Source organism: Thermincola sp. GK-1 (genome assembly GCF_059412445.1).
Genome location: NZ_JBSQAT010000017.1, coordinates 1 through 57,078 on the forward strand (window position 1 = coordinate 1; position 57,078 = coordinate 57,078).

At 45.4% G+C, this 57,078-nt stretch carries 49 protein-coding genes and 1 riboswitch; of the genes, 18 read left to right on the plus strand and 31 right to left on the minus strand.

Annotated elements, in window-relative coordinates; genetic code table 11:
• Nucleotides 1–275 precede the first annotated feature (275 nt).
• Entirely contained in the window at nucleotides 276–500 is a 225-nt protein-coding gene (locus tag ACSNJE_RS13255; protein ID WP_495252835.1) for a hypothetical protein, read from the plus strand.
• Between the two features lie 195 nt (nucleotides 501–695).
• On the opposite strand, the gene ACSNJE_RS13260 is transcribed toward ACSNJE_RS13255, so the two are convergent.
• The 3 genes from ACSNJE_RS13260 to ACSNJE_RS13270 form a co-directional block, all read right to left on the minus strand.
• Complete coding sequence (locus ACSNJE_RS13260; RefSeq protein WP_495252836.1) at nucleotides 696–950, minus strand: hypothetical protein; 255 nt, start codon at nucleotides 948–950, stop codon at nucleotides 696–698.
• A gap of 53 nt (nucleotides 951–1,003) precedes the next feature.
• Nucleotides 1,004–3,133, minus strand: a complete 2,130-nt coding sequence (locus ACSNJE_RS13265) for a heavy metal translocating P-type ATPase (protein WP_495252862.1) — start codon at nucleotides 3,131–3,133, stop codon at nucleotides 1,004–1,006.
• Nucleotides 3,134–3,204: 71 nt separating this feature from the next.
• Nucleotides 3,205–3,570 carry an ArsR/SmtB family transcription factor gene (locus ACSNJE_RS13270; RefSeq protein WP_013119348.1) on the minus strand — a complete coding sequence of 122 codons (366 nt, stop codon included), beginning with the start codon at nucleotides 3,568–3,570 and terminating at the stop codon, nucleotides 3,205–3,207.
• 182 nt (nucleotides 3,571–3,752) lie between these two features.
• Here ACSNJE_RS13270 and ACSNJE_RS13275 point away from each other — a divergent pair, with 182 nt between their 5' ends.
• The gene (locus tag ACSNJE_RS13275; protein ID WP_052219095.1) at nucleotides 3,753–3,962 is read left to right on the plus strand and encodes a DUF1657 domain-containing protein; all 210 of its coding nucleotides are present in this window, start codon (nucleotides 3,753–3,755) and stop codon (nucleotides 3,960–3,962) included.
• An 86-nt stretch (nucleotides 3,963–4,048) separates the two neighbouring features.
• On the opposite strand, the gene ACSNJE_RS13280 is transcribed toward ACSNJE_RS13275, so the two are convergent.
• The 12 genes from ACSNJE_RS13280 to ACSNJE_RS13335 form a co-directional block, all read right to left on the minus strand.
• The gene (locus ACSNJE_RS13280) at nucleotides 4,049–4,384 is read right to left on the minus strand and encodes a hypothetical protein (RefSeq protein WP_052219094.1); all 336 of its coding nucleotides are present in this window, start codon (nucleotides 4,382–4,384) and stop codon (nucleotides 4,049–4,051) included.
• A 285-nt stretch (nucleotides 4,385–4,669) separates the two neighbouring features.
• Complete coding sequence (locus ACSNJE_RS13285) at nucleotides 4,670–5,044, minus strand: desulfoferrodoxin (protein ID WP_052219093.1); 375 nt, start codon at nucleotides 5,042–5,044, stop codon at nucleotides 4,670–4,672.
• Nucleotides 5,045–5,065: 21 nt separating this feature from the next.
• Nucleotides 5,066–5,596, minus strand: a complete 531-nt coding sequence (locus ACSNJE_RS13290; RefSeq protein ID WP_495252837.1) for a rubrerythrin family protein — start codon at nucleotides 5,594–5,596, stop codon at nucleotides 5,066–5,068.
• A gap of 766 nt (nucleotides 5,597–6,362) precedes the next feature.
• Nucleotides 6,363–8,933: a DUF2357 domain-containing protein gene (locus ACSNJE_RS13295; RefSeq protein ID WP_495252838.1), complete on the minus strand. Its 2,571-nt coding sequence runs from the start codon at nucleotides 8,931–8,933 to the stop codon at nucleotides 6,363–6,365.
• A complete protein-coding gene (locus ACSNJE_RS13300; protein WP_495252839.1) occupies nucleotides 8,908–10,953 on the minus strand; it encodes an McrB family protein in 2,046 nt (681 codons plus the stop codon). Before ACSNJE_RS13300 ends, ACSNJE_RS13295 begins: the two co-directional genes overlap by 26 nt.
• Nucleotides 10,954–11,334, minus strand: a complete 381-nt coding sequence (locus ACSNJE_RS13305; protein WP_495252863.1) for an HIT family protein — start codon at nucleotides 11,332–11,334, stop codon at nucleotides 10,954–10,956.
• A 103-nt stretch (nucleotides 11,335–11,437) separates the two neighbouring features.
• Entirely contained in the window at nucleotides 11,438–12,214 is a 777-nt protein-coding gene (locus ACSNJE_RS13310; RefSeq protein ID WP_495252840.1) for a TRM11 family SAM-dependent methyltransferase, read from the minus strand.
• Nucleotides 12,202–13,131, minus strand: a complete 930-nt coding sequence (locus ACSNJE_RS13315; protein ID WP_474661436.1) for a type II restriction endonuclease — start codon at nucleotides 13,129–13,131, stop codon at nucleotides 12,202–12,204. Before ACSNJE_RS13315 ends, ACSNJE_RS13310 begins: the two co-directional genes overlap by 13 nt.
• 16 nt (nucleotides 13,132–13,147) lie before the next feature.
• Nucleotides 13,148–14,128, minus strand: coding sequence for a DNA adenine methylase (locus ACSNJE_RS13320; RefSeq protein WP_495252841.1), 981 nt, complete (start codon nucleotides 14,126–14,128; stop codon nucleotides 13,148–13,150).
• A gap of 444 nt (nucleotides 14,129–14,572) precedes the next feature.
• Complete coding sequence (locus ACSNJE_RS13325; RefSeq protein ID WP_495252842.1) at nucleotides 14,573–16,747, minus strand: helicase-related protein; 2,175 nt, start codon at nucleotides 16,745–16,747, stop codon at nucleotides 14,573–14,575.
• The gene (locus ACSNJE_RS13330; RefSeq protein ID WP_495252843.1) at nucleotides 16,744–17,583 is read right to left on the minus strand and encodes a HamA C-terminal domain-containing protein; all 840 of its coding nucleotides are present in this window, start codon (nucleotides 17,581–17,583) and stop codon (nucleotides 16,744–16,746) included. Before ACSNJE_RS13330 ends, ACSNJE_RS13325 begins: the two co-directional genes overlap by 4 nt.
• 150 nt (nucleotides 17,584–17,733) lie before the next feature.
• A riboswitch (cyclic di-GMP riboswitch) is annotated at nucleotides 17,734–17,818 on the minus strand.
• Between the two features lie 318 nt (nucleotides 17,819–18,136).
• Nucleotides 18,137–18,271, minus strand: coding sequence for a hypothetical protein (locus ACSNJE_RS13335; RefSeq protein WP_474774694.1), 135 nt, complete (start codon nucleotides 18,269–18,271; stop codon nucleotides 18,137–18,139).
• A gap of 89 nt (nucleotides 18,272–18,360) precedes the next feature.
• Between ACSNJE_RS13335 and ACSNJE_RS13340 the strand changes: the two genes are divergently transcribed.
• A complete protein-coding gene (locus ACSNJE_RS13340) occupies nucleotides 18,361–18,624 on the plus strand; it encodes a hypothetical protein (RefSeq protein WP_495252844.1) in 264 nt (87 codons plus the stop codon).
• Nucleotides 18,625–18,905: 281 nt separating this feature from the next.
• Here the strand turns inward: ACSNJE_RS13340 and ACSNJE_RS13345 are convergent, their stop codons facing one another.
• On the minus strand, nucleotides 18,906–19,172 hold the full coding sequence (locus ACSNJE_RS13345; protein WP_495252845.1) for a hypothetical protein: 267 nt from the start codon (nucleotides 19,170–19,172) through the stop codon (nucleotides 18,906–18,908).
• A gap of 253 nt (nucleotides 19,173–19,425) precedes the next feature.
• Between ACSNJE_RS13345 and ACSNJE_RS13350 the strand changes: the two genes are divergently transcribed.
• A complete protein-coding gene (locus ACSNJE_RS13350; RefSeq protein WP_495252846.1) occupies nucleotides 19,426–20,133 on the plus strand; it encodes an ATP-binding protein in 708 nt (235 codons plus the stop codon).
• A 64-nt stretch (nucleotides 20,134–20,197) separates the two neighbouring features.
• Here the strand turns inward: ACSNJE_RS13350 and ACSNJE_RS13355 are convergent, their stop codons facing one another.
• On the minus strand, nucleotides 20,198–28,798 hold the full coding sequence (locus ACSNJE_RS13355) for a glycoside hydrolase family 94 protein (RefSeq protein ID WP_495252847.1): 8,601 nt from the start codon (nucleotides 28,796–28,798) through the stop codon (nucleotides 20,198–20,200).
• 179 nt (nucleotides 28,799–28,977) lie between these two features.
• Here ACSNJE_RS13355 and ACSNJE_RS13360 point away from each other — a divergent pair, with 179 nt between their 5' ends.
• From ACSNJE_RS13360 to ehuA, 5 genes are all read left to right on the plus strand, one after another.
• Nucleotides 28,978–29,649, plus strand: a complete 672-nt coding sequence (locus ACSNJE_RS13360; protein WP_013119328.1) for a YetF domain-containing protein — start codon at nucleotides 28,978–28,980, stop codon at nucleotides 29,647–29,649.
• 18 nt (nucleotides 29,650–29,667) lie between these two features.
• Nucleotides 29,668–30,048 carry a DUF4363 family protein gene (locus tag ACSNJE_RS13365; RefSeq protein WP_495252848.1) on the plus strand — a complete coding sequence of 127 codons (381 nt, stop codon included), beginning with the start codon at nucleotides 29,668–29,670 and terminating at the stop codon, nucleotides 30,046–30,048.
• 105 nt (nucleotides 30,049–30,153) lie between these two features.
• Nucleotides 30,154–30,978, plus strand: coding sequence for an amino acid ABC transporter substrate-binding protein (locus ACSNJE_RS13370; protein WP_495252849.1), 825 nt, complete (start codon nucleotides 30,154–30,156; stop codon nucleotides 30,976–30,978).
• A gap of 172 nt (nucleotides 30,979–31,150) precedes the next feature.
• The gene (locus tag ACSNJE_RS13375) at nucleotides 31,151–31,816 is read left to right on the plus strand and encodes an amino acid ABC transporter permease (RefSeq protein WP_495252850.1); all 666 of its coding nucleotides are present in this window, start codon (nucleotides 31,151–31,153) and stop codon (nucleotides 31,814–31,816) included.
• A 14-nt stretch (nucleotides 31,817–31,830) separates the two neighbouring features.
• A complete protein-coding gene (gene ehuA, locus ACSNJE_RS13380) occupies nucleotides 31,831–32,595 on the plus strand; it encodes an ectoine/hydroxyectoine ABC transporter ATP-binding protein EhuA (protein WP_013119324.1) in 765 nt (254 codons plus the stop codon).
• Nucleotides 32,596–32,724: 129 nt separating this feature from the next.
• On the opposite strand, the gene ACSNJE_RS13385 is transcribed toward ehuA, so the two are convergent.
• The gene (locus ACSNJE_RS13385) at nucleotides 32,725–34,278 is read right to left on the minus strand and encodes an ASKHA domain-containing protein (RefSeq protein WP_495252851.1); all 1,554 of its coding nucleotides are present in this window, start codon (nucleotides 34,276–34,278) and stop codon (nucleotides 32,725–32,727) included.
• Between the two features lie 8 nt (nucleotides 34,279–34,286).
• Nucleotides 34,287–35,003, minus strand: a complete 717-nt coding sequence (gene bioD / locus ACSNJE_RS13390; protein ID WP_495252852.1) for a dethiobiotin synthase — start codon at nucleotides 35,001–35,003, stop codon at nucleotides 34,287–34,289.
• A 187-nt stretch (nucleotides 35,004–35,190) separates the two neighbouring features.
• Here bioD and ACSNJE_RS13395 point away from each other — a divergent pair, with 187 nt between their 5' ends.
• The 3 genes from ACSNJE_RS13395 to bioA are packed head-to-tail and all read left to right on the plus strand — an operon-like array spanning nucleotide 35,191 to nucleotide 38,579.
• On the plus strand, nucleotides 35,191–36,072 hold the full coding sequence (locus tag ACSNJE_RS13395) for a 6-carboxyhexanoate--CoA ligase (RefSeq protein ID WP_474774168.1): 882 nt from the start codon (nucleotides 35,191–35,193) through the stop codon (nucleotides 36,070–36,072).
• Nucleotides 36,011–37,177 (plus strand): 8-amino-7-oxononanoate synthase, encoded by a 1,167-nt coding sequence (bioF, locus tag ACSNJE_RS13400; protein WP_052218811.1) that lies wholly within the window; start codon nucleotides 36,011–36,013, stop codon nucleotides 37,175–37,177. Before ACSNJE_RS13395 ends, bioF begins: the two co-directional genes overlap by 62 nt.
• Before the next feature lie 55 nt (nucleotides 37,178–37,232).
• Nucleotides 37,233–38,579 (plus strand): adenosylmethionine--8-amino-7-oxononanoate transaminase, encoded by a 1,347-nt coding sequence (bioA, locus tag ACSNJE_RS13405; protein ID WP_495252853.1) that lies wholly within the window; start codon nucleotides 37,233–37,235, stop codon nucleotides 38,577–38,579.
• Between the two features lie 15 nt (nucleotides 38,580–38,594).
• On the opposite strand, the gene ACSNJE_RS13410 is transcribed toward bioA, so the two are convergent.
• Both ACSNJE_RS13410 and ACSNJE_RS13415 read right to left on the minus strand, forming a co-directional pair.
• A complete protein-coding gene (locus ACSNJE_RS13410; RefSeq protein ID WP_052218809.1) occupies nucleotides 38,595–39,032 on the minus strand; it encodes a GGDEF domain-containing protein in 438 nt (145 codons plus the stop codon).
• Nucleotides 39,033–39,188 (minus strand): aspartyl-phosphate phosphatase Spo0E family protein, encoded by a 156-nt coding sequence (locus ACSNJE_RS13415; RefSeq protein WP_495252854.1) that lies wholly within the window; start codon nucleotides 39,186–39,188, stop codon nucleotides 39,033–39,035. It lies immediately after the preceding gene.
• A gap of 139 nt (nucleotides 39,189–39,327) precedes the next feature.
• On the opposite strand from ACSNJE_RS13415, the gene ACSNJE_RS13420 reads away from it, so the two are divergent.
• Together ACSNJE_RS13420 and ACSNJE_RS13425 are read left to right on the plus strand one after the other, a co-directional pair.
• Entirely contained in the window at nucleotides 39,328–39,717 is a 390-nt protein-coding gene (locus ACSNJE_RS13420; RefSeq protein ID WP_495252855.1) for a helix-turn-helix domain-containing protein, read from the plus strand.
• A gap of 140 nt (nucleotides 39,718–39,857) precedes the next feature.
• On the plus strand, nucleotides 39,858–40,403 hold the full coding sequence (locus tag ACSNJE_RS13425) for a TVP38/TMEM64 family protein (RefSeq protein ID WP_495252856.1): 546 nt from the start codon (nucleotides 39,858–39,860) through the stop codon (nucleotides 40,401–40,403).
• 71 nt (nucleotides 40,404–40,474) lie between these two features.
• On the opposite strand, the gene ACSNJE_RS13430 is transcribed toward ACSNJE_RS13425, so the two are convergent.
• The 6 genes from ACSNJE_RS13430 to cdaA all read right to left on the minus strand — a co-directional run bounded on the left by ACSNJE_RS13430 (nucleotide 40,475) and on the right by cdaA (nucleotide 48,259).
• Nucleotides 40,475–40,648: a hypothetical protein gene (locus ACSNJE_RS13430; RefSeq protein WP_495252857.1), complete on the minus strand. Its 174-nt coding sequence runs from the start codon at nucleotides 40,646–40,648 to the stop codon at nucleotides 40,475–40,477.
• Nucleotides 40,649–41,157: 509 nt separating this feature from the next.
• Nucleotides 41,158–42,987: a glutamine--fructose-6-phosphate transaminase (isomerizing) gene (gene glmS / locus ACSNJE_RS13435; RefSeq protein WP_495252858.1), complete on the minus strand. Its 1,830-nt coding sequence runs from the start codon at nucleotides 42,985–42,987 to the stop codon at nucleotides 41,158–41,160.
• 454 nt (nucleotides 42,988–43,441) lie between these two features.
• Complete coding sequence (glmM, locus tag ACSNJE_RS13440) at nucleotides 43,442–44,791, minus strand: phosphoglucosamine mutase (RefSeq protein WP_052218802.1); 1,350 nt, start codon at nucleotides 44,789–44,791, stop codon at nucleotides 43,442–43,444.
• Nucleotides 44,784–46,397, minus strand: a complete 1,614-nt coding sequence (locus ACSNJE_RS13445; RefSeq protein WP_495252859.1) for an NAD(P)/FAD-dependent oxidoreductase — start codon at nucleotides 46,395–46,397, stop codon at nucleotides 44,784–44,786. Before ACSNJE_RS13445 ends, glmM begins: the two co-directional genes overlap by 8 nt.
• Nucleotides 46,398–46,523: 126 nt before the next feature.
• Nucleotides 46,524–47,453, minus strand: a complete 930-nt coding sequence (locus ACSNJE_RS13450) for a CdaR family protein (RefSeq protein WP_474774182.1) — start codon at nucleotides 47,451–47,453, stop codon at nucleotides 46,524–46,526.
• Nucleotides 47,450–48,259, minus strand: a complete 810-nt coding sequence (cdaA, locus tag ACSNJE_RS13455) for a diadenylate cyclase CdaA (protein ID WP_052218819.1) — start codon at nucleotides 48,257–48,259, stop codon at nucleotides 47,450–47,452. The genes ACSNJE_RS13450 and cdaA overlap by 4 nt, the downstream gene beginning before the upstream one ends.
• 244 nt (nucleotides 48,260–48,503) lie before the next feature.
• Between cdaA and ACSNJE_RS13460 the strand changes: the two genes are divergently transcribed.
• The 3 genes from ACSNJE_RS13460 to ACSNJE_RS13470 are packed head-to-tail and all read left to right on the plus strand — an operon-like array spanning nucleotide 48,504 to nucleotide 50,295.
• Entirely contained in the window at nucleotides 48,504–49,220 is a 717-nt protein-coding gene (locus ACSNJE_RS13460) for a DUF881 domain-containing protein (RefSeq protein ID WP_495252860.1), read from the plus strand.
• Nucleotides 49,220–49,603, plus strand: a complete 384-nt coding sequence (locus tag ACSNJE_RS13465) for a small basic family protein (RefSeq protein WP_013119283.1) — start codon at nucleotides 49,220–49,222, stop codon at nucleotides 49,601–49,603. The genes ACSNJE_RS13460 and ACSNJE_RS13465 overlap by 1 nt, the downstream gene beginning before the upstream one ends.
• A gap of 2 nt (nucleotides 49,604–49,605) precedes the next feature.
• Complete coding sequence (locus tag ACSNJE_RS13470) at nucleotides 49,606–50,295, plus strand: DUF881 domain-containing protein (protein ID WP_052218798.1); 690 nt, start codon at nucleotides 49,606–49,608, stop codon at nucleotides 50,293–50,295.
• Nucleotides 50,296–50,377: 82 nt separating this feature from the next.
• Here the strand turns inward: ACSNJE_RS13470 and ACSNJE_RS13475 are convergent, their stop codons facing one another.
• The 3 genes from ACSNJE_RS13475 to acs form a co-directional block, all read right to left on the minus strand.
• On the minus strand, nucleotides 50,378–51,379 hold the full coding sequence (locus ACSNJE_RS13475; RefSeq protein WP_474774183.1) for a lytic transglycosylase domain-containing protein: 1,002 nt from the start codon (nucleotides 51,377–51,379) through the stop codon (nucleotides 50,378–50,380).
• 215 nt (nucleotides 51,380–51,594) lie between these two features.
• Entirely contained in the window at nucleotides 51,595–53,316 is a 1,722-nt protein-coding gene (gene acsA, locus ACSNJE_RS13480) for an acetate--CoA ligase (RefSeq protein ID WP_474774184.1), read from the minus strand.
• A 619-nt stretch (nucleotides 53,317–53,935) separates the two neighbouring features.
• Complete coding sequence (acs, locus tag ACSNJE_RS13485) at nucleotides 53,936–55,861, minus strand: acetate--CoA ligase (RefSeq protein WP_052218794.1); 1,926 nt, start codon at nucleotides 55,859–55,861, stop codon at nucleotides 53,936–53,938.
• Nucleotides 55,862–56,354: 493 nt separating this feature from the next.
• Between acs and ACSNJE_RS13490 the strand changes: the two genes are divergently transcribed.
• Nucleotides 56,355–56,705: a hypothetical protein gene (locus ACSNJE_RS13490; RefSeq protein WP_013119278.1), complete on the plus strand. Its 351-nt coding sequence runs from the start codon at nucleotides 56,355–56,357 to the stop codon at nucleotides 56,703–56,705.
• 177 nt (nucleotides 56,706–56,882) lie between these two features.
• Here ACSNJE_RS13490 and ACSNJE_RS13495 read toward each other — a convergent pair whose 3' ends face one another.
• Nucleotides 56,883–57,008, minus strand: a complete 126-nt coding sequence (locus tag ACSNJE_RS13495) for a hypothetical protein (RefSeq protein WP_495252861.1) — start codon at nucleotides 57,006–57,008, stop codon at nucleotides 56,883–56,885.
• Nucleotides 57,009–57,078 lie beyond the last annotated feature (70 nt).

Below are 57,078 nucleotides of genomic sequence, written 5' to 3' on the forward strand. Positions count from 1 at the left end.
ATAACCGCTCCCGCTTACGCGGCTCGCGGACCGATGGACGATTTAAGCCCCGCTCCGGAAAACATTTAACCTCCCCTATCAACATCCCGGGGCGCCCTACATAAGTTGAGTGCCGGACTTCCCGGCGGCCTTCGCCATCTTCGAACATGCGGGAACCCCCTGCCTGCCTGTCTGCGGTTTTGCGGGCGCAGTCACTCCCAAACGGTAGGCGGAAAACCCTGCCTACCCTTCCCTGGGTAAGGGTGAGAAAGAGGCCGCCCCGGTGAAACAATAATTTGCGACCTGGCGGAGGGCAGATAGCCGGTGTTGACGACAGTGAGGGCTTGAAATCACTGTTTCCGGCATGGACGCCGGAAACCCGGCCATTGAGTCAGGACGACGATTTGGCCGGGTTCAGTGATTTCAACCGAACGGAGTTTACACCGGCTCTGTCCGTAGCCCCGGAGCAACGGTTGTTTCACCGGAAGAGCGGCAAACTTTTACTCCCGGCCGGGCCATGATGGAAGTGCAAGTGAAGCAGCACGTTGGCAGGGTGGGAGGGTGTCTCCGCTACCGGGGAGCTTGGTGCTGCAAACCCTGGCCAGGCAGGCAGCGTTCCCGAACTCGATGGCTCATATAGCATTTCTCAAAAGCTAGGCCGCCTCCCGTCCGGTCACCCAGCATATGTTGCGTGCCGCAGATTGGAAAAGGGGAGGTTAAATGATTCCTCCGCTCCGGGCGAAATCTCCATCGGATAACCGCTCCCGCTTACGCGGCTCGCGGACCGATGGACGATTTAAGCCCCGCTCCGGAAAACATTTAACCTCCCCTATCAACATCCCGGGGCGCCCTACATAAGTTGAGTGCCGGACTTCCCGGCGGCCTTCGCCATCTTCAAACATGCGGGAACTCCCTGCCTGCCTGGCTGCGGTTTTGCGGGCGCAGTCGCTCCTTGACGGTAGCCTTGGCACCCCACCCACCCTTCCGTAGTTGTAGGTAGCCGCTGTGGTTTATTAAATCATGCTTAATATAATTCAGGTTTTATTCGCAGCAGCCTAATAGCGTTGAGAGTAACCAGAACTGCTGCCCCGGTGTCTGCCAGTATGGCCATCCATAACATCAACCAGCCCGGGAAAATGAGGACCACGGCAATTAATTTAATAACCACAGCAAAATAGATATTTTGTTTGATAACACTGAGAGTAGCTCTGCTCAGGCGCACCAGGAAAGGCAGCTTGGCCAGGTCATCGGCCATCAGGGCGATATCGGCGGTTTCCAGCGCCGTATCCGTACCGGCCCCGCCCATAGCTATCCCCACGGTTGCTGCCGCCAGAGCCGGCGCATCATTTATCCCATCGCCAACCATAGCTACTTTACCAAACTTATTAACCAGGTTATTCACGGCGGCTACTTTATCCTGCGGCAGTAATTCGGCATCAAACTCATCAATGCCCGCCTTCTCAGCAATAGCTTTGGCCGTGGCTTTATTATCTCCGGTTAACATTACGGCCCGCCTTAAACCGGCCTGCTTCAATTCCCTGATAGTCCTGGCGGCTGATTCCCTGACAATATCAGCCACTGCTATTATCCCCACGATATTTTCTTCGTCCCCCACCACCATCACTGTTTTACCCTGTTCCTGTAACTGCGCGACAACCTGTCCGGTTTCTTTTGTTTGCATGCCTAATTCGTCTAATAGACGTGGATTGCCGATAAAATACCTTTTTCCTTTTACTTTAGCTCTGGCGCCTTTTCCTGTGAGGGAGGTGAAATCTTCGACCGGTAACAACGCCAGTTTTTCCTGCCTGGCCTTTTCTACGATGGCTTTAGCCAGGGGGTGTTCCGAAAACTGTTCAATACTTGCGGCCAGGTTCAATACCTGCTTTTCATCTTTGGCGGTGACGGGAATTATGTCGATAACCGCCGGCCGGCCGACAGTCAGGGTACCTGTTTTATCAAAGGCAATAACGGCTACTGAGCCCATTTCCTCCAGGTGCACACCGCCTTTAATCAGCACACCGTTACGCGCCGCATTGCCTATGGCCGAAACCAGGGCTACAGGCGTGGATACCACCAGCGCACAGGGACAGGAAACCACCAGCAGGGCTAAACCCCTGTATATCCAGGGACTCCACGGCCGGCCAAAAACAAGGGGCGGTATTAAGACCACTCCGATGGCCAGAGCAATGACTATAGGCGTATAAACGGCGGCAAAACGGTCAATAAACTTCTGGGAAGGGGCTCTTTGGGCCTGGGCTTCTTCTACCATATGAATTATTTTCGCGATGGTTGTATCGTTTACCAGCTTGGTGACCTCAACCTCAATGGCACCTTCCTGATTCAAAGTACCGGCAAAGACTTCATCACCGATGTTTTTTTCCACGGGAACAGATTCGCCGGTGATAGCGGCCTGGTTTACGGCTGAAGTTCCCTTAATGACCTTGCCGTCCATGGCAATTTTTGCACCCGGTTTAACAATCAATATATCGCCAACACGAATTTCATCCACCGCTAAACAAATTTCTTCCCCGTTTCTCCTGACCAGCGCTTCCCGCGGCGCAATGTCCATAAGTTCTCTAATAGATTGCCGGGCTTTTTCCATGGTGAAGGATTCCAGGGCATTGGAGATGGAATAAAGGAAAGCCACCGAGGCCCCTTCTGACCATTCGCCTATAGCCGCTGCTCCAATTACCGCGATGGTCATTAGTACATTCATGTCAAAATTAAGTTTCCGGATACTGAAAAAGGCTTTTCTGGCAGTGGAAAATCCACCGATTACCATAGCTGCAATATACAAGAGAATGGCAGCGGAAGTTAATCCTTGGGTGTGCTGTAGCACCCAACCGGCAAGCAGAGCGCACCCCGCCAGCCCGCTGATGATAACCCTTTTGTATTCAGCAAAGAAAGACTGTTTTTCCTGTCCTTTTTCATATGCCGGCCGCGCAACAATATCGTGCCTGGTTCCTGCCAAGTAAACGGCCTGCGGGTCAAAAGCCCCCTGCACGGTTAATTTGGAAGCGCCAAAGTTAAGCTCTGCCCTGGTGACACCAGGTATGGCCGCCACTTCTTTTTCAAACTTGGCGGCGCAGTCCATTCACGTAAGGCCGGTGAGCCGAAAAACAACTTTGTTCTTTGCGGACGCTATTTGCGGAATAATCATTTCTGACATAGTTACACGCCCTTTCCTTTTGCCAAGTTCTTTCCTGTACTACGTTCTCCTGGGCTTTAGCCATGCTTGATGTGCTCTAGCCCCTCGGTAAACAGATTAATAATATGTTGGTCATCAATGGAATAATAAACGATTTTGCCCTCTTTACGGTATTTGACCAACCGTAAGTTGCGGAGAATCCTCAGTTGGTGCGAAATGGCAGACTGACTCATGCCCAACAGGGCAGCCAGGTCGCAGACACAAAGTTCTTTCTGGGCCAAAGCGTGAATGATCTGGACCCGGGTCGGGTCCCCCAATACTTTAAAAGTTTCCGCCAGTGAAAGCACAGTGTTCTTATCCAAGAGCTTGTTTTTTAACTCCTGTACAACATCCTCGTGTATACATAAGACGGCACATGTATCAAAAGCCTCTTTTTCCTCCAAAGTAAACCCCCCAAAAAGTTAATAATGTTTGAACAAATGTTCATATATTAGTTTATATTATATGGGGTGCAAAGTCAAGGCGCTTTGCCATCTCTTATTATTATTTCCAGCATAACTAAAGCTTCTAAGGGACAATATAAAGTTGGCGAAAATTCAAATTCATATTAAAGGAGGTTATTTAATTGACTATCGGCGAAAAACTGCATCAGACTTTGGCCAGTCTTGAAGGGGCCGCAGCCAACCTGAAAACCTTTGCCCTTGATACTCAAGATAAAATGGCCCAGCAAATGTTTAACGACTTAAGCGGCCAGGTCGAAAACATCTGTAATAATCTGAGGGGGCGGGTAAATTATATTGAAGGGCAGGAACCTCAATATAAAGTAAAAAGGTAATCGGGCCCTGACTCATGAACCCTGTGTCAAGGGAAAGATATGTTAAAAATACCTCCTTGCGTATAATCAGCAAGGAGGCTAGTTTTTTATCCGACTTTTAATTTAATTCTTTCAATCTCCAGGTTCTGCCGGCCAAGTTCTCCGGCCAAAATTCTTATATCGCCACTGATCTCACCCAGTTTTTTCTCCGTTTCCGTTCTAAACTCAAGCAGACCGGCAGTCTGTTCGACAACGGCATCCAGTTTCTTTTCCACTCTGTCCAAACGTTCGCCCAAGTCTTTAAAGCCAACAAAAAGTTTGGCCTGGCCTTCTTCGAGCATAGCTTGTCTCTCTTCCAGCGGGGCCATGCTTGCCTCAAGTCTTGTTTGCCCCTCTTCAAGCCCTTCAACCTTGGCCAAAATCAGGTTAAGGATTTCTTTCATTTCCATTCACGCCCTTGGTAACATTATATCTTTTCTCATTCGGGTTTTAAAGAGAACATCAGTTCAGCTTCACCCTCCCAGGATTATTTTACCATAAACCAAACATTTGTTCCAGTATTATTTCCGGGAAGAGAAATTTTTGCGGCAGCGCAAACAGAAAACCCTTTACAATGCCTCACCGGATTCAGAGTTAACGGGAAAGCGTTGGCAGTCATGACCAACGGCGCCATGAAAGCCAGGGACAAAAAATCACCTTCGTGCTAAAAGCAGAAGGTGATTTTTTTGCTATCTATGCCATAAGCCATGGATGTTGCAGTAAGCCCTGACCTCAACATTGTCGCCGGGCAGACAGAATTCAGCCACCGGCTCGTCACCCGGTTTCAGGTATTTACGGGCAACCTCTCCACTGTCAATAACTTCAATCCACTCAATATAGTGCTTTTCCTCCATCGGATGCTTTATGCTGCCGACAGTAGCCCTGATCCCCTCGACAGTTGCTTCAACCACCGGGACGTGTTTCTCCATGCTAGCCTCCTGTTCATTGGCCTTCTTTAGTTCCATGGGCTTTCCACAACAGACCAACTGACCTGCGCCGGTATGCACTATTTCCACCATGTTCCCGCACACATTGCATTTGTAAATCTGGTTTAACTCTGTCATATAAATTCCTCCTTTGGTTTTCTATTTCTGTCCTACCCTGTGCCCGGGCCTGTAAAATGTCCTGTCATGGCCGCAGAGAGGACACTTTTCCGGGGGTTCTGTCCCTTCGTGGACAAAGCCGCATTCCCGGCATTGCCATGCGATGATATCATCCCGCACAAGAAGTTTCCCATTTTCAAGAGCAGCCAGCAGTTTAGCGAACTTCTCGGCATGACGTTTTTCAACCGTGGCAACAGTTTCAAAAAACTTAGCCGCTTCAGTTACACCCTCTTCAAGGGCATCTTTCAGAAAAGCCGGGTACATATCTTTGTACTCAAAAGACTCCCCGTCAATGGCCGCCTGAAGGTTTGCCCTGGTGTCACCGATCCCTTTCAGTAACTTTAAGATGACCTCAGCGTGTTCTTTTTCATTTTTTGCCGCTTCCTCAAAAAACTCAGCAATCTCCAGCCACCCTTCCTTCCTGGCCACCGAGGCAAAAAAGGTGTACTTGTTCCTCGCCTGGCTCTCTCCGGCAAATGCGGCCAAAAGGTTTTTGACAGTTTTCTCACCCATATTTAATTCCCCTTTCTTTTAATTAATTTAAGATTTAATTTAAGATGGTTCATTAATATTGTTTACCCATTTGGTATAGTTTAATTATAATAAACTGCTTGGTTCTTCGTCAAAGGTTTTTTGGTAAAATCTGTGGCTCATGTTGCATTTCTCAAAAGTCTGGCCGCTGCACAGTGAAGTAACCGTTGCTCCGAAGTTACGCCTTCCTTTAACCACGAAAAGGTGGGTGGGGTGACCCTGTTACCCCGGAGCTTTGTGCTGCAAACCCTTGCCGTTCAGGCAGCGTTCCCGAACTCGATGGCTCATGTTGCATTTCTCAAAAGTCTGGCCGCTGCACAGTGAAGTAACCGTTGCTCCGAGGTTACGGGCGGAGACATTGTAAACTCCGTTCGGTTGAAATCGCTGAACCCGGCCAAATCGTCATCCGTGACTCAATGGCCGGGTTTCCGGCGTCCGTGCCGGAAACAGCTATTTCAAGCCCTCACTGTCGTTAACACTGTCTATCCGCCCTTCACCAGGTCGCAACTTATTACTTTACTGTACAGCGGCTTTTTGCTATCTCGCAGAGAGTGCAGTGGCAAAGCTTTGAAACAGTATTTTCAAGGCAAGCAAACCTTCGCCGTCTTCGAACATGCGGGGACTTCCTGCCTTGTTGCCTCGGTTTGCAGCAAGACTCATGACGGCGGCAGCGCAAAGAAAAACCTTGTACAAGGCCTCACCGGGTTCTGGGGTGGTAGGAAATCGTTGACAGTCTGACCAACGGCGTCTACGACTTCACAAAGTCCCGGATGGCCTTAAATACTTTAACCCTGTTTCCTTCTAATTCCTCCAGAGACCAGGACCGTGTGATGCCGTTTTTTTCGACGGACAGGGTTTGGCCCGTAAACCGGAGTATGGCTCGACCATCCACAATAAAATCCTTTACCTTTGCTGCATCCAGATACTGTTCCCCGCCATTTACATGAAGTATAGCCACTTCAGCCCGCACATGCGGTTCCTGAGATACTCTCCTAAGCTCTTTCCATAGCCTAATTTCCTCTTCTGTCTGCAGTTTAAGCTCCGGAAGTTCCCGCGCACTTAACAATAACGGCAGTGTCGTAAACAGTTTATCGTAAACTCCATACTGTAACGGCACTATCTTCTGAGGCAACTCTTTCCACTCTTCAATTTCAAAACGCACATAATATCCTTTCCGGTCACTTTTTATCTCGGCAATTTCTTCCCTCTTAAGAATCTTAAAGCTCTTTATTTTACCGTAATGCCTGATCCCGCTGTCCTCTCCATAGAGCTCCCTACTTCTGTAGACCGCCACATATTCCAAATTCCCCAGGTTATTAACCACATTCTTTAACGGTGTGTGATAAAAACTGTATTTGTAGTTAATTTCCCATTGCTTCTTGGTTCTCAGGGAACCCACAAAAACATTTCTCTTTAAGAATTTGTTGTAATAATAATCTTCGGCAGCTTCATGAAGAAGAGCCTTTTCCATGGCCGTCTCGGGTGTATCCAATATGAGTTCATCCAACAGTTCTTCCACCAGGCCGGTATGCCCGGGTAAAAAGGGTAGCCCCCCTATATTGACGTGCTGGATACTTTCGTAGAAGGTATGAGGTTTGCCATCAGTACGACCGGCATAGTTATCCTCGTCATCATAGGGAAACAGCACAAAAGCGCCATATACCGAACGCTCGAATCCCGTTTCCTTATTCCCAAATACTATAGCATCCCGATAACGGTGCATTGTGTTTATGTCATCCTCTTCGGGACCGGGCTTACCATGCTTAGCAAGATATCTTTTGTCCAGAGCAGGATTGATTCTGTATTTGGCATCAAAAACATATCTGTATTTAACATCAGACCCCTCTTTTTGCAATGAAAGAACGTTATCCGGAACCTGTGCAATAGTGGGAACGGAAATGTTGCTGTCCTGATAAGTGAGAGTAAACTTTTCCCCGTTCCCAGGGTTTTCATAAATTATCGAGGCTGTTTTATCTTTTCTCAACGTTACCGACAATCCCCGGTTATCTACTTTGATGAGACTGTTCTTTCTGAGCTTGTATTTTTTCCGCAAAATTTTGTTTAAGGCCAGAAAACACCAGTACTCGTAAAGAGTAGGCAGGTCTTTCAGTGACATATGAAAAACATCGGACTGAATAGACAGGCCCTTCATCAGCAGCAAATAATACCGGTAAACTTCGCGATAGCCGGGCGCCATCTGAAGCACCAATGAGAAGTTATCGAACCGGTTCAGTTCTGTAACATTTGTAAAAATCTCCATTCTGGAAAAACCCTGAAGTTTGGCCAACATCCTGCGCAGCTTTTTATCAATGTATGGATCAAAACGGGAACTGTCACCTCGATATAATTTTAAGTACTCCTGGTGAATGACAGCCAACTTGTTGCAGACCTTTTTCAGTGCCCACTTAATAAAACGGTTTTCAAAAGTATCGTAGGTAACCTGCCTCTTACTTTCTCGGAGTTTTACCGGAATAAAATAATTGCGCCTCACTAAAATCCCGTTATTAGTTACAGACCGAACAAGGTTCTCCTGGTGTCTAGCCAACCACTTCGCGGCCTGATGGTCAAAACGCCTGACTTTTTCCACCCGGACTATGTGATCAACGGGGACAATCTTATGATGAGGGTTGGCTTTGACTAATTCCAGGGCTTTTACAAATTTGCCAAAGATGAGACTGATTATAGTGAAAAATTCACTGAGACTTTGTTTAACAGTGCGCGTCTCTTTGGCGTGGAAAAATGTTCGCATCATAAATTCATAGGCCAAGTTGTAAATTTCCTCATTAACTTCTTTGAGCAGTTCCTGAAAATCATGCTGATAATCAACTTTAGCAGGAAAGACCTCCAGCTTTATTTTTAATATAGGCCTGCCCTCACAATTGATTTGTAGGTCAGAAAAGCCAATGTCATTCCTGAAGTTTAAGTTCCCTGAAATAATGCCTTTTCTAAAGGGTGTCACAGCTTCTCTGAGGGATTTGTTCTCATGATAAAACTGAAGGTCTTTTCCTGTCAAAGATTCTATTTGAATATTATAAGTCTGTTGTTCATAAAAGCATGGAAATACTTTTTCGCCTGGATTCAGTTCACGCAACCCGGAAGTACCGTCACCTGTAAAAGGGTCAAAAACATAAACTTTGTAGTTCTTGCCAAAGGTGACAACCTCAAAGGCAGCCCGGGCCCACTCTCCTCTGGCGTCCTGGTGTAGCTGAAGATGTTCCACGGTAGGGTGAACGGGTCTACCTTTAATAAGCACAATCAGTTCATCGGACTCAATCCTCACCAAGTCCATGTCTTTATAACCAGAAAGAGGTAAAGCCATCATCAAACCTCCAGAGCATAGTGGCAATCTTTGCGGCGCTGCGCGGATAAGGTTTGATATTGTTGTTATCCTGTACATATTTTAGAGCCAGTTCACCGACACCGGCCTCATGGTTAGAATAGTCCTGACCACTGGCAATCTTGAACAACTCAACAAGCACATTGAAGATTAGATTGCTGCTGCCCTGTATCCGTGGAAGTATTTTCTGCATCAACTGATAATCAAAGGCTTCGTCTTCCTCCAAAAGCCCACTGGCTTTGTTATAGGCCATATAGAAGCAAATTTCATCCCGAACCCGATATCCGACGTGTAAGTTTGCTTTGGACAAAACGGCGTTTATCTGATCAATCTTGTCAACAACGCTCTCCAGATACTCAAAGCTGTCCAAACAATCTTTTAAGTTTAGATACTGGGCCTGAAACACATTATTATCTACAGGCAAAGGGCTTACTTCTTGCATATCTTTACCGGGAAAGGATTTCAGATGAACCGTGGAAAACTCTATGGTATTGGCCCGGTCCAAAACTTTTTTGCTGAAAGGAAAGGTTGTTTCATCCATATTCACCGTACCGATAACGTAGAGGTTTGGAGGAATTCGGAGCTGTCCATACCGCTGTTTGTCCTCATCGGTATGAAAGTAATCGTCGTGAAAAATCTTTTCGGAAAAACAACCGGCATCGGTTTTCTTCTTTGTTTCCATTAGGCTTAAAATATCGCTGAAATAATACTCCACTCTGGATAAATTCATTTCATCAAGACATACGAAAAAGGGCTTGTCCAATTGACTGTTTGCCCGCTGTATCAATCGGGTTAAGGGACCTGGTAAAAACTTCCCGTTGATGTCTTTGTAACCAAAAAGGTCTGAACTGTCGTTCCAATCAGGCCTGACAGGGATAAGTACAAACCGTCCGTTTTCCGTAGTTGCGCCAACGGCTTCAGCAAAGACTTCTACTAATTTACTTTTTCCGGTCCCGGAAATTCCGGCCAGAATAACAAAGGGTTTTGTTTTAAGGCATAAAAAGAAGTTTTTAATTAGGCCTGTTTCATATAAATAGCCTTTATTCGATATGTACCGATAAATGTGTTCGACAATTTCGTTATACTTCAGTCTTTCTTTATCAGAATCAGAATTCATCAAACGAGGATTTGTCTGTTCATCAGGAATACCCATTTTGGTAACCTTCCTCAAAATGAAATAGTAATCTGCTCCCCCGGCTTCCTGTTCCACCTTGTCAAGCATAAACTCACCGGCGAAATGAAATAACTCTCCCTTTTTATCTCGCACAAAAACATACAAGGGATAGCCTTCTTTACTTGACTCAATAATCGCCTTATTTGAGGCCAGGTCCAGATTATAGGTCTTTTTGCCTGTTTCCTTGTCCGTTCTGCCTTCCAGGTAATATTTGAGAATGGTCCTGTCTTCCGTAAGCCATTGGTTCGGATACAACTCCCCGCCAATGGTACAGAGAATAACTACGGCTTTAAAATTTTCTTTAAAAATCGGGTGAATACCTTTAACCTGGTTTTGGCCCGATAACAGAGCTATATCAGTGGCAGTTACAGCCACGCCAGGAGCCAGAGAGGAGAGTTCCGGAAGTGTGATCTGGTGAGGGTCGAAGTCTTTGTAATACCAATAAAGGTGCTTGTAGGCTAGGTCTCTTATTTCCTGCCTGGTGGACTCGGTTAACTCGGCAACAACTTTATCGGTAAAACTGAGCTCCTGGCGATCCCCCCGGTAGGTGATAAACTTATTTAAAGCCTGAACGGGGTTAGTTAATATAAGTTCTTTGACTCGAGCATCGGTCAAAGTTGCCACTCTGGACATTTCGATTTTGTCCTTTTCAGGTTTTTTGCCAAATCTCTGCCTGGATTCGTAAAAATTTCGAAAGTACCTGGTCACATCGTCTAAACGGGCCACGCCATTCGCAGAACAATTCTCCAGCATAGCCAAAACGGTAACCATTTTATAGGAAGCCTGGCGGTTTCTAAAGCTTGCATCCAGCTCAGTTATAACGGCCAATCAGGACCCTCCCTCAACGGTATATATTCTTTTATGCGGTATTACACCACGCACCCCACCAGTCGGGTTATCAATATCTCCTCTATACCTGGGAATCAGATGAATATGCAGGTGCATGACTGTCTGCCCTGCTGCAGTACCTACATTGATGCCTATATTGTATCCGTCGGGCTGAAAATTTGTGTCTAGGTAAGACTTGCCTTCCTCTACCAGGGCCCAGAGAGACTGTACTTCTTCGGGAGTGGCATCAAAGTAATTGCTAAAATGTCTTTTGGGGATGATCAGGAGATGGCCTTGGTTGACGGGGTATTTGTCAAATATGGCAAAAGCCAGGCTGTTTTGCAAAACTTGGTCGGTTCGGTTGCAGAACGGGCAGGTAATGCTAATCAACCTCCAATTGGGGTTTATATAAAATTATTGGTAGATCCGAAGAAAAAGCAAAATCACTTTCGCGCTAAAAAGCGGAAAGTGTTCTATTTTATGGCTACTTTATCCTACTGTATCTAAACCTGCTTAAATCTTCATTTTTGCTAGGTTTTCTAAACACAAATAAATGTTCATGCATTATCAATAAAATATTAAGCTCTTCAGCTTTGCGTTCCCAGTACGGGGTTGATTGGCAATTATGTTGTACTTTTATAATATCTTCTTTGAGAATAAATCCGTTTTTGAGAAACCTCTCCATTACAAAATACGATAAGGGAACATAATGCCTGCTTTTCCTCGTATCCCCTATAAGAATTGCACAATAAGAATCTTCCTTAAGAACTCTAAAGAATTCCAGTATTGCCTTTTCAAATTCATCACAAAATTTTTTAATACTTGAAATATTGGAAAGGTCTCCTTCAATTTTACCTTTAGAATATTTTATTATATTTGCATACGGGGGATGAGTAAGAATTAAATCTATGCTGTTGTTTTCAATTTCCGTTAAACTTCTCACATCTCCCACTTTTACTTGCTGTTCATATTTATTGCCTTCAAATTCTAAGTTTTTTTTGGTTAACTCAACAGCATCAGGATTTATGTCAAGTCCGATACCTTTTCGGTTAAGAATTTTGCACTCAATTAAAGTAGTTCCCCCACCGACCATAGGATCTAGTACTTTATCACCTTCTCTGGAATATCTAAGAATAATATTCCGAGCAATTTGCGGAGCAAAGTTACCTCTATATTTCGGATTGTGAGTAGCCCAATTTCCTCTTTCTGGAAACGACCAAACTGTGGTATTTTCTTTAATAAAGTCATTTATATCTTGCATAGTATGTCTTCTAATAATCCTTTCCTAACAAAATGTAAATTTAGTAAATAATTCACTTCTTCGAAACCCTTCCTAATCTGGTTTTTCTGACCCTTCCATCCGTCTCCATCGGTAACCCAGATAAAATCAAAACCGTTAGCCTTTAGATCATTTTGGCGGTTTATATATGCATCTACAATTTCCTGGGGTTTAGAGCCTGTCCCAGAAAAGAAGTTAACTTCAATATTGATTACTTTTTTATTGTCATCCTTCAAAATAATAAAATCTGCTTTTCTATTCCTAATTGACGAAGAAACTTCAATTCCGAAAGCCTTTTTCAAATAGTCAAATTTTTTCTGAAACAAAATAATGAATTTATCTTTTTGTCTTGAATTTATTTCTTCGATAATAGGTTTTAATACTAGTTCCATAGCATCGCCACTTCTGTTTTTTCTAGCATGTGTATCCATTCCAACTTCTACACCAGTGACATAGTCTTGAATACTTTTGGTCGATAAGTTTTCAAAAAAGTATTTGAGACCGGTTTTAGAAAAAAACTCTACAAAACTATCAATTTCCTGTTCTGATAATTGTCTTTCATTAAACTCGTACTCGACAATATCAGAATCGGTAGCAACAAAATCTCTAATCACTTTTAATCTTTGCTCTCTGATAGCTAATAATATAGGAATAACCGGAAGTATTTCGGGATATTTCTTTAAAAGATTTCTCAATTCAAATTCAAAGTTCTTACTTCCAATTAAACTATTTAAAATATTAAATTCCACTTTATGTTTTTTCACATGACTTTTTACTTTTTCCCAATCAACAAAAAACTTATACCCTCTATTTGTATCAACAATTGTATTATGAAATTTTTCAATAGTGTCTTCTATTCCCGAAACTCCTAACCGGCTTTTATATAAATGTAATTTCATAATTCTCTCCCTCAAATTAGTAATTTCTAATAATCAGCTCGTTAATTTCGCCTCTTTTTGAACTATCACAGTTAATATATCGTTTAGCAGTAACTCGTTCTATAGTGATACCTTTATTACTGTAATGTTTCTCAAAGAAATCATCGTCTGGGTTATAGTTCTTGGGGTCTGAATTGCTTAGCATAAGGTAAGCACCTTTTTTGCTCATCTTTCTAAAAAACTTGGCCAAACGTATTTGATCTTCTTCATCAAAACCTTCTTTATCATAGCTTGTAAAACTTGATGTTGCATTTAAAGGACGGTAAGGTGGATCAAAATATACAAAACTGTTTCTTTCTATATATTTCTCAGCTTCCGTAAAGTCACCGACATATATTTCCGTGTTATCAAGTGCTCGGTAAACTTGTAAAATATTTTCCGAATCGCAAATTTTTGGATTTTTATATCTTCCAAAAGGAACATTAAACTCTCCTTTTTGGTTTTGGCGAAATAAACCATTAAAGCATGTTTTATTCAAAAAAATTAAAAACGCGGCCCTTTCTATCCAAGCCTTAGAATATTTGTTATAATTAAAGCTAGTAATTTTTTTATTATATAAATTTCTTACCTCATAATAAAAATCTCTACGCCCATCGATACTTTTGCTAAGATAGCTACTTTCAATCTCTTTCAATAAATTTATCAATTCTTTTGGATCATTTTGGATGACCTTGTAACCGATAATAAGTTCTTTGTTAATGTCAAATAAATAAGCTTCTTTCACATGGAAATACCTTTTTAAAAAAAAGAACATTGCCCCTCCACCTACGAAAGGTTCAATATACCTTTCAATGGTGTTAGTAGCAACTATGGACTTAGGAAGCCTTTTGCTAAATTCATTAAGTAATTGTGTCTTTCCTCCTGCCCATTTCAAAAAAGGCTTAGCTTTAATAGTTTCTTTATTGGGTACGTTATTTAATCCGCTATTAATTTCTGTAACTAGACAAGTATTTCTCACGTAAAGTATACCTACCTTTGACTAAACAGTGTTTATTAATTTGAATTATACCAAAGAATCAATTCTTTTTCACTAAGTTTTGGCAATAACCCCTTACTAAAAAGTGATTCCCGTTCCGGCCTATGGCAATTGAATGTCCCATCTGGTTAAGACGAACCATAAAAAATCATCCTCTACCAGTTATACAACTGCCTAATTGACCAGACCTATGTATAGACGAGGTCTGCGCAACAAGAGCCCTGCCCGGATGATACGCCCGTCCAAAACATGTTTAAAAATACTCTTCTGCCAGTGCCGCGGCGGTCTTTTCATACCCCTTTTCCCTAACCTGCGGCGGTATGATTTTGGCCAAGTAACAAGTAAAAACCATGACAACTGCTGTAGGCGGACAAGTTAGATTAGAACATAGTGAAGCCGTTTCTACCGTTGGTGAAGTTGTACTAATTATTCTAACAATCTTTTGATTTTATTTATTTCATAATCACTTAATTCAAAGTGTGTTAGATTAAGGGATTTAAGCTTATTGATAATCTGGGGAAATGAATAATCGCTTGGAATTACATTAGCAAATTTTCTTATCGCCGAAATCGGAATATCATATTCATAAAGAATAGATAAATTTGTAGGCAAAAAGTTATTTTCAATTTGTTGAGTAAAATAAGTATAGTTTCCTGGTCTCTTCCTTTGTTTAATACAGACGAATTCCTGTAAATCAGACAAAACATTTAAAAACTTTGGCAACTTATAGTCAAACCAATGTTTTGCAACCTGTAAAACATGATTTATTATTTTCTGTAACCTCAAATACTCGTCTGGTTCATTATTAATCCACCAGTCATTTTTCATGTTAATGTTAATTAGTGGCTTAAGAGATTTGAAATTGAAGTATTGCAAAGTGATAACTGCTAGCTGTGACGGAGTATGAATACCACCCTTTGACTCGCCTTTCTTAAATAAATACTTCCAACCTATCTCAAGAACCTTATTTAATTGTTCATAGCTAGGAATTCCTGTCCAACAAATCAAAGGATGGTTATGTTCAACCTCCATTTCCAACTCCTTAATCGCTTTTAATTGTCCTTCTAAAGGAATTCCTACATTATTTTTTAATAATTCCTGTAAATCTTCAGGTAAGCCATAAAACATCTTTAGTTTTTCTTTAACTTTCTGCTTAATATCTTTTGGATCCATTTGAATTAGTAGCTCGACTGGGGCCGTATCCTGTGTTATTAAGGGGATATCAACGTCAATGTTTTCTTGTTTGGGTTCAGGATGGAATCTGAAGACCTTTCCAATAAAGTGCCTTTTCATCCTTCCTGAACGGCCAACAATATTCTTAAAATCAAAGTAGTCGATTGTTTTCGGTCCCTTTTTTTTATCAAAAAGAATAACGTTTTTTGCTGAAGTGTTCACACCCTCAATAAGAGTAGAAGTACAAAACAGATAATGTATATCACCTGAGTTAAAAGAATCAACTATAGAACTAGCTATATGGCGCGGTAACCCCCCATGATGCACACCAATTGAGTTAGCTAAAGCACTGCAAAGAACCCATCCTTCATGTATGTTTTCATGTATCCATTCAATTAAATCCTTATTAATATCCTCTCGTTGAAATTTAATGTTCCTTTCGGAAATATAATCTAGAAATCTAGCGGATAATCGATTAGCCTTATCGGGGGATGAACAGTATATTATTGTTGGGTCTTCTTGTTCTAACAACAAATTAAATAAACGGCGCTCTCGTTCATCGTCGCTGACTTTGGAATCATCTTGAAATACATCGTATACATCGATTGCTACTGTAGCAAAATTTGTTGGATACCATAAGGCATTATAAGTCTTAATAAATTCTTGTGGTACATTGTTTATATTTGGTCCAAGCATATAAAACTTATCGGTAAACTTCAACAATCGATATAGAGCATGGTTTAAGGTAGTAGCCCTCTCATCATCACGTTCAAGGCTTAACTTATAAAATTCGTCTAAAACAAAAAAGTCAATAGGAGGAAAATTTTTATATTCCACAACCCTCTCTCCGGTAAATAAAAACAGGTTGCCTCTTCGCTCATCAGGCAATTGCGAAGTATGAACTATGATATTATAATCATCGCGATATTTTTGAAGCTTTTTTCTAGTTTCATCTAAAAGCGCAAGAGTTGGCTGGATGATAACAATGTTCTCGCACTTTCTTGCGGCAACAATCTCCTCGATCAAAAGACTTTTTCCGAAACTAGTAGGAGCACTTACAACAACACTTCTTCCAGCACTTAAGTAAAGAGATAAAAGCATTTGTTCCTCGTGAAAATGAATATTTTCGAGATTTTTAGATCGGACAAATTCGTGTCTTATACAAGCAGGGCCAGTAAGAAGCTCATGGTCAACATAGGGATAAAGGCCAGCAGCTTCTACTAGGTCGTTTAATAAAGGCAGCAACGATGGAAAAACCTTATCCTTAACGTCAAGGATTCTAATAACCAAGTCTCTACCTAATGCATGAGTATCTGTAGACTGTAATAAATGATTACAGCACCTTAAAATGGCATAGCTATCTTCGAAGTCTAACACTTCCTTTTCCAATATTAAGTTAATGGTCTGACGATACATTTCAATACTCATATCATCTGCATCCTTTTTAAGCGAGTATCAAGTTCTTTATTAAGGTCGTCTTTATTCGGGACAGGAAGTAACATAAGGACCACATCAACGCTTGTTTTTATCTTCGTCTTTTCAAAGATATCCTTTAAACGAATACACTCACTTACAAAGTCATCTAGATACTGCTTTGTTTCAGCATCATGCTTTTTAAATAAATCACTAGAATAAGTACATACTAGTGGAATTGAAATGCCATTATAAATTTTTTCAAGTCGTTGGTGTTTATGCATAAGGTTTCTCCAATATTCAATTTCAGGAACGTCTGACGGCAGTTTTCTGCAAATCAACTCAAACTCTTTTCTTAAGTAGTCAGCCTGGATATGGTTTTTCAAGTCCTTTGCAAGATCCTTTACCCCTTGCTCACCAGTCTTATATAACTTCGATTCACCAAGCCAGAGCTTTTTCGTATCGCCTTCTATCACAACATGCACACCGTCAAAACCGTGAACAGTTACATTAGCAGAGTCCTTAAAATATATTTTCGATATTAACGGAATAGTATTACAGAAATCCCTTAACAGTAAATGTAATATTAATTCACCAAATTCCCCTCGTTTTTTGTAATTATCTGTCATGTATACTGTTTGAGCAGCTTCTTGAACTCTGTCCACGATGTCAGTAATAGGTATTGACGTCCCAGCATAATAGCCGAGAGCAAATTCTGGTATTACTCTTCTAATGACATCCACTAATGGTTGTAACCTAAATTTATTTTCTTCAAAACCAACATGGTAAGCACGAAAGGTAGCCTCAGATATTCTTTCTTCTAACACCATTTCAGACTTAAATGGCCTCATCTTACAACTCCTCTCGCAATTAACGAAATTTAGCTCAACCTACCCCTAAATGAAAATCCTCTTACAACCGGTTGGTGCTATCCTTTCCCCACCCTACCCACAAAAAACCCGTCCCCCAAAGGAACAGGCTTTCCACTACTACCGCAACTATACTGCAACCTGGCAATCCTGGCCCTTCGGCCGTAGACCCATGGCTTTGCGCCCCATGCTTTCGCATGGTTTGCCAAACGATATACGTATCTGTCGAATTTTTCCTGTTTCATAAAATACGCCCCGGAACAGCAGAACTCCTGCGTTGGGGCAGCTTAATTTATCGCCATATTCCGACTGTTTTCGACAATTTTTCCGTTTACCTTTCCCTCTGATTTCCTCTGTGCTCTCCGCGCCCTCTGTGGTGATGTGTTAACCGCTGTAATGCTGAAAGGGTGGGTGGGGTATCCTGGCTAACCCGGAGCTTGGTGCTGCAAAACCTGGCCAGGAAGTCCGGTAATCGCTATGGAAGTAAAACAATCGTTGCTCCGAGGTTACGGGCGGAGACAGTGTAAAACTCCGTTCAGTTGAAATCGCTGAACCCGGCCAAATCGTCATCCATGACTCGTGGCCGGGTTTCCGGCGTCCGTGCCGGAAACAGCGATTTCAAGCCTTCACTGTCGTTAACACTGTCTACCCGCCCTCCACCAGGTCGCAATTTATTGTTTTACCTCCACAGCGGTATCTTCTGTTTTTCTTAAAGCAACGGTTATTTCACCATGCAGCGCCTGCCGGCAACAGGGAGGGGTGGGTGGGGTTCTCAGGCTACCGTTAAGGAGCAACTGCGCCCGCAAAACCGCAGACAGGCTGGCAGGGAGTTCCCGCATGTTTGAAGATGGCGAAGGCCGCCGGGAAGTCCGGCACTCAACTTATGTAGGGCGCCCCGGGATGTTGATAAGGGAGGTTAAATGTTTTCCGGAGCGGGGCTTAAATCGTCCATCGGTCCGCGAGCCGCGTAAGCGGGAGCGGTTATCCGATGGAGATTTCGCCCGGAGCGGAGGAATCATTTAACCTCCCCTTTTCCAATCTGCGGCACGCAACATATGCTGAGTAACCGGACGGGAGGCGGCCTGACTTTTGAGGAATGCAACATGAGCCATCGAGTTCGGGAACACTGCCTGCCTGGCATGGTTTTGCAGCACAAAGCTCCCTGGTAGCGGAGAACCCCTCCACCCCTCCTTAGATGGGGAGGCATAGCCTCGGAGCAACGGTTGCTTCACTAGTGCAGCGGCATCATTTTATAAAAGGCCTGATTAAAGGGTAGGCGAAGGTTTAGTGAGGTTTCTCCGCTACTACTGAGCTTGGTGCTGCAACACCTGCATCACAATCACCGGCACCACACCGGCCAAAAAAATAAGTAGCAATCCAATATAGATAATCATGGCTTTCGTAGGATTAGTGCTGTTCCGTGCTATATTCCGCAATACACCGGATAAAGCCCACGGGTCTCTCCTCCCCGGATCCAGATGAGACAGGTCTAGGCCTCTAAACTTATAAAAACACTTCCGGCACTCTACCGCCCGGTCATTGTTCAGGTGTCCACATTTGGGGCAGATCATCGTTATCCCCCTTCTTTCAACGGTTAATCTCTTATTATTACTGCTCTGTTCTCTTCATTCTTGGTATTAGTATAAAAGATTTCTAGGGGAAATTCCAGAAAAGGTTTAACAGCGCGAGAGGGGGTGTGGTCTTTTTCTATACCTTTGGTGACCAAAAGCCCTGTGCACCTGTGATGAACCTCACTGTTTTTTTGCTAATCGGTGGTTTATAATGTGTTTACAGTAAAAATAATCATAAGTGAGGTTGAGGAAAATGCTTAGAAAAATCGTGGAGATAAATGAAGACAAGTGTACCGGGTGCGGCCTTTGTATCAGTGCGTGCCATGAAGGGGCTTTGCAGTTGGTCAATGGCAAAGCCCGGCTTGTATCAGACGCTTACTGTGATGGCCTAGGGGCCTGCCTGCCCGAGTGCCCCGCCGGCGCCATCAGCATTGTTGAAAGAGAAGCGGCAGCCTTTGATGAGGAAGCCGTGAAAAAGCATATGGAAACCCAGGCCCTCCAACCCGAAACATTGGCCTGCGGCTGCCCGGGCAGTTCCGTCAGGGTGCGGGAAAAATCCCAGGATTGTTCGTGCCCTGCCGTTACTCCTGTAGCATCACAACTTGGCCAGTGGCCCTGCCAGATTAAGCTGGTCCCCGTCAACGCCCCATTTCTTGACAATGCGGACCTGTTAATTGCGGCTGACTGTTCTGCTTACGCCTATGCCAATTTTCATCAGGATTTTATGAAAAACCGCATCACCCTCATTGGCTGCCCGAAACTGGATAATGTGGATTATGCGGAAAAGCTCTCACAGATGTTCCGGCTACACACAATAAAAAGCATTACCGTGGCCAGGATGACCGTCCCCTGCTGTGGCAGTTTGGTAAACATGGTCCGGCAGGCCGTGGTAAACAGCGGCAAAGATATCGCGGTCAACGTAGTCACTATAGACACTGACGGTAAAGTTTTAGCCGGCTAAAAGCAAAACCTTTATAATCACATCCTAATACGGATTCTGCGAAAAAACCCCTGAGGTATTAATCTCAGGGGTTTTCAACGTATTTTGTTGACCATTTCGACCCATCAGTACGCTGCGCCGCCGCAGCAGCCGGTGCGGGGGTTTTTCGTAAAGCTGCCTGCCACCCGGCCACATCAGTTTCCACCAACTTTCTCCGCCGATTCCGGTTCTCTTCCGTTTTCCCCATAATGACTTCCACTATATGCTCTTGTCCGTCGTCAACCAGAGGAATGTATCCTTCCGGAACCTGCTGACCGTCAACCATTACCGTCTTGACTCCCTTGTTTATCCCCTCGGGGTTGCAGACATGAATCCGGTATAAAGTTTTGGACAGCCGGTACTGTACCTGGAATTCCGGCCATTTTTTGGGTATACACGGGTCAAAATATAGGTTGGCCCCGACTTTTTTCATACCCAGGATATGCTCGATCCCTACCCGGTACATCCAGCCGGCAGCGCCCGTGTACCAGGACCATCCGCCCCGTCCGGCATTGGGATGGGCGGCATAAACATCGGCAGCCACCACATAGGGCTCGGCCTTGTACCGCATGGCTTCAATGGTCGTACGGGTATGGTTGATGGGGTTAATCAGATGAAACAATTCCCCTGCCTTATCTCCCTGACCAAGTTTGGCAAAGGCCAAAATCGTCCATACAGCCGCATGGGTATACTGGCCCCCGTTTTCCCTGACCCCCGGCACATACCCTTTGATATACCCGGGCTCCAGATATCCCTCGTTAAAGGGCGGTGTAAGGAGTTTGATAATACCGGCTTCCCGGTCAACCAGATACTTTTCGACAGCCTGCATGGCTTCCTCGGCCCGGTGGGGTTTGCCTATTCCTGAAATGACGGACCAGGACTGGGCAATAGAGTCAATTTTACATTCCGTATTGGCGGCCGAACCCAACGGGGTACCGTCATCAAAATAGGCCCTCCGGTACCAACTGCCGTCCCAGCCATTTTTCTCGATAGCTTCGGCCAGATTATCAGCTACAGCCGCATATTTTTGCGCCCTCTTTTCGTCACTTTGGGCCAGACAAACGGGTATAAACCTTTGCAATACGGTATAAATGAACCAGCCCAGCCAGACACTTTCCCCTTTGCCTTTATTGCCGACGGTGTTCATGCCGTCGTTCCAGTCGCCCGAACCCATCAGCGGAAGCCCGCGTTCACCGAATTTCAGGGCATTTTCAATTGCCCTGATGCAGTGATTATAAACTGTATCCTTTTCTCCCGAAACCCGCGGAATGTTGTACTTTTCATCCTCATCTGCCGGCAGAGGGTCGTCTTCCAGAAAACCCACTGTTTCATCGAGGATTGACCGGTCGCCGGTACATTCTATATAATCGGCCGTTACATAAGGCAGCCACAGGAAATCATCGGAATACCTGGTCCGGATTCCCTTGTTAACCCCTGGGTGCCACCAGTGCTGCACATCGCCTTCCACAAATTGATGGGCCGCGTGGAGCAGTATCTGTTGTCTGGTCAGCTCCGGCCAGGTATAGACCAATGCCATCACGTCCTGCAACTGGTCCCTGAACCCGTAAGCCCCGCCTGACTGGTAAAAAGCGGCTCTGGACCATAAACGGCAGGATACAACCTGGTACTGTAACCAACTGTTTAAAAGTATATCCATGGACTTATCGGGAGTTGAAACCTGGATAACCTCCAGTTTTTCAAGCCAAAAGGCCCTGACCCTGGCCAATTCCGCCCGGGCTGCATCTACACTGCTGTATTTATCGGCAATGGCCGTTACTTCCGCCAAATCTCGGCCCTGGCCCAGGAGGAAAACAACTTCTCTGGATTCCTCCGGCCCCAGGGATACCTTCACCTGCATGGCCCCGCAGGGCAGTAAACCGGCTCCCACAGTTCCGGAAAGCCTTTCCCGTTCCAGAGCGGCCGGCCGTTCCAGAGTACCGTTAACCCCTGTAAATTCCTTGTCGTCCCCGGTAAAAGTCCGTTCAACCTCAGAAGTATCCATAAAAACAAGGCGTCCCGGAAAATCAGAGTTATACGGGTTGGTAATCAGCAAGATACCTTTTTTACCGTCACTCTGTGTAACGAGATAGGGAACATTAATCTTTTCATTGACTCCCAGCACCGGGCGTATATAGTAAGTTACCGATACTTCCCTGGAAACTGCGGACAGGTTTTGGAGCCGGACCAGGCAAATCTTTACCGGGTCCTCCAAAGCCACAAATGCTGTCAATTCCTGCTTAATACCGTGGCTGGTATGCTCAAAGGAAGTATACCCCTTGCCGTGCCGGATAAGGTAATCTTCCCGTTCCCGGATCGGCATCGGAGTAATGCTCCAGTAATCTCCCGTCTGTTCGTCCCGGAGGTAGAACACTTCCCCGGCCAGATCCGTTACCGGGTCATTATACCAGGGAGTCAGTTTGTTTTCCCGGCTGTTCTCCGCCCAGGTATACCCTGCTCCCACCTCTGTGATATTAAAACCAAAGCCAGGGTTGGCAATTACGTTAATCCAGGGAGCCGGAGTATATTGCCCTTCCCGCAGAAGAATAACGTACTCCCTGCCGTCCTGGCTGAAACCGCCAATCCCGTTATAGAACAGGAGTTGGTCCGCATCAATTGGCGGAACCGCAGGGACCTTCATTTCCCTATCTGCTCTTCCCCGGTCAATATTTACCGTACTCAACTTTGGAACAGGCGCCCGGTTTTCTTCCCAGGCCAACTGCTCTTCAATAGTCCCGGCATCACCTTTCAGTATCAACCTGGCCGCAGTATAAACAAGGTCTTTTTCCTCATCAGCCATTACGTTACCGTTAATCAGGTAAACCCCGCCCGGCCGGTTCATCATATCCCGGGCATGGCTGGCAAAAATAGCTTCTCTGATCCTTTCCTGCAGGGGCTGGACATAGCCCCTTTCATCTTCCGCCAGGAAAACCACATCTACCTTCAGGCCTTTCATCCGCCAGAATTCATGGGCCTTCAGGACCTGGTAAACCAGGTCAGTCTGCTCTTTATCATCAACATGCACCAGAACAATGGGGATATCCCCTGAAATCCCAAAGGGCCATAAACCGGGCTGACCCTTTTTGTTCCGGGCAATATGTTCCCCATATTTGCGCCTTGCCGGTCCGGGAAACAGAATGGAGGGAACCATATTCAGGTAAACCTCCATATCCCTGGCTTTAATATCCAGGTAGTCTGCTTCAATCCGGCTGCGGTTCCAGGCCAGTTCAAAGGCCCGCTCTATCACTTTGGGATCCCGGTATTTATCGGCCAGTTTAAGGGCATCCTGCCGGCTATCGGCTACTCCCAGGGTATAAGTAATTCTCACCGAGTGCCCCGGCTCAATCCTGACCCTTCTGCGCAAACTCATGACCGGGTCAAGCACGGCCCCCACGGTATTGGATAAAGGCTGGTCAACATCCATGGCCAGAGGATTATTCAAGCTCCGGTTCCGGCCAATAAACCTGGCCCGGTCAGTCTCGTACTGCAGGTCGCCGATAACCTCTCCTTCAACAACAACGGTATGCACGGCAAATACAGGTTTTTGCCGCGCGTTTCTGGGTCTCCGAACAGCCAACAGGCATTCATATTGAGGCAGAAATTCTGTTGTTACAAAAAGGTTGCTGAAAGCCGGATGGGCCAAATCAGCATCCGGATGGGTCAATACCACTTCCAGGTAACTGGTTACTTCCACAACCCTGCTGTACCGGCTGTTATTGGTTAAAGTTACTGTCCTGATCTCAGCATTGTCTTCCGGTGAGACCACGATTTGCGTATGCGTCTCTATATTTCCGTCTTTCCTGATAAATTCTGCCTTGTCCGGCGAAAAAACAACCCTGTATTCCTCAGGTTCAATATTGTAAGGCTCGTAAGTAGCCGACCATACATTATTGGAGTTGATGTTCTGTACATAGATAAAGAAACCCGAACTGTGGCCGCGCGGGCTTTCCCACCATCTGGCCACGGCCATGTCGTTATTTTTGCTGTAACCCGAGCCGCCGTCAGTCACCATGACTGAGTAACTTCCGTTGGCAAGCAGGTGAACATTGGGCAGTTCTCCTGCCGGAACCCCGTATTTCCTGACAACTTCCGGTTCATCCTGCACTTTTCTTTTCAGGGGCTGATATGCTTCCCGGTGTTCCTTGGTGATAACTACCTTTAAGGGCATTCTCTCCTGCAAAAGGAGCTCAGCCGACCTGATGACCGGATTGGCGTGAAAACGCTTCTGCATTATATTGTCGTGAAAATAATTGTTTAATGCTAATATGCTCATCCCCTGGTGATGGGCCATAAAACTCCTGACAATAGAGCTTCTACCGTGCCGTCCGGCCCTGGCGGGAGTATAGTCTATGGCCTCGTAAAAACCGTATTCCCCGTCCATTCCCTCTTTTTTTAGGGTTAATATATTTTCGACAGCTCCTTTGGGGTCAGTGGTCAGGGCCAGCGCCGTAGCATAGGGAGCCACTACCAGTTCGTTGCCGAGTCCCCTTTTAAATCCAAGTTCAGGCACACCAAAGGCTTTATATTGATAATTTAAATCAATATCGAACGCATAATAAGCTGATTCAGAAATTCCCCACGGTATTTTACGCTTCTGCCCGTATTTTTTTTGCACCTTCACTACAAAGGAATAAGTTGCGTCCAGCAGCGAGTTTTCATAATTCTTCATTACCAGCAGGGGCATAAAATACTCAAACATGGTGCCTGCCCAGGAAACAAGGCCTTTGTGACCGTCCACCCGGGTAAGCTTCCGGCCTAACCTGAACCAGTGTTTTTTGTCAATTTCCCCCCGGGCAATGGCAATATAACTTGCCAGCCTGGCTTCCGAAGCCAGCAGGTCATAGTAAGATTTGGTCTGCATGCCTTCTTCCACGTTGTATCCGATAGAGAAAAGCTGTCTCTTGGGATCATACAATGGAAGAAATCTGGTGTTTTCCACCAGCGCCCGGATCCTTTTCATTAAATCCACAGCCTGTTCATATATACTGTCAACTGAAAGGGCTGCTTCTTTTTTAAAAGAATACACCATGGCCAGAAGCTTCCGGCCCCATGGGGAAGCCTGCACCTTTTCCCGTTTATCGTCTGCCGTCAACTGGGCCACCATGCCGTCTAATATGGCCAGCCAGTTCTGTAGGTCATGTTTATCGGCAGCCAGGTATGCCTCCAGCACTTCTGTACTGATAGCCAAATCCCTGTCATTCAGTTCTTCATTAAAAATTCTGATGGTGTCGAGGAGTCCCTGGGCAAGAACAGGGTCCGCCAGGGATTTATTGAGGTATTCCCTCAATCCTTCTTCCACCACCATGAGATAACCGACAAAATTGCCGCTGTCCACGGTAGAAACATACCTGGGTCTTAAAACCCGAAGGTTTTCCGTGTCATACCAGTTATAGAGATGCCCTTCCCACTTCTCCATTTTTTCCACCGTGGATATTGTGGCATTCAGCTTTTCTAACATCCCGGCCGTACCCAGATAACCAAAATCACGTGCCGCCAATATGGAAGCCAGGAGCAACCCTATATTGGTCGGCGAGGTCCGGCGGGCCTTTCCATTAGGCGGATCAACCTGAAAATTATCCGGTGGCAGGAAATTCTCCTCAGCCGTCGCCAAGTCTTCGAAATATGCCCAGGTTTTTCTCGCCAGCCTGCGCAGTTCAGACTTTTCGCGCTCGTTTAACGGATCAACTCTGGTTGCGTAATCCTGGCTGACCCGAAAGGCCACGTAAGGCGCGCCGGCCCACAAACCAAAGAGTGCAGCCGCCACAATTACTTCCGGAAAAGTACTGGGCCGCACCAGCGCCAGTGCCAGGACTGCCAAACCCATTAAAGGAGAAATACCCATTTTTCTGTAAAAAGTAACCAAATCATTTCTCAGCAAAGCTTCCAGATCCGCTGCCGGAATCCACTCCAGCAGATTTTTTCTTGTAACAAGGACGCGGGCTAAGGTTCTCACTATAGCATCAGCCATCAAATAAGCCTGGTAAGGTATAAAGATAAACTGGAGGATGGCCTGGTACAAACTGGCCCTAACCCCAGTAATGACAGTCTGGCCCTTGCCTCCCTCTACCAGGTGGTAATTCCTGGCCAAAATACCGCCCATTAAATAGGTTACCGTAGGAAAAGTTACAGTAACAATGGCTAATCCCAGCCAAACCAGGCTATTGCCGGGTAGGGCGGCAAAGCCCAGAGAAATCAACACAAACAAGGCGGGGTTTAACAGGCTTCTGCGCAGGTTATCAAATATTTTCCATTTGGACAATGGCGAAAGAGGATTTTTCCTCCACTTTCCCCGCCTGTCTTTTACCCTGGCCGCTAACCAGGGGATTAACTGCCAGTCTCCCCTGACCCAGCGGTGCTGTCGCATGGAAAAGGAATTGTAGCGGGCCGGGTAACCGTCAATTAATTCGATATCGGTAACCAACCCCGCCCTTACGTAACTGCCCTCCAAAAGGTCATGGCTTAATACACTGTTTTCAGGTATAGCCTCTTTGAGTACCTTTTGGAAAGTATCCAGCTCATAAATGCCTTTTCCAGTAAAAATTCCTTCCCCGAAGAGGTCCTGATACACATCAGAAACAGCCGTAGTATAAGGGTCAATACCCCCCTGCCCGGCAAAAATCCTGGAAAAAAGGGTCTTATTGGCGCTGTCAATACTTACCCCGATTCGCGGCTGCAACAATCCGTGTCCTTTAATGACAATTCCTTTTTTCGCGTCAATTACCGGTTTATTCAGGGGATGGGCCATGGTTCCGATCAGTCTTTTGGCAGCGCCCATGGGGAGACTCGTATCGGCGTCAAGGGTAATGACATACTTGACAGCAGGTATTTGGCCCGGGTCACAACTGCATATCGTGAAACTGGTATCCTGAGCCCCCCTTAACAGGTCATTAAACTCAATAATCGCTCCTCTCTTCCGTTCCCAGCCCATCCACTGGTTCTGAGCTTCATTAAACCGCCGCTCCCTGTGGAAATAATAGAAAACAGGCCTGTCTTTGGCATAGCGCAGGTTTAATTTTTTGATCCCCTCTAACGCCGTTTCAACGATTACAGGGTCATCTGGCGTATCAGGTGAATCGGCGTCCTTAAAATCGCCCACCAGGGTGAAATAAAGATTATTTTCCTTATTGGCTTGGTAATAAACTTCCAGCTTCTCTAAAAGTTCCCGCACCCTCTTTGCATCAGGCAGGAGGGTTGGAATAATCACCATGGTACTGTTTTCTTCGGGAATACCGTCTTTCAACTCTAATTTTGGCAACACAGTCGGCGCATAGATATGGCTGACGGTAAAATTTACAATATTAATGGCAATATCACTTACAGGTATTAACAGAACAAGCCCCGTTACAAAAAACACCAGAGGCGACACGCCCCCCTGACCGGCAGCATACGTTAAGATTAAGGCCATAATGGCCAGGGTAATCAGAGCGATAGACCCAAAATAAACGGCATAAGGATATCGTTTAAAAAAATTCAAGGCAGCCTTAAGCCCCCTGGGTTTAATACCAATTTGCCTTTCCAACTTTTTTCTGCCGGCGCTGACCAGGTAGTAACCAACATGCCGCACCGGCCCCTCGTTATCTTCCGCCGGCGCCTCCTGTGCACAGCTCAATGCTTTTTGGGCAACTTCAATCTCTGAAATGTTATAAAACTGGGCCATCTTTTCGATGATGTGCCGGTAATGGTCCCTGGACTCAAAATCCATCCGGTTATAAATCCCGGCCGGATCCTGTCTTAAAATCTCTTCCACCTGACTCAAGGATTCAAAAATCTCATTCCAGTCTATAGCCGCTATCATGCGCAGACTGGTTATGGAATTACCCATGGAAACCTGTCTGGCCGCCTGCATCCGGTGTTCCAGACTGATCAACTTTTCTAAAGAAGACCCCTTTTCCGTAAGTTTCTCATCAAGATATCCCACTGCAGCCGCCGTCTTCCTCCCCTGCTTTCTGAGCATTTGGACCAGAAGTTCAATGAAAGAAGGGTAGACGTCCGGTTTATTGCCTATTTGTTCATTGATTACTCTCCGAACCTCGTTGTCACCCTTGTCTACAGCGCCGACGATCAGGTCGGCCGTGCGGCGCGCCTCATACCGCTGCCTATAATACGCACCTAACTGGTCACAAATGTGGCTGATTTTTTCTATCAGTGCGATTCTGAGCATAACTGCCATAGCCCACAATTCACTCATGGAAAGCGGCTGGCGGGATTGGTAAGCCCTGACAAAATTCATCAGGGTTTTTTCGTCAATCATTCCGTCCGTATGATTGACTAACTCCAAAGCCAGGGCATATATCCTGGGATAGCCTTTCATTTGGTCATTCTTAAGCGCTGGCAGCCGGAAATAGGGTTTCCTGGCAAGAGCGTGTTTAATGTCTTTTACCTGTTCTTCAATAACATAAAAATTATCCAGGAGCCACTCTGCCGTAGAAGACGAAGGTATTCCTCCGCCTGTCTCCCTGTCGATGGTTTTGTAAACTTCCAGGATATGTTTATATTTGCTCCCAATCCGGGTCATTAACCATCTCGGAAACCTGGCCTTTTCCTGTACCAGATGGCTTTTGGCAATTTCCGCCGCGTGTTTTTCTATGTCTTCGGGACCAAGTAGTTTATTATTCATTTCCATCTTCTCTACTCCGTTTATAGTGCTCATTTTATAAAATCACCATTACCTGATTTTTTGTCCTAACTTATTATGCCCCCTTTGTGGCTGAAAAACCCACCAATTGGTGGGTTTTTCAATTCTTATAGTACCCTGGAGCTTTTTAAAGTATACGATTAAAATTGCTTCTGAATGGTTATAATTCCCATATAACACAAAGGAGGTATTCTATGCTGATAGTAATTATACGAACCCTTATACTTTTTGTATTTGTCGCCACTGCCATGCGCATTATGGGAAAACGGGAAATTGGCCAGCTTCAGCCATATGAACTGGTCATAGCAATTATGCTGTCCGAACTTGCCGCCATCCCGATGGAAAACACCGGCATCCCGTTGCTAAACGGAATAACTCCTATTTTAACACTTTTAATGGCCCAGGTAGTTTTATCTTATATTTCACTCAAGAGCAGCCGCGCCCGGGCAGTAATCTGCGGCACTCCCAGCGTACTTATAGAAAACGGTAAAATTAAGGAGAAAGAACTGGCGAGGTTACGGTATAACATTAACGACCTGTTAGAACAACTAAGGGTTAAAAATGTACCAAATATCTCGGATGTGGAATTTGCCATTCTGGAAACCAGCGGGCAGTTAAGTGTCATACCAAAATCGCAAAAACGGCCGATTGTTCCGGAAGATATGAATCTGCCAACTAAATACGAAGGTCTGCCTTACACGCTGATTGTGGACGGCGAAATAATGTATAAAAACCTTGCAAAACTAAACCTCGATGTCGCATGGTTAAAACAGCAGTTGAACAGCTTTGGTATTGCGGACCCAAAACAGGTCCTTTTTGCCTCTCTTGACACGCAGGGCAATTTATATTATCAGAAAAAATCATAAACTTGGGAGGTTTGCACCGTGAAAACATTTGTCGCTACCCTGGTTGTCTTTGCAATACTCGTTGGGTTTTCGACTTTTACCTATAATTACATTAACAATACCACCGATAACCTTATGGCTCATATCCAGGTAATGGAAAAACACCTCCGGGCCAGGAATTGGCAACAGGCGGAACAGGGCTTCAGTAAACTGAAATCGTCCTGGGACAGGACCAGTTCCAATTGGGCAGTATTTATAGACCACCAAGAACTGGACAGCATCAACATGAGTATGGCCAGATTAAAAAATTATATGGACACCAGAGAAAAACCCGAACTTCTGGCAGAATTGGGAGAACTCAAATTACTGCTTAAACATATCCCTGAAAAAGAGGCATTAAACCTTAAAAATATCCTTTAAACGAACATTCGATTAATGCTTTACTAAAGTGAAGTTTTAAAGTAAAATAACAAGTGTAGTTAACTCTAAAAATTTTACAACTTTCAGGGAAAGGACGATGTTCTTATGAAAAAGTACATTCTAACGGCGCTCCTACTTTTGCTGGCAGCAGTATTGGTTCTGTCCGGTTGCGGCGGTTCCTCCCCTTCCTCCTCCCAGGCAAGTGATCCCTCCTGGGAAAAGGTAAAGGAAAAAGGAGAATTCGTACTGGGGCTTGATGAGAATTTCCCTCCTATGGGCTTCAGGGATGAAAAAGGTGAGATTGTTGGCTTCGACGTGGATGTCGCCAAGGAGGTTACCTCCCGCCTCGGCGTCAAACTCAAGTTACAGCCCATTAACTGGGATGCCAAGGAACAGGAACTCAACACAGGAAACATCGATGCTATCTGGAACGGTTTTACTATTACCGAAGATCGTAAGCAAAATGTCCTTTTCTCCAAACCTTATATGAAAAACCGCCAGGTAATTATTGTCATGAATAATTCCAGTTATACCAATCTTGCCGACCTGGCCGGTAAGAAACTGGGCCTGCAGGCAGGTTCAAGCGCCGCTGACGCCCTGGCGGGAGCAAAGGATTTCAAGGCCAAACTTGGTGAAGTTGTTGAATTTGATGACAACATGACTGCCCTCATGGACCTTGAAAAAGGCGGCATAGATGCCGTCCTTATGGACGAAATAGTGGCCCGTTACTACATCACCATGAAAAACAAGGGCTATAAAGTGCTGGATGAAGCGCTGGCCAGCGAAGAATACGGAATTGGCTTCCGAAAAAATGATAAGCAACTGATGGAAAAGATTCAGGAAACCCTCGAAGCTATGGCCAAAGACGGCAAGCTGGCCGAGATTTCTACCAAGTGGTTCGGTAAAGACATTACCACTGTTGGAAAATAACCAATTGGTGCGCCTTAATACCTTCTGAATCAACCAAGCCTTCACAGGGGCCGGTGCCGGGAAGACACCGGCCCTTGTCTTTTTTTGTTTTTCTAATTACAATGAAAAGGACAAATAAAATGGGATAAATAAAATAAACCGGACAAATAAACGGTAAAAGGAGTCAGATAAAATGTTTACAGACATGGATTTGGCGAGTTTCTTGAACCTGATTGGCCTCCTTGCCGGGGGGGCGCTGACGTCATTGCAGATTTTTTCCCTCACCCTGCTGTTTTCCCTGCCCCTGGGACTCCTGGTAGCTATCGGCAGGCTGTCCACAAAAAAATGGATAAGCAACCCCATCAAGTGGTATATTTCTGTAATGCGCGGGACTCCATTACTTTTACAAATCTGGTTCGTTTATTTTACACCGTCCTACATTTTCCCAAGTTTCAGCCTGGACCGGTTTATTGCGGCCGTCATCGCCTTTTCCCTGAACTATGCCGCCTATTTTGCGGAAATATACAGGGGTGGCATCCTGTCCATACCCCGGGGACAATATGAAGCTGCAGCCGTGCTGGGCTTTACCAGGACACAGACTTTTGTCAGAATAATCCTGCCTCAGGTAATAAAAAGGATCCTGCCCCCTGTCAGCAACGAGGTTATTACCCTGGTAAAGGATACTGCCCTGGTTACGGTCCTTGGCATCTCCGAACTATTCAGGGTGGCCAAGAACGAATCTTCAAGAATTTTTTCCACTACACCTATTTTCGTGGCCGGCTTGTTCTACCTGATCATGAATTGGGCGGTAGAAAAGGTTTTTCATACCCTTGAAAGAAGACTGGGTTATTACAGGTAGGAGGAATAAAAATAATGCAGATGCTCAAGGTTCATAACTTACACAAAAGCTATGACGGCAAAGAAGTGCTGTCCGGTGTTTCTTTTGAGGTGAAAAAGGGAGAAGTGGTAGCTGTCATAGGTCCCTCAGGCTCGGGGAAGAGTACTGTGCTGCGCTGCCTTAACCTGCTGGAAAAAATTGACCGCGGCACTATTGTAGTCGGGGGAGAAGTCATGGCCGATACCACCGGGGAGGGAAAAGTGCTTTATGCCCCTGAAGCCCATCTCCGTAAAATCAGGCTTCGCCTCGGTATGGTGTTTCAAAACTTTAACCTTTTCCCCCACTTTTCCGTTCTGCAGAACATAACGGAGGCGCCGGTTCACGTGGCAGGCATGGACCGCAGCAAAGCCAGGGACCTGGCTATGGAATTACTGGAAAAGATGGGCCTGAGCGATAAGGCCGATGCCTATCCTTACCAGCTTTCAGGAGGGCAAAGCCAGCGTGTGGCTATCGCCAGAGCCCTGGCCATGAAACCTGACATATTGTTTTTTGATGAACCCACATCAGCATTGGACCCCGAACTTACGGGCGAGGTTTTAAAAGTCATGCGGGTCCTGGCAGCGGAACACATGACCATGGTGGTGGTAACCCATGAAATGAATTTTGCCCGCGATGTGGCGGACAGGGTAATTTTTATGGACAAGGGCCAAATCGTGGAACAGGGAAACCCCCGGGAACTGATAGATAATCCTTCAAACGAAAGAATCAGGGCATTTTTGCGCAACTTTTCCGGCGCCTGATATAGATATCTCACACCCCATCACCGCCCAGAGCAGGTCGTTACTTATTGATAAAGTGTTAAATGAATACCGGCAGACCGTATAGGTCAAAAAACCGGGGCTTGGCTCCCCGGTTTTTCTCATATAAAACTAACGTTTTTGTAGTTTTTTCTTGACACTAGGGTATCTGTTCAGGTCCATATGAGGCAGGAAAAGTCCCGATGTAAACTTTTTCATAAATTCCCGGTTGTTATTCAGCTCAAAATAAGTAATACTTTTGGCCAAGGTCTCAGCTTCATCAATTTTCTCCCTTGACAGCAGGGCAAGTCTGGCGCCTTCCAGAGAGCTGTTCCCAAGTGAAATAATATTTTGCCGGGGAATGTCCGGGTACAATCCAATCGTTATGGCAGATTCCGGGTCTATGTATGCACCAAAGGCTCCGGCGGCATAAAATTTTTCCAGCTCTTTAAAAGAACAGCCTACCCCTTCCATTAATACCTCCACTGCCGCCGTAACAGCGGCCTTGGTTTTTAAAAGGCTGCGAATATCCTTCTGGGAAACAACTATATCCTGTCCCGTCGCCGTTTCCTGGGCGCCGGCAATCACAAATGCACCGGAATCATCATTAAACCGGCCTGAACGGTCAATAATACCTGCTACCAGCATCTGAGCCATGCAATCGATTAACCCCGAACCGCAAATACCCCTGGGCTTAACGGAACCGATTACTCTATAATCAGTTTGAAGCGTTGCCGGATCAATACTTACTTTGTAAATAGCACCGGCTTCTGCCCGCATTCCATGCTCAGCAGCGCCACCTTCCAAGGCCGGCCCGGCCGCACCGGCACAAGTCACCAGCCACTCGTTGTTGCCCAAAACCATTTCGCCGTTGGTCCCGATGTCAACCAGAAGAGATAATTCGGGTTTCTGATGCATTCCGCTTACCAATAAACCGGCAATCACATCACCTCCGACATAACTGCCCACATTCGGTAAACAATAGAGAGGGGCTAAAGGGTTGATAGCCACACCCACTTCGATAGCCTTTAGAATGCCGGGGCTGTTAACTACCGGAATATACGGTTCACGGCATATGTTTGCCGGGTCCAGTCCCAGGAAAAGATGAATCATGGTGGTATTTCCGGCAACCACCATGGCATAAATCTCGTTCTGTTCCACATTGTGTTCAGAAACTACCTGCTGTATCTGCCCGTTGATAGTCTCAAGGACAGCCTGGCGAAGTTTTTCCCTTCCGTTTTCTGTGCTGCCCAGGTAAATCCTCGTTAATATGTCGTCACCGTATTTTACCTGTCCATTATAAGAGGAAACATTGCCCAGGACTTCTCCTGAAGCTAGGTCCACAAGGTAAAGTACGGTGGTGGTAGTCCCAATGTCCAGAGCCAACCCGTAATAGTTGCCTTTGCCAACCTCCGGTTCTATGTCAATTACCCAGGGGTTTTCTTTTGCCTGGGCCACAATAACCGAAACCTGCCAATCCCCTTCCAGGAATACAGACGGCAGTTTCCTCATCACTTCAAGAGGAATATGCACTCCCTTGAGGGATTCCGGCAAATAACGGCGCAACCGGTCCACATCACCCTGATTGTCTGTTAAGCCCGGCATTTTAATTTTTACAGCATACCTTTGGGCCAGTGGATTTAACTCTACTTTGTTTCTCTGTCCATAATCTAAAATAGTTTGCATATTATCACCTACGTATTATTAAGTAATAAATCAAAATCTACATTGTTCTTTATCAATTCCAAGGTGTTGCCTATTTGGCAGGTATCAATATCAATATCTTTTCCCTTTGGTATTTTACCTAAAGTAGGTATATTGGTCATCTTTTCGATTATTTCAGGATTGGTTTTTTCCGACAGGGTTAAATTGTTTATATCAAATCCATTATAAATTATTCCCTTGATTTTCAAGCCCAATTGCTCTGCGCACCTGACAGTAAGAACAGTATGGTTAATAGTTCCCAAATCAGGTCTGGCGACAATGATAACCGGTAAATTGAATTCTTTGATTAAGTCAGGTAATAAGAAGCCCGTACCTTTTAAGGGAACAAAAAGGCCACCGGCCCCCTCGACAATTACTATTTGGTATTTTACACACAAGCTTACGAAATCCTCTTTTATTTTGTCTATCTCTATGGATACCTGGCTTAGTTCCGCCGCTAAACTGGGAGCCAGAGGAGGCGCAAGGGAATATGTATTAAACTTATCATCAGGTAAATCAGCAACCTTTTTATAGAATTCCACATCTGGAGCCCGCAAACCGTCTTCACCGGCAACTGCTCCACTCTGAACAGGTTTATAGGGTACGGCGTCAATTCCCCTTTCCCGTAAGGCCCCTGTTAATCCTGCGGTAACAAAAGTTTTTCCTACCCCGGTATCGGTGCCGATAATGAAAAAACCTTTAGCCATTTCTGTCCCTCCATTTTTTGGTGTTAAACATATGTATATCTTAGTTAATTTACCACCGATTTGTCAACCCATCGCAAAATATGGGTTGACCAAAGAGTAAATTGAACTATATAATTTAGTTAACTATTTGCAAAAAATGGGTTAACAAATGAATTTTAAAATGCAACACTTGGGAGAGATGTGTACTATGCGGGAAAAACTTTACAACATCAAAATGCGGGCAGCTAAAGGCGGCAGGCATGAAAAAGGCGGCCAGCATATTTCGGGAGCAGAGAGAATTGTCTCCGGGGAGAATATTAAAGATATTGTTTCTGACCTTCTAGACCGGGCAATTTATCACAGTAAAGGGCAAGCCGATTTTATTAATATCTCTTTGGAAGAAATTAAAAGGAATGACATTGCCTATATCCCATCCTTACCGATAATTACGGTTAAGGTTAATGATTATCGGGCAGGGCGAAAAGGCTTAATAAAAATTCTGGAAAACATAGGCCTGTCTTTTTACCAGGCAAAAACAATTCTATCCTATTTAGAAGAGAGTCCGGCTATGAGGGGCGCTATGCTCGTTGAGATTAATTCCCTGGAAAGAATAGAGCCTGATTTTGAGAGGGGGGTTAGGGCTACCGGCATGGATTGGGAACAAAATATTGTGCCCCAGTTGAATGATTTGCTTGCCAGAGAAGGCATAAATAATACTCACGTTAAGGAAGCGCTGGCCTTAGCCAGTAAAGTTAGCCGGGCGCCGGGAATAGTTGCTGAAATCTGCTGGTCAGATGACCCTGATTATACTGCGGGTTATGTAGCTTCTAAAAAGTTAGGCTATGTCAGGTTTACCAATTTAAAACCCCTGGGGGTTAAGAAAGGCGGCAGGGTATTTTGTTTTGACAAAAGCCTGGCGTCTTTAGAACAATGCCTGTTCTGGCTGGAAAAGCAAGTAACAATTGTAAATGAACTGAGCCCTTACCGGGGGAATTATACCTTAACTGAGTTTTTAAAGGAGATTGGATATGGAGAGAATAACTGCAGCTTTGCAAGAAATAAAAGAAAAGGGGTTATACAGGGAGTTTAAGTATTTAAGCGCTGCCCAGGGCCCCCATACGGTAATAGACGGAAAAAAGGTAATCTTGATGGCTTCTAACAGTTACCTGGGGTTATGTGTTGATAAAAGGTTAAAAGAAGCGGCTATTGCTGCCATAAACAGATATGGAGTGGGCTCGGGAGGGTCCAGATTGACAACCGGCAGCTACGAATTACATAGAGAACTGGAAAAAAAACTGGCCCAATTTAAAGGCATGGAAGGGGCTTTGGTCTTTAACACCGGATATATGGCAAACTTAGGAGCTATCACAGGTCTTACCGATAAAGACTGGGTTATTTTCAGTGATGAATTAAATCATGCCAGTATTATTGACGGCTGTCGTTTGAGCAGAGCGCGGACAATTGTTTACAAGCACTGTGACATGGGGGATTTAGCTAAAAAAGTAAAGGAATACAAAGGTTATCCCGGTATAATCGTAACCGACGGTGTATTCAGCATGGATGGAGATATAGCACCTCTACCGGAAATAGTGGAAATTGCTGCAAAAAACAATTTACTGACAATGGTTGATGATGCCCATGCAACAGGTATTTTGGGAAAAACAGGCTCAGGGACGCCGGAGTACTTCGGCCTGAAGGATAAGATAGACATTCAAATGGGTACCTTAAGCAAAGCTTTAGCCGGTGAAGGTGGATTTATAGCCGGTAAGCAATATCTAATCGATTTTCTCCGGAATAAAGCCCGGAGCTTTATCTATACCACTGCCTTATCGCCGGGGATAATAGCTGTAGCCTTAAAGGCATTAGAAATAATTGAGAAAGAACCGGAAAAAAGAAAAGGATTATTAATAAAAGCCCAGTGGTTACAAAACCGGCTGCAGAAAATCGGTTTTCAAGTATTGACGAGTCAAACCCCCATCATTCCTATCATAATTGGTGATGCAGAAAAAGCAGTTGAGTTTAGCAAACAATTATTAGAAGAGGGTATTTTTATCCCTGCTATCAGACCACCCACTGTACCTCAGGGGACCAGCCGTTTAAGGCTGACTTTAATGGCAACCCATTCTCTGGAAGATATAAACCATGTTTTAACAAAAATCCAGGAAATAGGGAAAAAATTGAAGATTATATCTTAAGAAAAGATATCTTAAGAAAAGAGCAGACCAATGAATAACAAGGAGTTGTTTTATTATGAATGAACTGCAAAAAAAGGATTTACAATACATATGGCATCCCTGTTCTCAGATGAAAGACTATGAAGACTTCCCCCCCATTGTTATTGAACGGGGGAAAGGTCCTTATTTAATAGATGTGGAAGGTAATTCTTACCTGGATGCCGTCTCAAGCTGGTGGGTTAATCTTTTTGGCCACAGCAACGAGAGGATAAATCAGGCTCTGAAAAGACAGTTAGAAAAATTAGAGCACGTTATTTTCGCTAATTTCTCCCATGAACCTGCTATAGAATTAGCAGAACGGATAGTGCAAATAACTCCCCCTGGATTAAATAAAGTATTTTTTGCCGACAACGGTTCTTCGGCAGTAGAAGCTGCCCTAAAACTCAGCTTTCAGTATCATCAGCAAACAGGTAATGCTAAAAAAACCAAATTTGTAGCAATTACCGATGCTTACCATGGTGAGACTCTCGGCTCCCTTTCTGTAGGAGATATCGATTTATACAGTAAGATTTATAAACCACTTTTACTACAAACCTATAAAGCTAAAGGCCCTGATTGTTACCGCTGCCCTTATGGTAATGAACGGGATACCTGTAGCGCTGAATGTTTTGAACATATGGAGAAGCTGGCAGAAAAAAACCATGAAGAAATCTGTGGTGTTATTATAGAACCCCTCATCCAGTGTGCGGCAGGAATGAAAATTTACCCACCGGTTTATCTGAAAAAACTGAGGAAACTCTGTGATAAATATAATATCCATTTTATTGCCGATGAGATTGCAGTAGGCTTTGGCCGGACAGGTAAAATGTTTGCCTGTGAACATGCCGGTGTAAGTCCTGATATCATGTGTTTATCTAAAGGGATCACGGCAGGATACTTACCCTTATCCCTGGTTGTCGTAACCGATGAAATTTATGATGCTTTTTACTGTGAGTATACAGAACTAAAGGCTTTTTTGCACAGCCATAGCTATACCGGCAACCCATTAGCCTGTGCCGCTGCCTGTGAAACTTTAAACATTTTTGAAGAGGAAAATGTTTTAGAGAAAAATAAAGAAAAATCAAAGCTTATCAGTGATATAGTCAGGGACGCTTTTGATAATCACCCCTATGTAGGCGAGTTTAGACAATTGGGTATGGTTGGAGCATTAGAACTGGTAGAAGACAAAGAAACCGGGAAAGGCTTTGATTGGAAAAAGCGGGTGGGCTACCAGATATATAAGATAGCTGTTAAAAAAGGAGTTCTCCTGCGCCCCTTGGGAAATGTCATCTATTTCATGCCACCTTATGTTGTAGAAGAAAAAGATATCAGGTTCATGGTCAAAATAGCCTGTCAGTCTATAAATGAATATTTTGGTTTATAGATAGTTCTATGACTTTCAGGAAATATGAATAGCAATATAATTCTTTCGGGCAATTACATCGTCTTTTCTTGTATTCCTTCGTAAAATTTCAGCAAACTGCTGTAATACCTGATCACCTACTATATGCCCATATGTATCATTTATACTCTTAAAATTGTCCAGATCTATTAGAAGCAGAGAAATTGGACCTTTTGTTTTCAGTTCCGACAGTTTTGTATAAAAATATTTCCTGTTATGCAGGCCTGTTAGCGCGTCAGTATTAGCCTCCCGGTTTAATCTTTTAATTAAAATGCCGCAAATTGTGCTAATCACCGTCTGGATTATTGCCATGGGCAGCCATAAAAAACCTTGCCTGCCCTGGTAATATCCGTCAGCTAAAAACGTTATCAACAATAAGAACAGCCCGACCGACAATAAAATAACAGGAGCAAATTTATACATTTTCTCTCTCATCTAATCCCCCTTTAGGCCTCCACCTTTACGAAAATACTCCACAATATATTTATCGATTTTCTGACTGATTTTCAGAAGAATTTCCTTGCTCATATTCATATTGGCCGCATTATTAAGGATATTCCGGGCCATTTCTATCTTATCTCTTTTATTCACCAAGTTCACTCCCTGTAAAAATACCTAAACATAATTTTACATCAAATATTGGCTTTTTGCAAATAATAAATATATGCACATAGCAAATTCTAGTGCGCCTTAAATTCAGGTAAAGTAATGGCAGTGGGGAGTGAAAAAAGTGAAGAAAAAGTCAGAAATAGATAACAAGACCATCGGGCAGAGAATACGGGAAGAAAGAGAAAAGCTCGAACTATCACGGGAAAAGTTTGCAGAAATCATCGGGCTTTCAGATTATTATGTCGGGCAATTGGAACGCGGCGAAAGGCAAATGAGTCTTCGCGTTTTATTTAAAATTGCCAAATGTTTGCATGTATCATTAGACTACCTGATTTTTGGGAAAACTGTTCATGATACCTATCAGGTTCAGGATGCCCGGAATACCTATAAAGCAGTTGAGGATAACAAATACAAAGAGATAAACATTTTACTCGACAAATGTTCTCCGGAAGAACTGGAATTAGTCAAAAAACTTATAAAAACTATTCTTCCTTATACAGGGAAAAATTAAAAGAAAGGGATAAGTAGAATAAGCCCTGCATTTACAGAGCTTTGCACTTATCCCTTTTTTATTCTTTACCTTTAGTTTTCGTAAAAGCTAAGTTACGGTAAAATATTATAAGTAGTGTATGAAAAGGGATGGAGCCGCCAGTGGAAGAACAGTTAGTGCATTTCTTTAACGAATATCAGAGCCAAGCAGTATTAATTAGTATTATTTTAAGCATAGTGGTTGCCATTATGGGGGTATTGCCCAGCTTTTTCATCACCGCGGCCAACATAACCTTCTTCGGTTTCTGGCCGGGAACGCTGATTTCCTTTATTGGTGAAGCGCTGGGGGCGTCAATCTCTTTTATCATTTACCGCAAAGGTCTTCAGCATGTCATCCATCCCTATTTAAAGCAATATCCCCGGCTTATGAAATTGACTAACAGTACCGGCAGGGAGGCTGTTTATCTCATATTGTTACTGAGGGTTATGCCCTTGATGCCTTCCGGGTTGGTTACTCTGGCAGCCTCAATGGGGACAATTTCCGTGTTGTCTTTTACTGTGGCCAGTTCTTTGGGGAAAATACCGGCATTGTTGCTGGAAGCCTTTTCAGTTTATCAAATTATGAAAATTAACCGGCTGAAAAGCTGGCTTTTGGAATTAATTTTGGTCTATGCCATTTACCGGCTTTGGCGAAAAACCAAAAAATGAAACAAAATTCCCGGATAATCGCCAAGTGTGATAAACAAATTTTACAGGTGACCGTTATTTCCGGCTTTAGCTTATACTTCCACCCTCTGCAGTCTCTCATAGACCTCAGGGAGCATCAACTCCATCAAAGCGCCGGCAAATTGTTCGTCATCGATAATTTTCATAAAGAATTTTTCATTCTGGCCCATTCTGTCCACCACTTTGCCCATAAATGCTTTTTGAAAAGCATAACGGAAATCTTCCATAGAATTGTTCTTTGCTTTTGTGGAGGGGTGACTGGGCTACCCCACCCACCCCTCCGCTATTGAGGGTAGGCATTGTACCGGTGTAACAACCCTTGCATCATAGTTGTAGATAATCGCTATGGAGGTCAAACAATAAGTTGCGACTTGGTGAAGGGTGGGTAGACAGTGTTAACGACAGTTAGGGCTTGAAATCACTGTTTCCGGCACGGACGCCGGAAACCCGGCCATTGAGTCATGGATGACGATTCGGCCGGGTTCAGTGATTTCAACCGAACGGAGTTTACACTGTCTCCGCCCGTAACCTCGGAGCAACGGTTGTTTTATCTCCATAGCGGTTTGAGGACTACCTGGTAAGGTTTGCAGCATAAAGCTCCGTGGTAGCGGAGAGCCCACCCACCCCTCCTATAGACTGGCTTGAAAATATTGGAGCGGAGGAATTATTTAAGCTCCCCTCAATCGTGCTAATTTGACTTTGTCTACAGCCTGAAGCGCCCCGCAGGGCGCTTCTTTCATTCCACAGTCACGCTTTTCGCCAAATTCCTCGGCTTATCCACGTCGCAGCCTCTGGCCACCGCAATATGGTAGGCCAGCAGTTGCAGCGGGATTACCGTCAGCACGGGAGCCAGGACATTTTCCGTCTCCGGAATATAGACCACATGGTCCACAACCTTCTGCAATTCCGTATTGCCCTTAAAGGTAACCCCGATTACCTGGGCGCCGCGCGCTTTGACCTCTTTTATATTGCTCACCATTTTATCGTACAGGTCCTTTTGGGTGGCCAGCGCAACTACCGGCACATCATCCACAATCAGGGCCAGGGTACCGTGCTTCAGTTCCCCCGCGGCATAAGCCTCGGCATGCATATAAGAGATTTCTTTCAGCTTCAGGCACCCTTCCATAGCCACCGCATAATCAAGGCCACGGCCCAGGAAGAAGGTGTTCTGGCATTCCGCGTATTTTTTCAGGAAACTCTGCAGGTCTTCCAGATCATCAAGAATAGTCTGCACCTGGTCGGGAATTTCCCGCATCCCGGTGATGAGCCGTTCCGCATAAGCAGCATCAATTGTACCCCGTACCTGAGCGAAATGGATGCCCAGCAGGAACATGGCGATTAACTGGGTAGAATATGCCTTTGTCGAAGCCACGGCAATTTCCGGGCCGGCCCAGGTGTACAGGACATCGTCCGCCTCCCGCGCCACGGAGCTGCCGACCACGTTGGTAACAGCCAAAATCCTGGCCCCCGCTTTTTTCGATTCCCGCAAAGCCGCCAGGGTATCGGCAGTTTCACCGGACTGGCTGATGACAATAACCAGGTCGCCCGGATGAATTATCGGGTTCCGGTAGCGGAACTCGGAAGCAATATCCACGGTAACAGGAATCCGGGCCAGGTCCTCAATGACATATTTGCCTACCACACCCGCATGATAAGCCGTACCGCAAGCAACAATAAAGATGTGCCGTAAATCTTTAATCTCTTCTTCAGTCAGACTTAATTCGTTTAATACCACCCGCTTATTGTCAGCCGATATCCGGCTGCTGAAGGTTTCCCTGATGGCCCTGGGCTGCTCATAAATTTCTTTCAGCATAAAATGCGGGTAGCCGCCTTTTTCAGCAGCTACAGCATCCCACTGGACATGGAATACTTCTTTTGTAATCTTATTGCCCTGCGTATCGGTTATTTTTACACCGTCAGCAGTAATAACGGCAATCTCGCCGTCATTTAAAATAAAGTTGTCTCGCGTATGGGCCAGGGTAGCGGGGATATCGGAAGCCAAAAAATACTCACCGTCGCCCAGACCTACAACCAGGGGGCTGTCCTTCCGGGCAGCCACAATCTTATCCGGCTCGTTTTTACTGATCACGGCCATGGCATAAGAGCCTTCAATCTTTGTAATCACCTGTTGTACGGCCTTTTCCAGGTCGCCGTCATAAAAATGCTCCACCAGGTGCGGCAATACTTCCGTATCAGTCTCAGATTTAAATTTATGACCCTGCGCTTCCAGCCACTCCCTGAGCTCCAGGTAATTTTCAATGATCCCGTTATGCACAACAGCAATCACCCCTGTACAATCCGTATGGGGGTGGGAATTAACGTCCGAAGGCCGTCCGTGCGTCGCCCAACGGGTGTGGCCAATGCCTATATTTGCTTCCGGCGTATAAGCATCCAATTTCTCCTCCAGTTTCGATAACCTGCCAACACTTTTCGCCACCAACACCTTACCCTGTTCTATCACCGCAATACCTGCCGAGTCATACCCACGGTATTCCAGTTTCTTCAAGCCGTCTATCAATACGGGCACCACCGACTTAGGCCCTATATACCCAACAATACCACACATTACACATTCACTCCCATGTTTTCAATCCGTAAATTCTACCTCATAACAACAAATCTTTTTCCACCCGGCAGCATTTGTCCCGCGCATCACTGCCCGGTTTTGGCTGCCTTTAACGGTCGTGTCAACCGAGGGGTACCCGCCGAATAACTCGATAAACCCCTTCCTCGTCAACTCAAACCGTCAGACCAAAACACCGGCTTGAGTTCAGGCGCTTTACCTCTATTCAATTGTCCGCCTGTAATGGTACCGCATCCCCCCTTTCCAAAGCTCCTTACCCCGTGGCGCCAAAGGCGCCAGGGGTCAATCGGAAGGTTTGCTCCGCAAACCTTCATTTGATTGCCAACTATCAACTGCCAACTGTCAACTGTTAACTATCAACTGCCAACTATCAACTGCCAACTGTCAACTGTTAACTGTCAACTGCCAACTGTCAACTGCCAACTGTCAACTATACCTACCCTGCCACCCGAGAAATCACGGCCGCTATATCATCAACCAGGTTCTGCAGCATCTCTTCCTCGGGGCCTTCTGCCATTACCCGAACCAGCGGTTCCGTCCCCGACGGCCGGACCAGGATACGGCCTTTACCGGCCAGCTTGGCTTCGCCGGACCTGATGGCAGCCAAAACCTCGGGATTCTCCATGGCCCCTTTCTTATCGGCCACCCTGACATTAACCAGCACCTGGGGAAACTTCTCCATCTGACCGGCCAGTACCCCCAGGGTCCTGCCGCATTCCTTCACTACCGCTACCAACTGTAGTCCCGTTAGGATCCCGTCACCGGTGGTATTGTGTTCCAGGTTAATAATATGGCCCGATTGCTCGCCGCCAAATACAGCGCCCGTTCTGAGCAGTTCCTCCATGACATAACGGTCGCCCACCCTGGTTTCCAGCACCTTTATACCGGCTTCCTTCAAACCAATGTGCAGACCAAGGTTACTCATTACCGTAACCACCACCGTATTCTGCGGCAGGCGGTTCTTCTCCTTCAGGTATTTACTGCAAATAAGCATCATATAATCGCCGTCTATAATGTTTCCCTTTTCATCCACAGCAATGACCCGGTCGGCGTCGCCGTCATGGGCCAGACCCAGATCCGCCTTTTCCAGCACTACTCTTTTACTCAGCTCCTCAGGGTGAGTGGAACCGCAATGGTAATTTATATTAATCCCGTCGGGGTGGTTAAAAATAGGTATGACTTCTGCCCCCAGTTCCCTGAAAATACGGGGAGAAACCCTGTAAGCAGCGCCGTTGGCGCAGTCAATAACCATTTTCAGTCCCCTTAAGTCCACAGGCACTCTTTTTTTAACAAAATTCACATACCGGTCTTCAGCATCATGAATGTCATAAACACGCCCTACTTCCGGACCAACAGGGGTAGGAATGTTGTCCAGGCCCGATTTGAGCAGTTCTTCAATACGGTCCTCCACTTCGTCAGGCAGTTTAAAGCCTGTAGCGGAAAAGAACTTGATACCGTTATCTTCCACGGGGTTGTGAGAAGCTGAAATGACTACCCCGGCAGCAGCCCCCAGGTCCCTGGTCAAAAATGCAATGGCTGGAGTAGGCATGATGCCGACCTTGAACACATCCACGCCTACAGAACAAATACCTGCAATCAAAGCGGCTTCCAGCATATCGCCCGATATCCTGGTATCTTTACCGATTACAATCTTCGGCTTTTCTTTCCCTTCACAATCCCTGGCCAACACAAAAGCGCCGGCCTTACCCAGCTCATATGCCAACTGCGGGGTGAGCTGCGCGTTAGCTACCCCCCGCACGCCATCGGTGCCGAAATATTCACCCATCAGTTTCCTCTCCCTTTCTATACTTCTTGATAATGGCTTCCGCTATCCGCAAGCCGTCAACAGCCGCGCTTATGATTCCCCCGGCATAACCGGCGCCCTCGCCGGCCGGATAAACACCGGCAATACCTACCGCATTATATTCCTCATCTCTAACGATGCGCACAGGGGCGGAAGTACGGGTTTCCACCCCTGTTAAAACAGCATCGGGGTAACCAAAGTTCCGAATTTTTTTATCAAAATCCTCTATAGCCATTTCCAGCATCTCCGAAACAAATTCCGGCAAACAGCCATGCAAATCTGCCGGCGTTATGCCCGGCCGGTAGCTGGCTAAATCCAAATCAACATTATCCGAAGCCCTACCCGCCAGGAAATCCTCCACCCTTTGGACAGGTGCGTTGTAGTTTTTGCCGCCCACCTGGAAAGCAAGCATTTCCCATTTTCTCTGAAACTGCACGCCGGCCAGCGGCCCTTTGGCCCCAAAATCATCGGGCAGGACCGAAACCGCTACGGCGCTGTTAGCAATCCCCGAGTTACGGGCAAAATAACTCATACCGTTAGTTACAACTGTATCCTTTTCCGAGGCAGCCGCCACTACCTGTCCACCCGGACACATGCAAAAAGTATAAGCTGCCCGGTCCAGTTCCTTGTTCTTATATACCAGTTGGTAATCAGCCGCTCCTAAACTGGGGTGGTTGGCATACTTCCCGTATTGAGCCTCATTGATCAATTGCTGTGGATGTTCAATGCGCACCCCCATGGCGAAAGCCTTTTGTTCCAGGTAAAACCCCTGCTCCACCAGCATCCGGTATGTATCACGGGCGCTGTGCCCGATAGCCAGGACAACTGCCCGGGCCGGAATCCGCTCCTTCCCGTTAACTTCCACCTCAGTGACAGCGCCGTGCTGGTGAAATATATTGGTCAATTTGGCCTGAAAACGTACCTGACCGCCCAGTTCTATGATGCGGTTTCTGATATTTTTCACTACGGCACGTAATTTATCGGTACCGATATGAGGCTTGCTCAGGTATAAAATTTCTTCCGGCGCCCCGGCAGCAACAAAAGTCTCAAAAACCCTGGTTACCCTGGGGTCGTTAATGCGGGTAGTCAGTTTGCCGTCGGAAAAGGTACCCGCTCCCCCTTCGCCAAACTGAACATTGCATTCGGGATCTAAAGCCCTGTTTTCCCAAAAGTCCAGTACTTTGGCCGTACGCGTCTCCACATCATATCCCCGTTCCAGTACCAGAGGTCGGTAGCCATACTCCGCCAGCAGAAGGGCGGCAAACAGCCCGGCCGGCCCGGTTCCGACAATAACGGGCCGGTACCCCAAAGGTATATTTCCCGGTACAAGCGGCGCATTTGGTTGTTCTGTCACGGGGGTAAGGCCGTGCTTTCCGGCAATCCTCCTGCCCGTCTTCTCAGGAAGCTCAATTTCAACGGAATAGACAAAATGAATATTATCTTTCTTCCTCGCGTCAACAGCTTTTTTTAAAACCTGGCAGTTTAATAATTCTTCCGGAGAAATCCTCAATTTCCGGCAAATTTTTTGGGGTAATAGGGAACTTTCTTCATCCAAACCCAGTCTGATATTATGTAGTCGGAAGCGCATACCTAACCCCCTCAGTACGTAGGGACAACAATTTATATATTATTAAACATTAGAATTATTATATCCCTGTGGTTTCGCCATGTCAATTACAGTCACTTTATATTACGCGGGGCAAGATGAAAAAGGTTACTGGTTCTCCGGCACAATCTTCACCAGAACCTTTACAGTGACGGCGCTGGCCTTTAATCCGGGCGGTAAAACTAAGGCCGCTTCCTGGTAAATATCAGCATTGGCCCCGGCAATATTTAAAGGAGCAGTACTGACTTGATCAATGGACCTGACCAGGTCTGCACGTCCAAAAACACTTACTGTGGCAAGCTCAGGTACAATATTGGACACGATATATCCCGGCGCCGGCTGACCTTCCAGGACAGGTTTTACGGGCACTACCCTGCTGGGCATGTCCAACACCACCGGCACAAATACTTCTACTCTGGAAGGTAAAATACTGACCAGGTTGCTATCCAGAACATTGCCGTTTTTATCAACGGCCTGGACGGGCATCTTGCCGTGGAACCCGTCCTTCGAACCGGTAAAATTAACCTGTACAATGGCTGATTCCACCTTGTTGAGCAAGCTCCCCGGCCCTTTTATGATAACCCTTACAGGGTCAAAAACAGGGTCCAGCAGCCGGTAACCTCTGGCCGGTTTTCCCGTTTGCTTCAGTCTAATGGGAACCTGCTTTTCAAAAACTTTTTCCAATCGTACAGTGACTTCTGGGGGGGAGATATCGACCACTGTGACCCCTTCCGGCACGGCGACCCGTACAGGCAAACTTACTTCGCCCGTTTTGGCATTGGATAAATCTATGTAGGCTTCTACCGCTCTGATGCCTACCTGCTGAACCTTCTCCCGCGGCCCCTGGATACGCAAATCCACAGCGCGGGGCATTTCCAATATAGCGACATTGGCGCTAAGACCTCTTGTTTCCAGCGGCACACGGTTTAGTATTTGTTCAGTGGTAGGGTTTATTTCGTTAGAAACATATATCCATAATATAACGGCAAGTAAAAGAGAGACAATTTGACTCCAGTATTTGCCTTTGACGCGGCTCAATCTTCCGACCTCCTGTTCCAAAAGGCCATTTGCCTGTTATTCTTAACGACCAGTAAATCAAGCAGTTTTTCCTTTGTGGCAGCACCGCCAAGATTTCTGGTTAGTTTCCCTTCCACAGCGATAGACACAATACCTGTTTCCTCAGAAACCACAATAGCCACGGCATCCGATTGTTCAGAAATGCCCAGGGCGGCCCGGTGCCTGGTTCCCAGTTCTTTACTGACGTAGGGGTTTTCCGTTAACGGCAAAAAGCAGCCTGCCGCTACCAGACGTTCTCCTCTTATAATAGCGGCGCCGTCGTGCAGAGGGGTTTTGGGAACGAACAAGTTCACCAGAAATTCAGCCGAAACCAAACCGTCAATTTTAATGCCTGTTTCTATGTAATCCTTTATACCGGTTTTCCTTTCAATTACTATTAATGCCCCGATTTTATCCCGGACAAGCATCTCAATACCGCGGACCAGCTCATTTACCAGGCGTTCCGCTTCTTCTTCACCCAAAAAATCAAGGGGCCTGGCAAAAAACTTTCCGCGGCCCAGTTGTTCCAGGGCTCTCCGTAATTCGGGCTGAAAAACAATAGGAATTGCTACCACGACCATGGTCTTGATATTTTTCAGTATCCAGTTAATCGTATAAAGTTTTAACCAATCAGTCACAGTGGTGGCCACAAGCAGCACCACCAAACCTTTGATTAGTTGTACTGCCCGCGTACCTCTGATAAGCTGCGTCAGTTTATAAATTAAAAGTGCTACCACCAGGATGTCCAAAATATTAATTATTGTTATGTCCGGCAGCTTCACCAACATTTTTTCACCTGCTTTCAGGAAACTAAAACAGCCTCCGGTGAATAAATATATTATGTGTCTAACCACTTCGACATAACCGGACTGATAACCTCTTTGCTCTCGTTTTTTCTGATTAATGTTCTTTTCACCGCAAAACAAAATTTCCCGGATATTCAAAAAGGAAAAAAGGCTGATATAATAGAAGTATGATGTTTAATCCGGTCACAAATTTCATACAACCCTCCGCGGAAAGGAAGATCTCCCCTTGAAAATAGAGAAGTGGCACGTCCTGCTGTCGTTGGTCTGCTTAATCACCGGGCTTTTAATCGCATTATATTATAAATCCAGCGAGATTCGTTTTAACCCCATAGCTCAAAAAAATCAAAACCTGGTGGCCATGATCAGGACCCAGGAAAAAAAGAACCGGGAACTAGAGGCAGAAATAACTAAGATCAGGAAAGACCTGGACAAATACCAGCAAGCCATCGCCTCAGGTCAAGGTTCTCTTGGCCGTATGCAAGAAAACCTGGCAGATCTGAAATTTCGGGCAGGGTTAGTTAAGGTATCCGGTCCCGGTATTAAAATAACTCTGAATGACCAGGAACAGGCCCGGACGGCCAAAGACCCCGAATATTATATGATTCATTACTCCAACATACTGTATATTGTAAATGACTTACGCTCTGCCGGTGCCGAAGCTATAGCCGTTAACGGCATAAGGGTTGTTACAAATTCTGATATCCGCTGCGCCGGAAGCATCATCCTTGTCAACACCCGGCGTCTTGCGCCGCCATATGTCATAACAGCCATAGGGGACCCCGAACAATTAGAAATGTATGTCCGTTCAGGAGAATATTATACCCTCGAAATGGCGAAATTCCCTGTGTCCCTAGAAAAATTAAACAAGGTTGTAATTCCGCCTTATAAAGGAAGCTATACTTTTAATTATGCCAACGCCCTTCCGAAAGTAGGTGGTAATTAATGTGGGCATTGATATCCATTTTAGGACTTATTGGTGGACTTATAATCGGACAGTTTTTTACTTTCACCGTTCCACCTGCTTATGCCACCTATCTTTCCATCGGCATTCTGGCTTCCCTGGATTCCACCCTGGGTGGTATCAGGGGGGTACTGGAAGATAAATTTGACGGCGTCATATTAATTTCCGGCTTTTTCATCAATGGCCTGGCTTCAGCGGCTTTAGTGTTTTTCGGTGATTATATCGGAGTAAACCTGTACTATGTAGCCATATTTGTTTTTGGCATCCGCATATTTCAAAACCTGGCCATTACACGGAGGTTAATTATTGCCAGACTGAAAAGCCAGAAAAGGCAGCGCTCCAAGCCCTTTTCCAAAGAGGTGTAACTATGTTTAGAAAATGGCAGTTTGCCTTGACCTTTACCTTTGTATTGCTCGGTATCCTTCTCTCGTTCCAGTTTCGCACTCAGCAAGCATTACTTAACGACTTAAGTTCCCAGAGTACCGAAACTCTAACTGCCATGGCAAAAAACTTAAACCAGAAACACTATCAACTGATCAGGGAAGTTTGGGATTTGAGAACCCAGCAAAAGAGACTGGAATCCAGTGTTTCTGAGGAAAAAACCCTGGCTGAAACCATGCAGATAGAAATTGACAAATTAAATATAGCCAATGGTCTTTCCCCCGTAGAAGGGCCCGGTATAATATTGATAATTCCCGAAAATAACTCGGACGCCTTTTTCTACCAAAACATGATTGATATAATCAACGAACTCTGGAATGCCGGAGCCGAGGCTGTGGCTGTAAACGGCATCAGGGTCACCAATCATACATCCATTTTACCGGCCGATGAATTTTCCGGCATCCTGGTCAACGGAACAAAGATCACTTATCCTTATGAGGTATCCGCTATCGGCGAACCAAGCACCCTGAACAACGGCATTTCCATTCCCCAGGGGATTGTAGAAAACCTGCGCAACTTCTATAAAATCCCCCTGGAAATAAAACAGGTGGAAAGAATGGAACTGCCAGCCGCCAAACCTATTAACTTCAAATATGCAAAACCCGTAAAAGAGTGACTTTCAAACTATAAGGGACTGCCTCATAATGAACTGCACCCCATGTTTCGATACAGGGCGCAATTCATTTAAGGTAGTCCCTCTACTGTTTTTGCGCGTTGACCTCCATTGTGCTGAATTTTTGCTTGTACTTAAGTATTAACCGGGGTACGTTGCGGACATAGTTCTGTGTTTCAGATATATAAAGATAGTTGCCGTTGATAACGTTACCGGGTCCCGCATTATAAGCAGCCAGCGCCTGCTCCAGGTTGCCGAACTGGGCCAACAGACGGGCCAGATACCTGGTTCCGCCGTCTATATTCTCCTTCGCATTGTAAGGATTCACACCTAACCAGCGGGCAGTGGAGGGCATTAACTGCATCAGCCCTATTGCGCCGGCATGGCTTACTGCCTGGGGGTCACCTCCTGACTCCTGCTCCATTACGGCTGCAATTATTTCAGGGGCTACTCCGTATTTTCTGGAAGCCTTTTCTATCTCATCGGCCCAACGCAGGATCCGGTCAGTCCGGTCATAAGGAACAATTCTGTCGTTTTCAACAATCATGGGTTTATTATCAATGGTCACTATCCTCACCATCAACGCCTCTCCAAAGGCTTTACCTGCATCAATCAGATTGTCTTTGAGAATATCCCAAGTATCTTCTACATGCCGGGTATCAGGTTGCCCACGCAAAAAATCGCCTTCAATTTTCCTGGAGACCGGCATACTATCCACTGCACTGACCAGTTTTCCTTCCGCCACATCGCCAAAACCCAGGCTTTTTTTGATCAACAGCACTGAGTTTTTTAAATTAGTCCGTACCACCGTTAATTTTTCCCTTTTGTAAACAATAGTTGTCTTTTCATCAAACTTGGCCTTTGGCGGCAGTTCCGAAAAAGGCGGTTCAACCCCGGCCAAGAAGGTTATAACCTTATTGCCAAAAGGTTCATAGTAAATCATCATAAAAAAACACAAAAGCAGCAGCAGCCACACTGTTCTGACATCTAAAAACCACATCAGTTTATGTTTCCAGTTAATTTTCAATACCCTCACCCTTTCATATAAAGAAAGAGCCGGTAAATTTAAAGCCCGTGTAAATTCCATTAGCCCGTATAACTTCCAATTCGCCGGTTCTTACGGAAATCCTTCCGGTACAATATGTAAAACCCCGGCGCTAAAGCACAAACCGGGGCATCAAAACGAAAACCCGGAATCAAAACAAAATCCGGGCTCTAAAGAGCTTTTTAACATTGGAGGGAGTGTGATAAAAAGGAAAACCCCGATACAGGGCACCGTATCGGGGTTTGTGGTTAACGTGATTAGTCTTCCATAGTGGAGAGGTCGCCTACAGGTAGACCTAACTCCCAAGCCTTCAGCACCCGGCGCATAATCTTGCCGGAACGTGTTTTCGGCAGTTTATCCTTAACTTCGAATTCACGCGGTGCGGCATGAGCAGCTAATCCCTTCTTAACAAAGTCTCTTACTTCCTTAGCCAATTCCTCCGTCCATTCATAACCTTCGTTTAATGCGATAAAGGCCTTGATAATTTCGCCACGAACGGGGTCCGGTTTACCGATTACACCGGCTTCGGCAATAGCCGGGTGCTCAATGAGTTTGGACTCTACTTCGAAGGGACCTACCCGCTCACCGGCAGTGTTGATAACATCATCAACACGTCCCTGGAAGAAGAAATAGCCGTCTTCATCCATGTATGCGGAGTCACCGGAAATATACCAGGGGTCATGCTTGAAATATTCGTTAAATTTTTCAGGATTCTTCCATACAGCACGCATCTGGGCAGGCCAGCCTTTCTTAATGGCCAGGTTACCCATCTGCAGCGGCGGCAGAACATTGCCGTTGTCATCCACGATAGCTGCCTCAACACCGGGAACCGGTTTACCCATGGAACCAAGTTTAATTTCCATGCAGGGATAGTTGCAAATCATTTGCATACCGGTTTCAGTCATGAACCAAGTATCGTGTACACGAACATTCAAGGTTTTCATAAACCAGCGGATAACTTCCGGGTTCAGCGGTTCGCCTACAGACATAATGTGACGCAGACTGGACAAGTCGTATTGCTTAATCTTTTCTTCACCTTCAGCCATTAACAGCCGGAAGGCAGTCGGAGCGCTGTACCAAACAGTTACTTTATATTTTTCCAGGGTTTGATACCATTCATCAGCATTGAAACGTCCGCCCCTAAGGATAGTAGAGCATCCGTTAAGCCACGGAGCAAGCATGCCGTAAACAACACCGGTTACCCAACCCGGGTCTGCTGTACACCAGTACATATCTCCTTCTTGGAGATCGCCCACATACTTGCCCGTAGTGTAATATCCAAGCATGTCATTATGTACGTGGATAATACCCTTGGGCTTGCCGGTGGAACCGGAAGTATACAAGAGGAATAACGGGGTTTCACGATCAACCCATTCTATTTCTGCTTCATCGGATGCCTGCGCCATTTCAGCATCCCAGTCAATTTCCCGCTCGCCGAGGTCGCCATTAGCACCTACAACGAAAATGTGTTTCAAGTTGGGCAGCTCATCTTTCAAAATGCGGCCTTTTAATTCGGGAGTAGTTACTATGGCAACAGCTTCACTGTCGGACAGCCGGTCTTTTAATGCAGCTTCCATGAATGCTTCGAACAACGGACCGGCAATAGCTCCAACCTTAACGATACCCAAGAAGCTGAAGTACAATTTCGGGCTGCGCGGCATGAAGATAAATACTCTGTCGCCTTTCCCGATACCATACTTCCGTAAGACATTGGCGAATTTATTGGAGTAAGCCTTCATATCAGCAAAGGTGTATTTTTCTTCGGTTTTACTGTCGCAATAATATAAGGCAACCATATCACCTTTGCCTTTTTCATCTACCATTCTGTCTACAGCCTCGTACGCCAAATTAACTTTACCGGTGGTAGACCAACTGAATACCTTCTCTATATCTTCCCACTTAAAGTTTTTACAGGTTTCTTCATAGTTCTCCATGTTGTGTTTTCCCGGCGATGGCGCCAAAACTTCCAAATTCTCCATTAAAATAACCTCCCCCATATCTCACAAACTAACGAACAAATTAGACTTTTCTGAAAATTATCAGTGGGTAAAAAATAATGGTCTTTTTTACAGGCGCAGGGTTCTACCCCATCTATTCCCCTATAGACATCACCTCAAATCTTGAATATTACGTTTTCGCAACCTTCCTACTTGTCTTAATTTTAAAACAAGTGTCCAAAAAAGTCAGCATCTTTCCGGTGAACGGTCATATTCAGCAGGCCAACGGTCAATTTTTATCCCCGAATGGTCAAAATTTGGCGACGAACGGTCAATAAGTTTATCCCGGTTGGAAAATTGGTTGGCTTAAATGGTCTGCATTCACAGCAAACGGTTGTCACAAAAAATGAAACAGAAATTTTTATGTAAACTTCATTGTAGATGTGTTTAATTATACCTCAGAAGTATATCCTTTGTCTACTGACAAATCCTATCTGATACTGCCAATATCCAGTCTAAAGTCAGTCTGCCTAATAAGTTGGCAAATTCTGGCGAAAGAAAAAAGGGGGAACGAAATTCCTGATTAGATAAATTTCGTTCCCAAGCATTGAGGGAAGTCTTTAGTTTATTGCAACCAATTTTTCACCGGTCGGGTAACCTATTAGTCTTCTTTTCCGGCATATTTGGCGGCAATTTCCTGCATCGCACCCGGGTCAGCCAGCGTAGTAACATCGCCAATAGCCCGTCCTTCAGCAATATCCCTCAGGAGGCGGCGCATAATTTTTCCGGAACGTGTCTTCGGCAAGCTGGAAGTAAAGATAATGTCATCAGGCTTAGCAATAGGACCGATCTTCACACCAACATGCTTTTTCAGTTTCTCAATAAGTTCCGGAGACCCTTCGAAACCGTCTTTCAGGATAACAAAGGCACATACAGACTCGCCTTTAACCTCGTGCTTTTTGCCCACTACAGCAGCTTCCGCTACTTCTTCGCATTCAACAAGAGCGCTCTCAACTTCCGCTGTTCCGAGCCGGTGTCCCGATACGTTAAGGACGTCGTCGACGCGGCCCGTTACCCAAATATAGCCCATTTCATCCCGCTTGGCGCCGTCGCCGGCAAAGTAAAAGTCACCAAACTTCTTCCAGTACTGGTCAATATACCTGTTGTCATCACCATAAACAGTTCTCAACATGGACGGCCAGGGGGACTTGACAACCAGATAGCCCTCATTTACAGAATTCTTGTTTTCGTCAACTATATCAACTTCGATACCGGGGAACGGTACGGTAGCGGTGCCCGGCTTCAGCGGAGTAACTCCCGGCAACGGGGTAACCATGTGCGCCCCCGTTTCTGTCTGCCACCAGGTATCCATAATTGGCGCTTCGCCGTGGCCAATGTTCTCACGGTACCACATCCAGGCCTCCGGGTTAATAGGCTCGCCAACGGAACCCAGAATCTTGATGGCAGACAGGTCATGCTTCTTAACATATTCGGTACCCCACTTCATCCAGGTACGGATGGCGGTGGGTGCAGTATAAAACTTGGTAACGCCGTATCTTTCGGCCATATCCCACATCCTGTCCTTATCAGGATAATCAATAGTACCGTCATACATAAATACGGTTGTACCAAGTGCCAGCGGACCGTAGACTACATAACTGTGGCCGGTAATCCAACCGATATCCGCCGTACACCAGTATACATCGTCTTCCTTGATATCAAAGACGTATTTAAGAGTAGCCTGGGTTTGTACCAGGTAGCCGCCGCTGGTATGCACAACACCCTTGGGTTTTCCCGTTGTACCGGAAGTATAAAGGATGAAAAGCATATCTTCAGCATCCATTACCTCCGGTTCATAGTAGTTGGCAGCGGTAGCCATCAGTTCATGATACCACAAGTCACGGCCTTCTTTCATAACGACTTCGTTTTCGGCGTTCTTGACAACGATACATTTTTCGATAGTAGGTGTATCTTCCATGGCCTTGTCAGCGTTGTCTTTCAGCGGGAAAGGCTTACCGCGGCGGAAGTTACCGTCGGAAGTAATCAGTACTTTCGCCCCGCAGTCATTAATCCGGTCGCGCAGGGATTCCGGGCTGAAACCACCAAACACCAGCGAATGCGGCGCACCTATCCTTGCGCAAGCCAACATAGCAACGGTAGCTTCCGGGATCATAGGCATGTACAAAGCAACCCTGTCACCTTTCTTTACACCAAGGCCGGCCAATACATTTGCAAATTTGTTTACTTCACGATACAACATACCATAAGTAAGGCATACCTTTTTGCCGATCTCACTTTCGTATAAAATAGCAGCCTTATTGCGACGATTTGATTTGGCATGGCGGTCCACACAGTTATAAGAAACATTCAGTTTGCCGTTGACAAACCACTTGTAGAAAGGCGGATTACTGTCATCAAGAATCTTATCATAAGGCTGGAACCAGGTAACCAATTCCTTGGCATGGGCATCCCAGAATCCAAGCCGGTCTTTTTTCGCCCATTCATAAATATCGGCTTTCGCATTAGCATTCTCGGCAATTTCAGCCGGCGGGTTAAAAACACGGTTTTCTAAAGCGGTGTTATCCATTGACTTACCTCCTTAATCTTTTTATAATTCTGAATTTTATGTAACCAAATAAAGAAATAAAGTGGTTGTACCTTGTACAACAGCCTAATCTCCCTCTATCCCCCCTCACTGTATTTCGGCAAATATCTTTCTTGGTGTCTAAATTGTAAAACAATTGCGAATCTAAAGTCAGCACTTTGCCGGCGAATGGTCGAAATATGCTCTTTAACGGTTGTGCCAATAGATTAAGACAGTTTTTAACCATTCGCCGGCCATTCGGCGGCCATTCGCCGATGCAAAATAGATCTTTTATCGATATCAATCAGATGTCTGTCGGACAATAATTTCCATGGGTTCATCATAATTCCACCTTCTTGGTTGCTTTATTAATGACACCCTTAGCTACCGGATAAATCACCTGAAAATCTTTAAAAAGCAAAAATTTGCGGTTAAGGCGTATAATTCATCGCTAAACAGGTTAGCATTTACTTTAAAGCACAAAAGGAGGAAAAACATGGCAGAGTTCAAGGAACCTTGGGAAATGCTGTCCGACAAAAAAATATGGGCTATGTTAGGAGACCCTGACCATAAAATAAGCGAAGACTATGTCCGCCTGCTGTTTATAGAACTTTTCAGCCGAGTGAAAAACCTCGAAATAGAAAATCATGCCATGAAGGTCATTTTGCTGGAAACAGGGCTGGTATCTGAAGAAACCTATGAAATGGTCCGCAGGGCCGTCAAAGATTTCTTTAAAGAATATGATGCCCAAAAGGAAAAGGAAGTGGAATTTTACGAGAAATCAGGTATTTCTTTTGTCGATTGGGTCAACTTCACCCTAAAAGGCACTTTCCAAGCGCCCGGCTAAAATCGATAAACCCGTGTCCGGTAACTGTCTACTGTATCGGTAAAACATTCGCTGCCCCTAGCCGCTTGGACTGCAACAACCGTTATTGTGAGGCTACAGGTGTTGCCGCTATAACGGTGCAACATCTGTTGCTCCGGGGCTACAGGCAGAGCCGCTGTAAACTCCGCTCGGTTGAAATCACTGAACCCGGCCGAATCGCCGTCCTGGGCTCAATGGCCGGGTTTCCGGCGTCCGTGCCGGAAACAGTGATTTCAAGCCCTCACTGTCGTTAACACTGTCTATCTGCCCTCCGCCAGGTCGCAACTTATTGTTTCACCGGGGCGGCCTCTTTCTCACCCTTACCCAGGGAAGGGTAGGCAGGGTTCTCCGCCTA

Bases quoted from the DNA above. Each gene is read 5' to 3' on its own strand.
- ACSNJE_RS13280 (WP_052219094.1), bottom strand. From the start codon at position 4,384: ATGAAAGAAATCCTTAACCTGATTTTGGCCAAGGTTGAAGGGCTTGAA.
- ACSNJE_RS13285 (WP_052219093.1), bottom strand. From the start codon at position 5,044: ATGACAGAGTTAAACCAGATTTACAAATGCAATGTGTGCGGGAACATG.
- ACSNJE_RS13290 (WP_495252837.1), bottom strand. From the start codon at position 5,596: ATGGGTGAGAAAACTGTCAAAAACCTTTTGGCCGCATTTGCCGGAGAG.
- ACSNJE_RS13295 (WP_495252838.1), bottom strand. From the start codon at position 8,933: ATGGCTTTACCTCTTTCTGGTTATAAAGACATGGACTTGGTGAGGATT.
- ACSNJE_RS13310 (WP_495252840.1), bottom strand. From the start codon at position 12,214: ATGCAAGATATAAATGACTTTATTAAAGAAAATACCACAGTTTGGTCG.
- ACSNJE_RS13315 (WP_474661436.1), bottom strand. From the start codon at position 13,131: ATGAAATTACATTTATATAAAAGCCGGTTAGGAGTTTCGGGAATAGAA.
- ACSNJE_RS13325 (WP_495252842.1), bottom strand. From the start codon at position 16,747: ATGAGTATTGAAATGTATCGTCAGACCATTAACTTAATATTGGAAAAG.
- ACSNJE_RS13330 (WP_495252843.1), bottom strand. From the start codon at position 17,583: ATGAGGCCATTTAAGTCTGAAATGGTGTTAGAAGAAAGAATATCTGAG.
- ACSNJE_RS13345 (WP_495252845.1), bottom strand. From the start codon at position 19,172: ATGATCTGCCCCAAATGTGGACACCTGAACAATGACCGGGCGGTAGAG.
- ACSNJE_RS13350 (WP_495252846.1), top strand. From the start codon at position 19,426: ATGCTTAGAAAAATCGTGGAGATAAATGAAGACAAGTGTACCGGGTGC.
- ACSNJE_RS13355 (WP_495252847.1), bottom strand. From the start codon at position 28,798: ATGAGCACTATAAACGGAGTAGAGAAGATGGAAATGAATAATAAACTA.
- ACSNJE_RS13360 (WP_013119328.1), top strand. From the start codon at position 28,978: ATGCTGATAGTAATTATACGAACCCTTATACTTTTTGTATTTGTCGCC.
- ACSNJE_RS13370 (WP_495252849.1), top strand. From the start codon at position 30,154: ATGAAAAAGTACATTCTAACGGCGCTCCTACTTTTGCTGGCAGCAGTA.
- ACSNJE_RS13375 (WP_495252850.1), top strand. From the start codon at position 31,151: ATGTTTACAGACATGGATTTGGCGAGTTTCTTGAACCTGATTGGCCTC.
- ehuA (WP_013119324.1), top strand. From the start codon at position 31,831: ATGCAGATGCTCAAGGTTCATAACTTACACAAAAGCTATGACGGCAAA.
- ACSNJE_RS13385 (WP_495252851.1), bottom strand. From the start codon at position 34,278: ATGCAAACTATTTTAGATTATGGACAGAGAAACAAAGTAGAGTTAAAT.
- bioD (WP_495252852.1), bottom strand. From the start codon at position 35,003: ATGGCTAAAGGTTTTTTCATTATCGGCACCGATACCGGGGTAGGAAAA.
- ACSNJE_RS13395 (WP_474774168.1), top strand. From the start codon at position 35,191: ATGCGGGAAAAACTTTACAACATCAAAATGCGGGCAGCTAAAGGCGGC.
- bioF (WP_052218811.1), top strand. From the start codon at position 36,011: ATGGAGAGAATAACTGCAGCTTTGCAAGAAATAAAAGAAAAGGGGTTA.
- bioA (WP_495252853.1), top strand. From the start codon at position 37,233: ATGAATGAACTGCAAAAAAAGGATTTACAATACATATGGCATCCCTGT.
- ACSNJE_RS13410 (WP_052218809.1), bottom strand. From the start codon at position 39,032: ATGAGAGAGAAAATGTATAAATTTGCTCCTGTTATTTTATTGTCGGTC.
- ACSNJE_RS13430 (WP_495252857.1), bottom strand. From the start codon at position 40,648: ATGGAAGATTTCCGTTATGCTTTTCAAAAAGCATTTATGGGCAAAGTG.
- glmS (WP_495252858.1), bottom strand. From the start codon at position 42,987: ATGTGTGGTATTGTTGGGTATATAGGGCCTAAGTCGGTGGTGCCCGTA.
- glmM (WP_052218802.1), bottom strand. From the start codon at position 44,791: ATGGGTGAATATTTCGGCACCGATGGCGTGCGGGGGGTAGCTAACGCG.
- ACSNJE_RS13445 (WP_495252859.1), bottom strand. From the start codon at position 46,397: ATGCGCTTCCGACTACATAATATCAGACTGGGTTTGGATGAAGAAAGT.
- cdaA (WP_052218819.1), bottom strand. From the start codon at position 48,259: ATGTTGGTGAAGCTGCCGGACATAACAATAATTAATATTTTGGACATC.
- ACSNJE_RS13465 (WP_013119283.1), top strand. From the start codon at position 49,220: ATGTGGGCATTGATATCCATTTTAGGACTTATTGGTGGACTTATAATC.
- ACSNJE_RS13470 (WP_052218798.1), top strand. From the start codon at position 49,606: ATGTTTAGAAAATGGCAGTTTGCCTTGACCTTTACCTTTGTATTGCTC.
- ACSNJE_RS13475 (WP_474774183.1), bottom strand. From the start codon at position 51,379: ATGGAATTTACACGGGCTTTAAATTTACCGGCTCTTTCTTTATATGAA.
- acsA (WP_474774184.1), bottom strand. From the start codon at position 53,316: ATGGAGAATTTGGAAGTTTTGGCGCCATCGCCGGGAAAACACAACATG.
- acs (WP_052218794.1), bottom strand. From the start codon at position 55,861: ATGGATAACACCGCTTTAGAAAACCGTGTTTTTAACCCGCCGGCTGAA.
- ACSNJE_RS13490 (WP_013119278.1), top strand. From the start codon at position 56,355: ATGGCAGAGTTCAAGGAACCTTGGGAAATGCTGTCCGACAAAAAAATA.